Raw genomic sequence first — 55,322 nt, forward strand, 5'->3', positions numbered from 1 at the left:
GCCTACCAGACCGCCGCCTGACTCCCACTGGCCTCATTCACCTTGACAAATTCCGCGTCGAGGATTTCGGGGTCGAGCGCGGCAACGACTTCCTGTGGTTCTTCGACCTGCCCTGGTACCTGTGGATCCCCCTGGTGCTGATCGCGCTGCTCATGCCGGTGGTGGTCGCGCTGCTGTGGAACCGGGACCGTGAGATCGAGACGGGGAACATCCTCGCGCTGGTCGTCTCCTGGGTCGCCCTTCCGCTCGCCTACTTCGGCTGCTCGGCCGTTCTGCTCGCGCTGGTCTGGACGACCATGCAGGCCGAGATGGGGATGGTGGGCGAGCTCGGCATCAGCGTGGGCCTCGCCCCGTGGACGCCCGTGGTCGCCTTCTTCATCGGACTGCTGGTCGAGGTGCTCGCCCGGTTCGGCGCCCCGTTCGTGGATCGGTTCGTGCCTGGGATGCTCGTGAACTGGTTCCGCCGCTCGGCACGGACGCGCCGCGCCGACGGGACGCCCAGCACGAGACGGCCTTCCCACGGGCACGCACCCACAGGACAGCCTTCCCACGGGCAGGCACCGCAGGGACAGGCGCCGGGCGCTCCGTTCTTCTCGGGGGTCTGAGCCGGACACTGAACCGGGACGCTGATCCGGGAGCCCGATCGGAGAGCAGGCGGTCTGTTGAACTCCGTCGCCCGGGGCACGGCCCTGTGATGGGATGGAGCCCTGCGCGCTCCGTCGTCGGGCACCCAGTTCATCGGGCACCCAGTTCATCGGGCACCCAGTTGTTCGTCAATCGCCCCGTCGGCCGCCCTGTTCGTCCGCCACTCAATCCGTCGGCCGCGCAGTCCGTCTCGTCGGCCCCCAGTTCGTCGGCACCCAGCTCGGGAGTCCCATGATCCAGCCCGTCAACCACCCCGTCGGCCGCCCGCTGATCACGGCAGTGACCGGCACGAACGGCAAGACCAGCGTCGCGACCGCGACCGTGCAGCTGCTGCGCGCGGTGGGATGGCGCACCGCCGGGTACGACTCCACCGGCATCACCGACGTCGAGGGCGCGTTGCACACGGCGCGCCCCCGCCGCTCCCCGGACTACCTCCCCGAGATGATCGATGCCCAGGCCCGGGCCGGTGCACAGGCCTTCTCGCTCGAGGCCTTCGTGGGCATCCTGGCCGACGGGCTCCTCGAGCGGGTCCCGGTCGACGTCGCCGTCTGCACGGGCCTGGAGCGCGACCATCTGGACGTCCACGGCAGCGTCGAGGCGTACTGGGGGGCGAAGCTTTCGCTCTTCGAGCAGCACCTGCGGGCCGACGGGATCGCCGTGATCGCCGCGGACTGCGCCCAGCGGGAGCTGGTCGAGGCGGCTGTGTCCCGGCGCGGGGCACGCCTGCTCGTGGTCGGTGAGGGAGGGGATCTCGCGTTCACGCCGGCGCAGGAGCTCGACGGGCGCGTCACCGGCGTCCTCACCCTCGGGGGAGACGCCTATGCGGCGACGCTGCCCACGGTGCACGCCATCGCGATCACGAACCTGCTGCTCGCCGCAGCGGTCGTCGTCTGTGCCGGGGGAGACCCGGCCGTGGTCGCGACCGCTCTGGCTGACGTCGCCCCGCCGCCGGGCCGGCTCGAGGTGATCGCGAAGCGCCGGGGCGTCACCGCGATGGTGGACACCGCGCACAACCCCGGAGCACTGCGCACCGCCCTCCTCACGGTGCGGGAGCGCACGGAGGGCCGACTCCTGCTGGTGTTCGGTGCCGGTGGGGAGAGGGACCGGGCGAAGCGACCGGAGATGGGCGCCCTCGCCACCGACCTCGCGGATCTGGTGATCCTGACCGACGACAACCCGCGCCGTGAGCCGCCGGGGCGAATCCGCCGCGAGGTGCGTGCCGGGTGCCCCGAGTGCCTGGAGATCCCGCGCCGACGGGACGCGATCATCGCGGCGCTCCTCATGGCCGGCCCTGGGGACACGGTGCTGGTCGCGGGCAAGGGCGACGAGACCGAGCAGCTGGTGGGCACCCGTCGCCTTCCCCACGACGACCGAGCCGTGATCCGCGAGGCGATGCAGTCTCTGTGAGGCACACCGTGCGGCAGCGGACAGCGTGGCGCGGCGCCCGTGAGATGCGGACGCCGCGCACAGGATCAGCTCAGATCACGCCGCTGTCCGGGTCATAGCCCCCATCCGGGTCATAGCCGCCGTCGGGGTCGTACCCACCGTCGGGGTCATAGCCGCCGTCGGGGTCGTACCCACCGTCGGGGTCATAGCCGCCGTCGGGGTCGTAACCCCCATCCGGGTCATAGCCGCCGTCGGGGTCGTACCCACCGTCGGGGTCATAGCCGCCGTCGGGGTCGTACCCACCGTCGGGGTCATAGCCGCCGTCGGGGTCGTAACCCCCATCGGGGTCATAGCCGCTGTCCGGGTCGTAGCCCCCATCCGGGTCGTATCCGGAGTCCACGTCGTAGCCAGCCACAGTTCCTCCTTCGCGTTGTGTGCGGTGCACCACAGAGTCAACGTGGTCGGAGCGCGCCTGGCAAGGCCCCGGACGAGATCGCACAGGGGTGTGTTCGGGCCGTCCCCATCACTCCGGTGTAGGGGGAGCGCTTCATCCGTTGGAGTGATGCGCGCCCCGCCATCTCGTCCCTAACGTCCTCGGTATCACCGAGGAGAGCGATCAATGACCATCATCCAGGCGTCCCGCAGCCCGAGAACCGCGCCGACATCACCCACTGCCGCCACCGGGCGTGACCCGGTGATCGACCTCGTCCGCGCGCTGTGCGTCGTCGCCATCGTGCTGCTCCACGGCCTCCAGATGGGCGTCACCGTGGGGCCGCACGGCCCGGTGCTCGAGTACGCGACCGTCGGGGCGTCCTGGTACCCGCCGGTGACCTGGCTGCTGCAGGTGCTGCCGGTCTTCTTCGTCATCGGCGGCTTCTCCGGGATGCTGGCCTTCCGGCGGCTCCGCGATCGGGGCGGCACCGCGACGGACTTCGTCGTCGGCCGCGTGCACCGCCTCCTGCTGCCCGCCGTGGTCACGATCTCCGTGGTCGCCGTCGTGCTCGCCGTGCTGCAGGTCCGCGGCGTCCCGCCGGAGCTGCTCCTGGAGGCGGGGGTGCGCTACGGCCAGCCGCTGTGGTTCCTCGGCGTGTTCCTGGGCAGCCAGGCTGTCCTGCCCACGCTGCTCCGCGCCCATGAGCGGGCGCCTCTGGGCACTCTTGCCGTGCTCGGGGCAGGCGCCCTGGGCGTCGACGCCCTGCGGAGCCTGACCGGAGTGGACGCCGTCGGCTATGCGAACCTCGCCTTCGTCTGGCTCGCCCTGCAGCAGCTGGGCTTCTTCCTCGCCGAAGGACGCCTCGACGCGCTGCGCCCCGTGACCCGCGTGCGGATCGGTGCGGGAGCGGTCGCGCTCCTGGCCGGAGCGTTCGCGCTCGGGATCTTCTCGCCCGACCTCATCGCGCAGATGAACCCGCCCACCTCGGCCCTGCTCCTGGTCGGCGTCGCGCAGACGGCCGCGTTCACGCTCCTGCGGCCGACGCTCGCAGCATTGATCGCGCGCCCACGCCTCAGCGCGGTCACCGCCTTCGTCACCGCACGCACCATGACGATCTACCTGTGGAACCTGCCGGTTCTGCTGACCATGGCAGGGGTCTCGGCCTATCTCGCCGAGCACGGCGGACTGCTGCTGCCGGATCCCTCCGCAGTGCTGTGGTGGACATTGCGGCCTTCGTGGCTCGTGCTGTCCCTCGTGCTCACCGCCGCCGTGGCCTGGGCGCTCGGAGGCATGGAGCGCCGCCGGCTCCACCACCCCACGACCTCGTCGTCCCGGGCGCAGCAGGCCGTGCTGCTCGCGCTCGCCGGCGTGCTGGTCCCGCTGCTGGCGGGCACCACGGTGCTCACGGCACTGCTGGCCGCGGGGTTGTTCCTGACAGCGCTGTCGAGGGTCCAGGCTCCGCGTGTCTCCCGGGTCCCGCTCGCTTCCAAGGCGCCACAGGCTCCCGCATCACCGCACGTCTCCGGAGCTCCGCAGGTTGCTGGGGCACCGCAGGCTTCTGGGGCTGAGCCGCACGTCGGGACCCTTCAGGTCACGGGCGCTGCCGGTCGATGATCTGCGTGGACGCGACGGGGACGGGCCTGGGCCGGACGCTCCTCGCCTGCGATCCCCCGCGCGTCGCTAGCTCCTCGGGGCCGACAGGATCCGCAGTGCGTGATCGCGCTCCACGCGTCGGCCGAAGGTCTGCACGTCGGCCTCGACCACCCCGCGGTGCTCCGCGACGTAGGTGCGGATCCTGGCGTCGAGAGTGCTCGCCGACGGGGCGTGCACGGCGACCGGCGGATCCAGCACGGCGCCCACGAGCGTCGGCCCCTCGGCGTAGTACACGTACAGCGCATGCTGCACGGGCGGGCCGAAGAGATCCTCCCGGGCCGCCTCCGAGAGGTCGTCGAGGCGGGTGAACAGGGCCCCGTGGGGTGCGGAGTCGTCGGCCCGATGTCTGGCTCCGTGGCGTCCCGTGCCCGCAGGGGCCGTCATCTCGGCGCGGGCGCGGAGCTCGAGAGCTGTCAGCGGGGCGGAGCGGTGGGTGGCGTCGTGTGCTGTCGCATCGTCCTCGTCGAGCATTTATGCCTCCTGGCGGGTGCGGTGGCTCCCAGTATCCGTGTGACGGCGCGGCCGGTCGAGGGCCGCGCCGCACCGGAGGTCATCAGTGCAGGCCAGCGCGCTGCAGGGTGCGGCCGAGCTTGTCTGTGAGCAGCTCGATCGAGCGCTCGTCATGGTCGCGCAGGTGCTCGAGCGCGGCGAGCGCCGTGAGGGCCACGTCCAGCAGCTCCTCCTGCACGTCCGCCTCGGTGTGGGTCACGCCCTTGCGCGGATTCTGGCCCGTGGCGCCGATCTGCGCGGCGACCACCTCGCCGGCCTCCTCGGTGATCTTCGCGAGCCGGGCCCATGTGGCGGCCTCGGGGTCCCGGCCCCGGTTGCCCTCGTCGATCCAGAGGCTGAGCGCGGCGATGCCGTGGGAGAGGTCGGTGCTGTCCATCGCACGAGTCTGCCGCACCTCGTGGAGCGGCGGCCGGGCGGCGTGCCGCGCGGAGGGCAAGGCAGGTCCCGAGGGCGTCGATCAGTCGAGGCAGAACTCGTTGCCCTCCGGGTCCGCGAGGACGAGGAAGCCGATGCTCATCGGTGGTGCGGGCTCATGGCGCGCGAGCCGATGGGCACCGAGCGCGACCAGACGCTCGCAGGCAGTCTCGAGGGCCTCCATCCGTTCCTCCCCGTGCAGGTCCGAGGCGGTGCGCACGTCCAGGTGGACCCGGTTCTTGGCCGTCTTGCCCTCCGGAACCTGCTGGAAGAAGATCCGCGGCCCGGCACCGTCCGGGTCCTCGAGCGCGGAGGCGCTGTTGCGCTGTTCCTCGGGAACGCCGCTTCGCTCGAGGAACTCGTCCCAGGCGACCAGCGGATCCATGCCGTCCTGCAGCTCGACGCCCGGGGGCGGCGGATGGACGAAGCCGAGCACGTCGCGCCAGAAGGTCGAGAGCGAGCGTGGATCGCGGGCGTCGAAGGTGATCTGGATGGTGCTGCTCATGGGGCCCTCCGTCTGAGCGTGGTGGGAGTTCGACACGGGGTTGGAGCGGGAGCTCGTGCGCGAGCTCGGGTTGGGGCTACTGTCCATCACCGCGAGGACAGATGCTGTCCGTTGAGGGAACGAGGTCGGTCCCGTCGCGTCGGTCGGACCGGCTGCAGCGATCGCCGCGTCCGGGCACCGGGCCCGTCGGGCGGACACGGCGCCCGCGGCCTACCCTCATCCCATGCCTTCCCTGCTGTGCCTGGACCTCGGCACCTCTGCCGCCAAAGCCGCCCTCCTCACCCTCGACGGCACGACGAGAGCGCAGGCCAGCAGCGGGTATCCCACGGTCGTCACGGCCGACGGCGGCGCCGAGCAGGACCTGGCCGACTGGCTCCGTGCCGCCCGGGACGCGATCGCGCAGCTGCTGCACGGAACGGACGAGAAGCCCGTCGCCCTCAGCATCACCGGGCAGATGCAGGACCTCGTGCTCCTGACCGAAGGGGACCCCGCTCCCGCGATCCTCTACAGCGACACCCGCGCCGTCGCCGAGGCCGCAGAGATCGGGACGATCCTGCGACGCGAGGGCAGGGACTCAGCAGGCGCGGACTGGGACCAGATCACCGGCAACGAGCAGGACGCGACCAGCTGCGCCGCGATGTTCCGCCGTCTCTCGCGCACCTCGCCGGAGGTCGTCGGCCGCGCCCGGGGCGTCGTCTTCGGCCCGGCGGGTTTCCTCGTGCACGCCCTGGGCCTCGGGGCCTGGTGCGATGCGACCACCGCCTCCGCGACCGGGCTGCTCGACGCCCGGACCCGCCGCTGGAGCGAGCCGGTCGCACGCGCCGCCGGGCTGAGCCGGGCGATGCTGCCGGAGCTGACCAGGGCGACCGGCCAGATCGTCGGCCGTACCGACGAGACCTCTGCTGAGCTGTTGGGCCTGCCCGTCAGGATGCCGGTGATCCTCGCACCGGGGGATGCCGGCGCGACCACGCTGGGGATCGTCGGCCTCGACGCGGGCGACGAGTACGCCTATCTCGGCACCAGCGGATGGCTGGCAGCCGTGGTCCCGGAGGCTCGGAGAGCCGGGGACGGTGCAGGTCGCGAAGGGCTGGGCGACGAGGCGTTCGTCGGCGGTCCGGAGAGTTCGCCGCGCACCGACAGTCCCGTGAGCTCGCCGCGCACCAACGGTCCCGTGAGCGCGCCGCGCACCGACGAACTCGCCCCCGGCGTCTCGCACCACCTGGCCATCGGAGGGCGAGACGACTCTGTCGCCTCGCCCTCCGTGTCCTCGTTCCCCTCCACCTCGTCCTCCTCCCCGTCGCCCTGCTCGCCTCCGTCACCCTCCGCGTCTCCGCGCACCCTGAGGATCTCGGCCCTGCGTGCCGCCGGCGTGGCGGCGGAGTGGGCACGGGGAGCACTGCTGTCCGGGATCACGCCCGAAGAGGCCGATGAGCTGCTCGAACACCGCGAGGGGGAGCACGGTCGCGGACCCACGGGACTGCTCGCACTGCCGTCGATCCATGGGGAGCGCTACCCGGTGCGCGAGCCGGATCTGCGCGCGGCGATCATCGGCATGGGTCCGAGCACCGGCGCGATCGACATGTACGCGGCCGTGCTCGAGGGCGTTGCGCACGCACTCGCCCATGCCGCCGTCGAGAGCGCGGCCGCTGCGAGCGGCTCCGCGGTGGATGCTGGCCCAGCATCCCCGGCATCCCCCGCCTCGCCTCTTTCACCTGCTGTGTCATCGTCCGCCTCGAGGCCGCTGGCCGTCGCGGGGGGAGGCGCCTCCTCCGAGCCGTGGCTGCGGATCCTGGCCGACGTCATGGGCCGCCCCATGCGCGTCGTCGAGGACGCCGACGCGGCGCTGCTGGGATGCGCCCTCGCAGCGGCCGACGCCCTGCAGCTCGAGCACACGATGCGCCCCCTCGCCGAACGGGAGGGCGGCCGCACCGTGGATCCGGACCCGTCGGCCGTACGCCGTCACGCCCGCTTCCGCCGCGGCCACCGCGCTCTGTATCGGGCCGTCGCCGAGGTGGGCGCACTGCGCTGAACCGTGCGTGCGCTGCACCGCGTGCGCCCTACCGCGTGCGCCGCACCGCGGGTGCTGATCCGTGCGTGCCGAACCATGCGTGCCGAACCGCGCGTCCAACGGCCCCCACGCCACCTCCGCGGGATTCTCTCCGGAAAGTCACTGCGAACCCTCGAGGTCAACTAATTGGGGAGGAAAGGTCTCTCCAGATGCACTGCGCAGGTGAGCGGCAGATCTCCCCGACCTGCCACGATGGTGAAAACGATGACCGGTCGGTAGTTTCCTTGAAGTTATCCACAATTCTCGAAGAGACTTTCGATTGCGGCAGGCTTCCTGGACGATGGAACCATGCTGATGCCGACACCGCCAGAACCCGCCGAGGGGCCCACGAGCCCATCGGCGCATCTGGCTGAGCTGCATGCCGGCGGCCCGCGGGCGATGGCCGAATTCCTCGGCGACGTCGGCTTCCTCCTCGGCTCGATCGCCTCTGGTCCCGAGGCGATGTTCGCGGTGGAGGAACGCGGGCGGGACACCTTCGTGCATCTTCTGCGCAGCGTGCAGGAGGTGCGCGCCGCCCTCGACACGGTCGAGGCGCGGACCCTGGTCTCCATCGGGGACGCGACCAGGCACGAGCAGGTTCGCAGTGCGCAGGATTCCGTGGGCCATGAGCTCTCCGCGATGCCTCCGCTCGAGGAGCTGCACGGCAGGGCTGACGGAAAGACCCGTCGGGACATCTCGCTCATGACCAGGAGATCCCCGTCGGGCGCCGGGCGCACCATGGCCTCCGCGCGGCGGCTCGTGGAGTCCATGCCCACCCTGCTCGAGGCGATGGCGTCGGGGCAGGCCGCAACGGACTCCGTCTACGCGGCCGCCGAGGCGACCGGTGTTCTGGATGATGATCAGCGCGCGCAGGTCGATGCGCTCCTCGGGGAGCGCCTGCCGGACCTCGACGGAGCGGGCACGCGGCGATGGAAGCAGGCTGTCGCGCTGGCAATCGGGGGCCTGGATCCCGAGGGCGAGGCGCTCCGGCACCGCCGCGCCCGGAAGCAGCGCCACGTCACCTTCACCCCCGGTGCCCACGGGATGGCCACGATCAGCGCCTATATGCCGGCGATCGAAGCGCGCCTCATCCACAAGAGGCTGACGCTCGAGGCCGAGCGGCGTGTGGTCGCCGGGAAGAAGGGTCCGCATGGCGCGCACATGGCCGATGTGCTGCACGATGCCGTGCTCGCGCCCGAGAACGGCGCAGGACAGGTGACGCTCGATGTCGGCGTGATCATCACCGACCGAGCGCTCTTCCACCCAGGCAGCGGAGACGTCGCCCAGATCGAGGGATACGGCGCAGTCCCGGCGGACGCGGTCCGTGCCCAGTTGCTCGCCGTCACGGCGGATCCCGCCCACTCCCAGGAGGACCCGTTCGGTGCAGACGGCCCCGCGATCCGTGCGGTGATCCGCCGGCTGTACACACACCCCGCCACCGGTGAGCTGGTCGCCAAGGACTCCCGCGCCCGAGCCTTCCCAGCGGCCATGGCTCGCTTCCTGACCTGGCGCGATACGTCCTGCAGAGGGCCCTTCTGCAATGCCTCGATCCGTCAGCACGACCATGTCACTCCCTCTGCACGAGGCGGCCCCACGAGCTTGGACAACGGGCAGGACGCCTGCGCGCACTGCAACCAGAAGGAGGAGGACGCGCTCGCCGTGGAGCGCGTCGAGGATCCTGAGCGGCCGGGCCATCGCGTCGCCTGGACCGGGTACGGCGGCACGACGCGGACCACGACCCCGTCCCCGCTCATCGAGCCGGAGCGCAGCACCTGGCGTGATGCGACGGGCGGCTCCCGCATGGCCGATCCGGCACCGGACGGCGCCAGCACAGCCGACGCGACTCCGGACGACGAGTGCGGTGAGGACCCGCCCTGAACGAGGGGTGATCCGACAGGCCAATCTCAGTAGGCTGATGCGATGATCCGACACACCGTCTCCTTCACCCTCGTGCACGCTCCCGATTCCGCGGAGGAGCACGAGTTCCTCACCAGCGCACCGGCCCTGCTGCGCGCGATCGACGGGGTGCAGGACTTCGTCGTCTCCCGGCAGGTCAGCCCGAAGAGCAGCTACCGCTTCCAGTTCGCGATGAGCTTCGAGGATCAGGCCGCCTACGCCGCCTACGACCAGAGCGACGCCCACCAGGAGTTCGTCGCCACCCGGTGGCAGAGCGAGGTCACCGAGTTCGAAGAGCTCGACTTCGTCGCCTACCCCTGATGAACCCAGGCGGTCGGGACTCGCTGGGAACGGCACGGACGGAGCTGCGCCCGATGCGCGAGACCGTGCGCGGGCGAAAGATGCTGTGGGAACGGATCTCGCTCGCCATCTTGACCCTGCTGGCCCTCGGGGCCGCGCTGGTGCTGATCGTGGTGGGGGCGCTTCGCGCCGACGGTGCTCTGGCCATCACGGGAGTCGTCGTCGGTGTGGTGTGTGTGCCGATGTTCGCCTACGTCGCACTGCTGGCAGTCGGCGCATTGCGCACCACGGTCACGGTGCACGACGAGGGCCTGTCTCTGCGGCAGACCTGGGGCGCTCGCCCTGTCGTCCTCTGGCGCGATGTCCGCGCCGTCGAACCCGCGCGCGCCGCGCACGGCTCGTGCCGCGTCGCCGTGCACCAGCGCAGCGGCGAGATCGTCATGCCTGACCGGCTGAACCTCCTGCTTCCCGGCGGGACCGCCGACGAACTCGCCCAGCACCCCGACGTGCAGACCGTGGTGGAGCACTACGTGCGATGGTGCGAGCTCCACGGCGTGCCGCCCCGGTTCGCCGCCTGATCCCGTCCGGCCAACGGCCCTGCCCCATACCGGTACAGGCACCGGCCCTCCCCTCGGTGATGAGGAGAGGGCCGGTGCCTGTGCGTGAGAGCCTGGCCGATGCGCCGTCGGACCAGGGCTCCGGGGCCTGCTCAGGACTTCACAGCGCCCTGGGTGAGACCGGAGATCACCCACTTCTGGGTGAGGATGTAGACCACGACCGCTGGAGCCATCGCCATCAGGTACGACGCGAAGGCGATGTTGTAATTGTTGCTGAACTGGGTCTGGAACATCTGCTGCAGCACAGGGAGCGTCTGCAGCTCGGGATTCGTGGTGATCAGGCTCGGCATCATGAAGTCGTTCCACGAGCCCAGGAACGCGAAGATCCCCACCGTGGCGGACATCGGCGCGAGCAGCGGGAAGATCAGCCGCGCGAAGACCTGCCAGGTGGTGGCGCCGTCCACCCGCATCGACTCCTCGAGCGAGAGGGGGATGGAGCGCAGGAACGCCGTGAACAGCAGCGTGTTGAACGCGAGCGCGAACACGATGTGCAGGATCGCCACGCCGAGCGGGTTGTCCAGCCCCACGATGCCGGTCAGCTTCACCTGCGGCAGCGCCACCACCGGGAACGGGATGAACATCGCGGCCAGCAGGTAGAAGAACGACCAGCGGAACAGCCGACGGTCCCAGTTGCGCACGATCGCGAACGCGGCGAGCGAGGAGATGAGGATCTCTCCGGCCACGGAGATCGCCGTGATGAAGGCGGAGATCGCCAGGCCGCGCGGGAAGTTCGTCAGCTGCCAGGCCTCACGGAACCCCTCGAGGGAGAAGGGCGCGGGCAGGGAGAATGCGGAGCCGTCGACGGCCTGAGCGGTCGTCTTCAGCGACATGTTCACGGTGACCAGCAGCGGGACCAGCACCGCGAGCGAGCACACGATGAGGATCGCGGTGAGCGGCCAGTTGAAGCGGTCGGTGCCGATCCCGCTGCGCCGGCCCGGGCGGCGCGTGGACGGCGTGCGTCCCGACGCTCCGGAGGTGGACCGATCCGAGGCGGGGGTGGAGGAGACAGGGGTGGAGGACTGGGTGGTGCTCATGCTCCGAAGCTCGCTTTCCCGGCGGTGAGCCGCAGCTGGAGGCCGGCAAGGATGATGGTGATCAGGAAGAACACCGCGGCGTTCGCCATCTGATAGCCGTAGTCGCCGCCGCCGAAGCCCTTGAAGATCGACATCGCGATGGACGTGGTGGCGGTGCCCGGACCGCCGTCGGTGAGGCCCACGATCACGTCGTAGGCGTTGAGGAAGCCCTTGAAGCCCAGGATCGTGTTGATGAGGATGAAGCCGGAGACCATCGGCAAGGTGATGCGCCGCAGTCGCTGCCATCCCGAGGCACCGTCGATCGCGGCCGCTTCGTACAGCTCGGCCGGGATCGTGACCAGGCCGGCGATGTAGATGAGCATCGCGCCGGGGATCGCGGACCAGGCCGTCACGATCACGATGCCGAGCCAGGCCAGGTTCTCGTTGGCGAGGATCGACTCCGAGAGCACCCCGATGCCGAGCGTCTGGCCCAGGGCGGGCAGCGAGTTCGACAGCAGGAACTTGAAGACGAACGCGATGATGATCCCCGAGATGACCATCGGGATCACGAAGATGGTGCGCAGCGCCGTCTGGAAGCGGATCTTCGCGGTGAGCATGACCGCGAGGGCGAAGGCGATGATGTTCACGACGATCACCGTGATCAGGGCGAAGCCCAGCGTGAACACATAGGCGCTGAGGATGTTCGGGTCCTGGAACAGCGCGATGTAGTTGCGCAGTCCGATGAACTCGTAGTCCCCGAAGCCCACGGAGTTCGTGAAGCTGTAGAAGAAGCCGACGACGGCCGGCAGCGTGATCACCAGGGTGAAGATCACCAGGGCGGGGAAGAGGAAGGCGTAGTAGACCGGGTCGACCTTGCGTCGGGGTCGGCTCTGCACGGGGGCGGGGGAGTCCGCTGGGCGAGCGGCAGGCTCGCCCTCACGGGTCCTCGGGGCGGGAGATGTCTGCGCTGACATGGTGGGCGTCCTTGGGGTCGACGGCGGATGGGCCGCTCAGGCGCGGTAGGCGAGCCGGGCGAAGTCGGAATCGATCTGAGCGAGGATCGGCTCAGGATCCGCTCCGAACACGATCGACTGGAGATAGTTCGGGAACGGGATCGTGGGCGGCACGAACTGCGAGGCACCCATGTAGAAGCGGCCGTCGTCGTAGTACGGCTGCATCTCGGAGATGCGCGGATCGCTCACCTTCGGCGCGTCATCCGTGGTGGAGAACGCCAGGGCCAGCTCGTTGTAGGGGAACTGGATCTCCGGGAGCATCAGGTGCTGGAGGAACTCCCGGGCGCCTTCCTTCTCGTCGGCCTGCTCCGGGATCCACAGCGACAGGTCGATGTTCACGCGGATCTTCAGATCCTCGGGATCATCCGTCGCCGGAAGCGGGAACGATCCCAGCTCGACGTCCGTGCCGGCCTTCTCGATCTCCACCAGCGCCCAGGGGCCCTGGAGGTACATGGCGGCCTCGCCCTTCGCCATCGCCGTGTTGCCGTCGCCGTAGCTGCGGCTGGAGGCGTCCTCGTTGAAGTAGGGCAGCAGTTCGAGCATCTGCTGGACCGGCTCGAGCAGGGTCTTCTGGAACGACACCTCGGAATCGGGGCCGACGTCCTCGCCGATCTCGTTGAGCTGGGTGAAGAACTCCCGCACGTCGACCCGGCCGCCGATGACGTAGTCGAACAGTCCCTGCGTGATCGTCCACAGCTCGGGGAAGGTGCCGTAGATCGGGGTGACGTCGGCGGCGAGCAGGTCCTCGCACACCGAGAGCAGCTCGTCCCAGGTGGTGGGGACCTCCAGGCCGTTGTCCGCGAAGATCTGCTTGTTGTAGATGACGGAGGAGGCCGCGACGGAGTAGGGGATCACGCTGGTGCGCCCCTCGTACCCGGGGTACCAGTCCACCAGGTCCAGCACGTCGTCGCGGACCATGCCGGCCTCGGGGAGGTCCGAGAGGTCCGACAGGGCGCCGCGCGCCATGAAGCGGTTCATGTCGAGGTTGTAGTTCTGCAGGGCGAGATCCGGCGGGTTGGAGCGCACGAACCCGGCCTGCAGGTTCGTCGCCACATCGTGGATGTAGGTGTAGTCCGACTGCTCGGCGTTGAACTCGCTGACCAGCTCGCGGAAGTGCGAGATCACCTCGCGCTTGGACTGGTAGAAGGTCACGCGTGAGCGGCCCGATGAGCTGCAGCCCGCGAGCCCGCCGGTGGCGAGCACGCCGGCGGCGCCGGCTCCCGCGGTGAGCAGGGAGCGACGGGTCGGGCGACCGGTGCTGAAGGGTCTGGGTGACAACGGTGTCTCCTCGGCGGCATCGCAACTGGTAAATTCAGTTGCTAGATTTAATGCTTGGAGAAAGTATGGTTGGCGTCACAGCGGACGTCAAGGAGGTGGGTGCAGGTGGGCATGAACGTGTCGACGAGCGTGCTGCGTCGTCTCAACATCGAGGCGCTGCTGCGCCACGCGTTCACCTCCGGGACCTTCACCGCCGCCGAGGCCATGGATGCCACGAGCCTGACCCGAGCGACGGTGCTGGGACTGTGCGACGAGCTCACGGCGGCAGGCTGGATCGAGGAGGTCGAGGACAGCCGCACCGCAGGCCTCTCGCGTCGCGGCCGGCCGGCGCGCCGTCACCGCCTGCGCAGCGGTGCCGGGCTCGTGATCGGCGTCGACGCCGGGCGCAGCGGCTACCGCGCGATGGCCGCGGACCTGCGCGGAACGGTCCTCGCCACCGGTCGGCGAGAGCTCGATCCGGATGTCGTGGACCGCGAGCTGCGCATCAGCACCGTCCAGGATCTGGTGCGGGAGGTGCGCGAGGCGTCGGCCTCTGCGGCGCCCCTGCTCGTCACCGTGATCGGGATCCCGGCACCCGTCGACACCCGGGGGAGATCCCCGATCGACGTGGGCACCTTCTGGCGCCTGATGAACTCAGGCTTCCCCGAGCACCTCGCCGGCCGCGTCGTCGTGGAGAACGATGCGAACCTCAGCGCCCTGGCCGAGCACGGGCTGCACCCTGAGGCGAACATGGCCGCGCTGCTCGTGGGGGAGCGGGTCGGGGCCGGACTCATCGTCGACGGGCGTCTTCTGCACGGTGCGCTGGGCGGCGCGGGCGAGATGCGCTTCCTCGAGACGGTGCTCCAGGACGACATCGGCGCCGAGGGCGTGGGGTCGCTCGCTCGCCGCTGGACGCGCGAGGGCCTCGCCGCCGGGCGCGAGTCCCCCCTGCTCGCGGCGCTGCCTGCCGAGAGCCTCACCGCGGTCGACGTGTTCGCCGCCGCGCAGGCCGGGGACGCCCTCGCCCGGGACGTCCTGGACCGGATCGGTGAGCGCATCGCGCGGATCGCCGCCATCCTCGTGAGCCTGCTCGGCATCGAACGGATCGTCCTGGCCGGCGCCGTCGCCTCCTCCCTGGAGCCCGTGCTGGTCCGGGCCCGGGAGGTGCTCCCGGACATCGCCTACGCGCCGTTTCCCGAGCTGGTCGCGAGCGGTCTCGGACGCGACGCCGTCGTGCGCGGGGCGATCGAGCACGCCCTCTCGTGCCTGCGGGAGGACCCTCTGGAGCTCCTCGAGCTCCTCGAGCCCGCCGAGCTACCTGACAGTCCGTAGATCTCCTCGCCCCCTCGCAGGAGGGGGCGGGCACCCTTCGCACACGGTCCGGGACCTCCGGCCGACGCGAAGACCACCGAAGACCACCGAAGACCACCGATGAGAGGACCACGCACGATGACCGATGCACTTCAGACAGACGCCGCAGCACAGGGGAGCGACCGCCGACTGCGCGTCGGCGTGATCGGGCTGGGCTGGGCCGGCCAGCAGCACGTCGCCGCCTACGCCGCCGATCCCACCGTCGAGCTCGCCGCGCTCTCCGCGATGGAGGAGCACCTCCTGGCTCAGTTCGGCGACCTGCACGACGTGCCCGGCCGGTACCAGGACTGGCAGCAGATGATCGCCGAGGCCGACCTCGACGCCGTCTCCATCGCCACCCCGACGTTCCTGCACGCCCCGATGGCGATCGCCGCCCTCGAGGCAGGCCTGCACGTGATCACCGAGAAGCCGATGGCGGAGAGCGCCGACTCCGCCGCTCGCATGGTCGAGGCCGCGAACCGCGCCGGGCGCGTGCTGGACGTGTCCTTCAACCACCGCCAGCGCGGGGACGTCACCGCGCTCAAGCAGGTCGTGGACTCCGGCGTGCTCGGCTCGCTCTACTACGCCAAGACCGGCTGGATCCGCCGCCAGGGGATCCCGGGCCTGGGCACCTGGTTCACCAAGGCGAAGAGCTCCGGCGGCGGCGCCATGATGGACATCGGCATCCACATGCTCGACATGGCCCTGCACCTGATGGGCGAGCCGGAGGTGACCGCGGGGTCGGCCTCCACCCACGCCGAGTTCGGCCCGCTAGGCCGCGGCGGTTCCGGCTTCGGCATCTCCCAGGTCGAGGAGGGCGTGCCCTTCGAGGTCGAGGACCTCGCCACGGCCTTCCTGCGCCTCGAGGGCGGCGGCACGCTGCTGCTGGAGTCGAGCTGGGCGCAGTGGATCCCGCACGACCTCTGCTACGTCACGCTCTATGGGGCCGACGGCGGCGCCACCATCGAGTGGGGCGGGCCCGAGGGGCCCAGCATCACCGTGTGGACCGAGGTCGCCGGGATGCCGGCCGTGCTGGAGCCCGTCGTCGGCGAGGACGGCCGCCACGCCGCCGCCGTCGCCGGCTTCCTGCAGAAGGTGCGCTCGGACAGCTGGGCCGAGCACAACGGGGCGCTCGCCCTGCGCCGCGCCGAGGTCATCGACGCCTGCTACGCCTCCGCGAAGGCCGGGGCCGAGGTCGCGATCGGGGCCTGATCCTCTGCGGGCTGGGCCCGCCGAGCCTCACGAGCACACGGCACGGGCCGATCGCGAACAGACGCGATCGGCCCGTGCCGTGCGTGGTGGGGCGAGTGGTGGTGCGAGGGGAGCCCTCAGCCCTCCTCGACCTCCGGCAGGACATCCGGGTTTTCCTCGAGCCATTTGTCGATGGCCTCAGCTTCCTTGCCATCGCCGAACTCGTTGACGACGAGGTCCTCGAGGGAGTTGTACTGCTTGTCATCCAGCTTGATGCCGCCGATGAACTCCGCGGCGTCCGCGAAGTCGTCGCCGAAGCCCGTGCGGGCCAGGAAGTGCAGGCCCTCCTTGTCGCCCATTGCGCCCTCGGGATCCTCGAGGTCGCGCACGGGGAAGGCCGAGTTCGCCCAGAACGGGCGCCACAGGGTGACCACGATGTCGGTCTCCGCCTCGGTCGCCTTCTTCAGCTCGCTGAGCATGGCGGTGGTCGAGGAGGTGACCAGCTCGTACTCGCCCTCGAGCTCGTAAGTCGGCATCATCGAGTCCTGGGTGACCCCGGTCAGACCGGCGCCGGGCTCGATGCCGATGATCTTGCCGCCGAACATGTCGGCATTGCCCTTGAGATCGGCGATCGACGTGATGTCGGTGTAGTCCGGAACGGCGATGGTCAGCACTGCGCTGCCGTAGTACGTGGCGAGATCATCGATGTCCTCGCCGTACTTCTCCATGTACTCCTTGTGCGTGACCTCCGGCCACGCCGAGGGGTACACGTCGATGTCGCCCTTGGCGAGTGCGGCGTAGAGAGCAGCGGGCTCGCTGATCTCTTGGTGCTCGACGTTGTAGCCCATGGCCTGCAGGCGGTTGTCGAGCAGGTAGGCGGTGCTCAGCCCATCGGTCCAGGAGGGGACGTAGCCCAGGGTGATGGTCTCGCCGGTGTCGGCGCCACCGGTGCTCGCATTGTCCGAGCAGGCCGCGAGGCCGAGCCCCATGAGACCGGCCGAGCCGACGAGGGCGGAGCGGCGCGTGAGCGGGCGGGAGATGGGGGTGCGTGCGGTGTGCATTTCAAATTCTCCTTCGATCGAGGTGCGGTGGGTCGGGGGTGCGCGCCGTCGAGGGCGCGCACGGGTCAGGTTGTCGGGGTGAGGCGTCGTGCCCGGGCCCGTTGGATCGCAGCGAGCAGTGAACCGGTGTACGAGCCGCGATCTCCGAGGGCGGCCGTGAGGCGGTCGAGGTACACCGCGAGGATGACGACGCCGAGCCCGGCTTCGACGCCGAGTGCGAGGTCGAGGCTGGAGATCGCCGCGACGACCTCCTTGCCCAGGCCAGGAGCGCCGATCATGCCGGCGATCACGCCCATGGACAGGGACAGCATGATGACCTGATTGACGCCGGCCATGATCGTCGGGACGGCCAGCGGAAGCTGGATGCCACGGAGGATCTGCCAGGGGCTCGCACCGAACGCCTCACCGGCTTCGACGGTCTCTCCGTCGACCTGGCGGATGCCCAGCTCGGTCATGCGTACGCCCGGGGGCAGCGCGAAGATGATCGTCGCGACCATGCCGGGGACGACACCGATGGAGAAGAAAGTGACGGCAGGGATGAGGTACACGAATGCCGGCATGGTCTGCATGAAGTCCATGCCGGGACGCACGATGCTGCTGACGACCCGGTTGCGGGCGGCGAGGATACCGACGGGTACGGCGATCAGCACCGCGATCACAGTCGCGACGAGGACCAGGGCCATCGTCTCCATCATGTGCACCCACTGCTCCATGGACAGGACCAGAAGGAACGTCAGCGCCGTGCCGAGGGCGAGCTTCCACGAGCGAACGATCCAGGCGATCAGGGCCAGGATCACGATCATCACGAGCGGCTCGAGCGCAGTCAGCCCGTAGGTCAGGTTGCCGACCAGGAAGTTGAACATCGTGCTGATGAGGTCGAAAAGTCCGCTGGCGTTCTGTGTGAGCCAGTCGATGCCGGACTCGGCCCAGTCGCCGACGGGGGTGCGGGGGATGAGGCTGTCATCAGGGTTCATCGGTTCTCGTTCCCCTCGTGGTCGGCGGTGTCGCGGAAGCCGGTCTGCGCTCCGTGTCCGAACCCGGACTCGGTCGGGGCATCCGGTGAGGGCGGCGATGCCGGGGAGCTGTCGGCGACTGCGCCTGCAGCCGTCAGGAGCGTCACGCGCGGGATGACGCCCTCGAACTTTCCGTCGTCGTCCACGACGACCAGCGGGTTGAGGTGCTGCGCGGCCGGGGCGAACAGGTCAGCGATCGGGGTGTCGTGCTGCACGATGTGCACGCCGTGCGCGGCGGTCAGCGGGAGGTCGTCGCGGCCGGACTGGACGGCGTCGGCGATGTCGTTCTCCCAGATCACTCCTGCGGGCGTGTGATCACGGTTCAGGACCACGAGCCAGGGATTCTGCGTCTCACGCAGGAGTTTGTGGGCGGTGCGCGGACCCTGCGCGGCGCCGAGCACCGCCGGGGGATGCTCCATGATGGCGGAGGCGGTCAGGACCCGGCTGCGGTCGACGTCCTGAATGAACTTCGCGACGTAGTCGTTCGCCGGCTCGTTGAGGATCTCCTCGGAGGTGCCCACCTGCACGATGCGACCGTCGCGCATCATCGCGATGCGGTCGCCGATGCGCATGGCTTCGTTGAGGTCGTGCGTGATGAACACGACGGTCTTCTCCAGCCGCTGCTGCAGGTCGATGAGCTGGTCCTGCATATCGCGTCGGATCAGCGGATCCAGCGCGCTGAACGCCTCGTCCATGAGCAGGATGTCGGTGCCGGCCGCGAGCGCTCGGGCCAGACCGACACGTTGCTGCATGCCGCCGGAGAGCGCCGAGGGGCGATAGCCCTCCCAGCCCTTCAGGCCGACCATCTGGAGAGCCTCGCTGGCCTTCGCCTCGCGTTCCGAGCGATTGAGGCCGGAGATCTCCAGGCCGAAGGCGGCGTTCTCGCCGACGGTGCGGTGGGGGAGGAGAGCGAAGTGCTGAAAGACCATCGAGATGCGCTTGCGCCGCACGTCACGAACCTCAGCCGTAGACATGGAGTTGAGGTCCTTGCCGCCGATGTCGAGGGTGCCTGCAGTGGCGGGCAGAAGGCCGTTGACCATGCGGATCAGCGTGGATTTGCCCGATCCGGACAGCCCCATCACCACGAACATCTCACCGGGGTCGACACTGAAACTCGCGTCGATGACTGCTGCGGTGAGTCCGTCCTCCCGCAGCTGTTCCCGGGTCCTGCCGGTGCGGAGCGCTTCCACTCCTCGGGCGGGACGTCGACCGAAGACCTTGTACAGGCCTTCCGCGGTGATCACTGGTGGCACGAGGGCTCCTCTGTCTGTGGACGTCTGGCGGTGACGGACCGGTTCCCACGTGCGTGTTCCCCCGGACGTCTGGGCACCGGCCTGACACGTCATCTTCACAAGACCGGTGCGCATCGGCAAACGGCCTGCGCCCAGGAACAGGGCTTTTGTCCCGCTGCGGGTCTCCGCAGGCGTGAACTACCGGGGACGAGGCCGCGCACCATTACGGGGTATGGCCTGGGATGACTACGGGGAGCCCGGCGCCGGTGGCCAGGTGTCCGGAGTGTCCGACAATCCGGAGATAACTATTCGATCACGCAGGTCGGCGCTGTCCGGCATGTCACCGTCGGCGCGCCAGGACGGGTGAGGACGAGGTCGGTCACAGCGGCCGGACCGAGCCAGAACGGGCCCGGTGGACCGGTCGGAGGCGGGACGATCAGGTGCTCAGCAGATCCGGACTCAGCAGATCGGGCAGCGGTACGTCAGACGCGGGTCGGCATGGTCTCCGCCAGGAAGCCGAGGGTCTGCTGCCACGCGGCTTCGGAGGCCGGGGCATGGTGGAGGGCGGGATGCGGGTTGTCGAAGGCGTGGCCGGCCCCGTCGTGGAGCTCGAAGCGCACCTGCTCCCTGGTGCCGCCGGCGGTGACGGCCTCCCGGATCCGCGTGACCTGATCGAGCGGGATGAACGCGTCGGCCGTGCCGAAGTGGTGCAGGCTCGGGACGGTGACATCCTCGGCCTGGTCGAGCACGGTGGGCAGGGCGGAGCCGTAGTAGCTGATGAGCAGCGACGGCGGGCGTTCCTCACGGGTGGCGGCGGCCGCGGTCGTGAACGCGAGCCCCCCGCCGTAGCAGAACCCGAGCAGCCCCACCCGCTCCGCATCGACCGTGCCGTGCGCGCGCAGGGCGTTCAGGGAGGCTAGGGCGTCGGCCTCGGCGCGCTCCCAGGGGAGCAGCTCGGCCAGGTCCATGCCGTCGGCGAGCCAGGACTCGGCGTCGTCCCCGTCCTCCAGGCCCACCACCGGCGGGTCGAGACGGGCGAACAGCTGAGGGGCGAGCACCGCGTAGCCGAGGACCGCGAGATCCGCGCATCGCTGCTGCATGTAGTCGGACAGGCCGAAGATCTCCTGCAGCACGACGAGGCCGGGGACCGGCTGCTCGAGGTTCTCGGGAAGCCAGAGCAGCCCGGGCAGGTCGCCGGTGTCGGTGGGGATCAGAAGCGTCGTCGCACTCACGTCGCGACTGTATCGCGTGAGCGCATCGGATCCCCAGTACGGTGGACTGCACGACTCCCTCGGATGAACCCAGAGCAGCCGAGACGAACGAGGAGCGCAAGATGATCACGATCGTCCGTGGTGACGAGCTCGGAGAGCCGTACCGTCGCGCCATCGCCGCCGTGTTCACGCAGGGTTTCGCGGAGGACTTCTCCTTCTTCTCGAAGGACCCCGACGTGCTCGCCGACGCCTTCGCTCCGATGCTCCTGCTCGAGCATTTCCACGTCGCCTGCGTCGACGGCGAACCAGCGGGACTCGCGACGCTCACGAATGGTGACCAGGAGGTCTTCGACCCCAGCGCCGCAACGCTCCGCAGGCACCTGGGGCCGATACGCGGCACGATCTGCTATCGGGTGATCCGCTCGTGGTTCATGGGCCCCTCCGACGGGGTTTCGCATGGAGCGACCGAGATCGGCTCTGTGACCACCGTTCCCCGTTTTAGGGGTCGCGGCGTGGGCACCGCCCTGCTGCAGCACCTGATCACCCTCCCCGGGCACAGCTCATTCCTCCTCGAGGACATCAAAGACACCAATGGGGCGGCGCTCGGGCTCTATCGAAAGCTCGGTTTCTCGGAAGATCGGCGCACGCCCCAGCGGTTCGCCCGCCTCGCAGGGTTCACGAGCCTGATCTCCATGAGGCTTGACCTGGAGTGACCGCCCAGCATCACCGCCCAGCATCATGGTGCGGTTGCCGGCGTCTCGAGTCCAGGACCGTGGGCTCGAGATCCTGGGGTCAGGCGAACAGCACGATGGCGTAGATCGCACAGAGCAGCAGATGGGCGATCCCGTGCCACCTGGTCATCCTTGCCGCCCGCGCCGAGAGGGTGCACAGCGCGAGCGTCACGCCGAGCAGCACCAGGTTCGCGGAAGACTCGGCGAGGACCACCCGCTGCCCGGTGACCAGGGAGATCACCAGCACCGTCGGGATCGTCAGGGCGAAGGTCGAGACCAGGGCGCCGTGGCACAGATTCACCACCCGCTGGATCTCGCCCCCGAGCGCCGCCCGCACCGCCGTGATCGACTCCGGCGTGAACACGATCATCGCGATCAGCACCCCGCCGAGAGCCGCAGGTGCGCCGAGCCGGGCGAGGCCCTCGTCCAGTAGGCCCGCCATGTGGTGCGAGAGCAGCACGATCGGCAGCACCGTGGCGATGAGCAGCGCGGAACGGACCAGCAGCTCGAGGCGATGGGTGCGGAGAGCCTGCCCGATTTCTGGGGTGGGTCCGGATGGGGACGAGGACGAAGAAGCAGAAGCAGACGTGGAGGTGGAGGTGGAGGACGAGGCGGCGTCGGGGTCGCGGACGGCGGCATCCTGTGCCGCGCGGCTGCCGGTCCGCACCACCCGGGAGCCGGTCGCCACCTCCTGGAAATCGGAGGCCCGCACACCGGTCTGGCGTCGGAGGAACACTGCATACAGCACGACGGTCAGGCCGGCCACCACGGCAGCCTGGACCGGCCGCAGCGAGCCGTCGTCGCCGATGAGGGCGGGCAGCGCGAAAGCGCTCGCCGCCAGGAGCAGCAGCATGCCCACGTACATCGAGGTCCCCACCCGGTTCGCGGCGAGGCCGCCGTGCCGGATCCCGGCCACGATGAGGCAGATCCCGAAGACCAGGTTCAGGATGATCATCGACACCGCCATCACGGAGTCCCGGGCGATGGTGGCGTGGTCGCCGTCGCCGAGCATCACCGCCGCGATCAGCACCACCTCGATCACCACGATGGAGAGGGTGAGCACGAGGGTGCCGTAGGGGTCGCCGAGGCGGCCGGCCAGCGCTTCGGCCTGCTGCACGACGCCTCCTGCGGCGAGCACGATGACCGCCACGATCGCAGCCAGGAGAGCCAGCAGGGCGAGCGATGGCAGCAGCGACGGGAGCGCAGGGGCGAGGGCGGTGAGTGCAGCGATCGACGCCCAGCCAGCGGAGAGTCGCAGGATCGCGGGCGGCGTGAGGACTGCGCGGGCGAGCCGCGTGCTGGTGAGAGCGGGGGAGTGGTCGAGCGACGGCATGGGATCGTCCTGTTCCGAGGCCGTCCTCGTCGGAGCTCCTGCGATCGGGTCGTCCCGCTCGCGGCGCCGGCCGTCTCCGGGGAGGCGCACCTCCACGGTAGGCGACGTCCGTGCTGCCCGGAAGCCTCCGGTGAGCGATCTGACCGCCGTGAAAGGGGTCGCCCGGTGTGCACTGGACGACGACCCGGCTCCTGTCGGTGACGTCCTCGCCGGGGATCTGCTCCGAGATCACCGGACTGCGCCGGGTCGAGCTGAGCCGGTCCGTTCTGCCGAACGGTCCGCTGGTCAGACTGACATGGCTGGTCAGGCCGACATGGCTGGTCCGGGCCACCTGGATGAGGTGACCCGGACCACTGTGCAGGTCAGGCGGTGCGTGCGGAGACGCGTGGTGCGATGGTGGGGGCGGGGCCGGTGGCCTGGACCAGATCGATCAGATCGTGGGCCTCGCCCTCGAGATCGTGGGGCGCGTCGTCACGCTCCGCTTCTCTCAGCGATTCGACGTCGAGATAATCGAAATGCTCGGCGGCGGAGTCGTGCGTATCAGTGACCTTCATCGGAATCCTCCTGCGGACATCAGGCGGTCTTCACTGGTCATCGTTGACCAGGTGAGGACAGCATGCCACCACAATCAGGGAAACGGCGGCAAGACACCTGAGTGTCCTGTGGATAACGTGCCATTGCGGAGGAAAGTTCGCCGTGCGGGCAATTCCGGATGACTGCGACCGCGAGTCCGAGGCACCGGAAAAGCCGGTCAGCAGGCGACCAGTCCACGCCATTCAGTCCGGTCCACGCCATTCAGCGCAGTTCGGGCCAGGCTGCTGACGTCCGGCTCAGTGGTCGTCGTCGCGTCGAGGCGTGGGATCCCCGTGCTCGGCGCGGTAGCGGTCGTCCTCCGCGTCCTCGTCCGTGGTCGACCCGTGGCGACGTCGGAATCCCAGGATGATTCCCAGCGCGATCCCGGACGCGAAGCCGAACGCCGCAGCTGTCACCAGGCTGTCCGTCATCGTCAGCGCGATGCCCATGCCCACGATGAAGCCGATCAGCATGCCGAACGGCATCCAGGTGGCGTCGAAGGAGCGGTGCTTCTGCGGAGTCATGCGGCCTCTGTTCGATGTGGCCCTGCGTGCGGAGCGCGGGCGGGACGTCCCGGGAAAGCCTAACCGGGAGCTGCCCGAGGGATCCCCAGCCAGGAGCGGCTGTAGTGGCAGCCCGAGACAGGTCTCATCGTCGGAAGACCGAGAGCCATCCTTCGCACCGACGGCCCGCCCGGGTTCCCCGGTAAAGTCCCTGTGTGACTGCTTCCCCGACCACCCTCCAGGCGCTTCGCCATCCTCGCCTCCTGACCACCGAGGTGCTCGCGGGAGCGGTGACGACGCTCGCCCTGATCCCCGAGGTCATCTCCTTCTCGGTGATCGCGGGCGTCGACCCGAAGGTCAGCCTCATCGCCTCCGTGGTCCTCGCCGTCTCGATGTCGATCCTGGGCGGCCGTCCCGCCATGATCACCGCGGCCGCCGGCGCCGTCGCCCTCGTCGTGGCGCCGCTGGTGCACACCCACGGCGTCGAGTACCTGCTGCCCACGGTGATCGTCGCCGGCATCATCCAGATCCTCTTCGGCGTCACCGGGCTCGCCCGGATCATGCGCTTCATCCCCCGCTCGGTGATGATCGGCTTCGTCAACTCGCTCGGCATCCTCATCTTCACGGCCCAGCTCCAGCACGTGCTGGACGTGCCGACCGCGGTCTACCCGCTGTTCGTGTTCACCCTGGTCATCGTGCTCGTGCTGCCGCGCCTGACCAAGGCCGTGCCCGCGCCGCTCGTGGCGATCGTGGTGGTCACCGCCATCGCGATGATCGCCCACCTGGCCGTCCCGAACGTCGGCGATCAGGGCGAGATGTCCGGCGGCCTGCCCGGCCTCACCCAGCTCCAGGTCCCGCTCGACCTCGAGACCCTCGGCATCATCGGGCCCACGGCGCTCAGCGTCGCCTTCGTGGGCCTCATGGAGACCCTGCTGACCGCGAAGCTCGTGGACGACATCACCGACACCAGGTCGTCCAAGAGCCGCGAGTCCTGGGCGCTGGGCATCGCGAACATCCTCGCCGGGTTCTGGGGCGGCATCGCCGGCTGCGCCATGATCGGCCAGACCGTCGTGAACGTGAAGCTGGGCCGGGCCCGCACCCGCCTCTCCACCTTCATCGCCGGCGTGCTGCTGCTGATCCTGGTCACCGTGCTCTCGGACCTCATGGCGCAGATCCCGATGGCCGCGCTCGCCGCCGTGATGATGGTGGTCGCCCTGTCCACTGTCGACTTCCACAGCATCAAGCCGGCCACCTTGAAGAGGATGCCGCTGTCGGAGACCTTCGTGATGCTCGTGACCGTCGTGGTCGTGGTCGCCACCAGCAACCTCGCGATCGGCGTTGCCGTCGGCGCCGTGCTGGCGATCCTGCTGTTCGCCCGGCGGGTCGCGCACGTGACCACCGTGGATCGCCTGGTCGGGGACCAGGGCGCCGCGTACACCGTGCGCGGGCCGCTGTTCTTCGGTAGCAGCAACGACCTCGTCGAGCAGTTCCACTACGCCGAGGACCCGCCGCGGGTGGTCGTGGACTTCTCCGCCGCCCAGATCTGGGACGCCTCGACCGTGGCCGTGCTCGACTCCGTGCAGGCCAAGTACGCCGAGCACGACATCGAGGTGCGCTTCACGGGGCTCGACGAGCACTCCACCGGATTCCACGGACGGCTCACCGGCACGCTGAACTGAGCGGCGCCAGCAGGGCGCTCGGCACATCGGACCGAACCGGGAGGACGCCTACGAACCTTCGTCGACAGGCGAGAACTGGAGGCCATATACGCCTCGGTGCCATGTATCGCGACGAAAGGTCGTATGGCCCCTGCTGGCAAGATGGCTGCAGGGCCGGTTTGGCCGGGTGACCGGTCTCCTGCCGCTCTACCATGTCGTTATGGAGCTGACCCAGGCAGAACTCGACGCGAAGATCCATGCCTACTACGGGAGCGGTGACGAGGACGCCCGATTGACCAGCCGCTCCGCCGGCGGCCAGGTGGAGTTCATGCGGGTGCGGTCAGTGATCGAAGATCGGCTGCCCGCGAGGTCCCGGGTGCTCGACGTCGGCGGAGCCACCGGGATCCACAGTCGGTGGCTCGCTGATGCAGGCCACCACGTCTCGCTCATCGATCCGGTGCCGTCGCAGGTCGAGCTTGCCGCAGAGGTCGGGACGTTCGACGCGGTCGTCGGAGACGCTCGCTCGCTCGACGTCCCCGATCACGCCGTCGACGCCGTCCTGCTTCTCGGACCGCTCTATCACCTGGCCGACGCCGAGGACAGGCGCCTCGCGATCCACGAGGCTCGGCGAGTTCTGCGGCCTGGCGGACTTCTGTTCGCGCAGGGGATCAGCCGGCTGGTCGGTTTCGTCGACGGCGCCGTGCACGGTCAGCCTGCCGATCTGACCTCGGCGGACCTCGACATCGTGCGCACCGGGGCGTGGATCAACCCGGCGGAGGGTTTTCCCGGGGGGCATTTCCATACACCGGCGGAGCTGCGGGCCGAGATCGAGCAGGGAGGCTTCGTTGACGTCACTGTGCGCGGGCTCGAGGGCCCCAATCTGGGTGCGCTGGAGCTGATGAGGGGTGATCGCCAGGTCCTCGAATGCGCGATCGCGCTCGTCGAGGCCGCCGAGGACAGGGTCCGGCACTCCGTGGACCTTCAAGACAAGCTCGCCGCCTACAGCCCGCACCTGCTGGCCATCGGGACGCTGCCCGGGACGTGACGTTCCTGGCAGCGGCAAGGGGCGGCTGCACTCGTGATGGTGCCGCTCATCGCGACCTCACCACGGCAGCACCTCCGGGATCGGCTCCGCGCCCAGCACGTGCTGGTCGCAGAAGGCGAGCACCGCCTGGTTCCAGGCCAGGGCGTTGGATGGGGTCAGCACCCAGTGGTTCTCGCTGGTCACCTGCAGGAAGCGGTGCGGCATCGTCTCCGGTTCGCCGTCCCAGGTTGAGACGAGATCCCACCACAGGCGCAGGGCCTCGCTGACCGGGACGCGGTAGTCACGGTTGCCGTGGGTGACGAGCATCGGGGTGGTGATCGAGCCGCTGGCGTGGTGCGGGGAGTAGGCGCGGTACCAGTCCGGCAGCTCCTCCTCGTGGCGGTGCACGCGCATCTTCGAGGCGGCCGCGTCGGTGGTGCGGTGCTGCTGGTCCAGAGCCCACAGCCCGGCGTGGGTGACGATCGCGTCGAAACGATCCGTGTGCCCGGCGATCCAGTTCGCCATGAACCCGCCGAAGGACGCCCCGAGCATCGCGGTGCGGGTGGCGTCGAGCTCCGGGCGCAGCAGCACCGCGTCGAAGAGCGTCTCGCATTCGTGGAAGACCACGTCGGGCAGACGCGGCCAGCCGCGGTTCAGGCCCGCGTCCCCGTAGCCGGTGGACATCGCCGGATCGGGCATGAGCACCGCATATCCGCGCTCGACGGCGAGCCACGGGCACCAGCGCCAGCTCCACGCGTTGTACGAGCCGTGCGGGCCGCCATGGATCCACAGCATCACCGGGGCCGGCTCCGCGGCAGACGCTGACGCGGGAACGCACAGCCAACCGCCCACGGTGATCCCGTCGACGTCGGTCTCGACCCACTCCAGCGTGCCGGGGAGGGCACCGACGGCTCCTGGGGCGGGCAGCTCGCGGGGCGCGGCGTCGGCGGTGATCCGCACCGGGCGCGACGGAGTCCCGACGTCGTTGCGCAGGGCGAACAGCGTGCCGTCCGCTGCGGGGGCGAGCGCGGAGAAGACCCCGTCGGCCGCGACCGTGCGGGAGGCGCCGGTGGACGGGTTGATCGTGAGGACCGCTCCGGAGGAGTGCAGGTCGCCGGCCACGAGCAGAGATCCGTCCTCAGTCCAGGCGAGGTCGCCGATGCTCAGGTCGCCGAGCTGCGCCGTGACGGGCTCGCCGCCGCCGATCGGATGGATATCCAGGCGGCTGTAGCTGGTGTCCGTCGGGCTCGACGCAGTGGAGCGGATCACGGCCAGGCGGGTGCCGTCCCGGGAGAAGAGCGGAGTGCTGTACTGGGCCTCCTCATCGGCCGACAGCAGCGCCGTGCGGCGCAGGGTCGCCGTGTCGATCAGCGCGATCGAGCTGCGGGTCTCCCCGCCGCGCACCCGCTGGGTCCAGGAGGTCGCGACGGTGGCGCCGTCGGGGGAGAGGTCCGCGGAGGCGGCGTAGAGCGTGACGGTGCCGACGTCCGGGGTGAGATCGGTGAGGTCGCCCTCGGGGCTGACCAGCACCAGGCGTCGGCTCTGGTCGCCGATCTCGTGGTCCCACTGCCGGATCGGCATGCCGGTGTGCCAGATCGTGGTCTGCTTCGCGTCCTTGCGGGCCGTCCGGCGCTCGGCGTCGTCCTGGAGGGTGCCGCTGGGCAGCACGCTGGTCGCCGCGAGCATCTGCCCGTCGTCGGCCACGGCCAGCAGGGTCAGGCCCGCGGCGGCCGACGCGACCACCTGCGCCTCCCCGGTGCGGGGCAGGCGCCAGATCGCGGAGGTGTCGTCCTCGGCACCGCCCTCCGGGTCCGGGCGCGCGGAGCTGAACAGCAGCGAGCCGTCCGGGGCGAACACGGGCGCGCTCTCGCCCTTGTCGGAGAAGGTCAGTCGACGGGCCGGTGCCTCACCCTCCGGATCCAGCTCCCACAGGGAGGAGATGAGCTTCGCGCCGTTCTCGTCGGCCTCCTGGATCGCGGCGACGACCCGGCCGTCCGATCCGGTGGCGATCGAAGCCAGGCGCGGGATGCGCAGGAAACCGTCGATATCAGAGAAATCAGAGAAGTCAGAGAAGCCAGTGCATCCGTGGCCGTCGTCTCCGCGGACATCGGCGGGGCTGGTCGGGGCGACGTCGTCTGCGGGATCAGGAAGCATCCGATCACGCTACAGCGTGTCCTCCGAGAGGAGAGGCCGACGCCCGCCGAGGATCAGCGTTCGTCGAGACGACGGAGACGACGGTCCTGCTCCGCACGCCGTCCCGTACTGCCCCGAATCGCCCTCCGTCCGGTCGCGGAGCGGCTCGCGGCGAGCAGCGTGGCGATGCCCGTCGTGAGCGGGATGGCGAGCACGAGGCCGATCGATGCGATCAAGGTGCGGAACACCTCTGCCGCGATCTCTCCCGTGGTCAGGGTGCCCAGGAGGGAGCGGTCCAGGGTGGACGCATAGAGCAGGGTGGGCAGGGCGGAGCCGATGTAGGCGTAGGCGAGGGTGTAGACGGTCGACGCGATGTGGTCCTTGCCGATCCGCATCGCCGAGGTGAACACCGTCCAGCGGGAGGCCGTCGGCATCGCGGCCCGGAGCTCCCACACGGAGGACGCCTGGGTGATCGTCACATCATTGAGCGCCCCCAGTCCGGAGATGATCACCCCGGCGAGGAACACGGCCGACAGCGACATCTGCGGGTACCCGGTGGCGAGGAACTTCGCGGCCTCGCCCTCCGTGCCCGTCATCCCGGTGGGCCGCCCTGCGGCCAGCACCGCGAGCACGGTGATCGCGATCCCGCCGAATGTGCCCAGCACAGCTGTGGTCGTCCGGACCGAGATCCCGTGCGCGAAATAGACGCAGGGGAAGATCATCGCGGAACCGGCCACGAGGGCGACGAGCACGGGATTCTCCCCCGCGAGGATCGCCGGCATCATGAACCACACGACGATCGCGACGCCGGTGCCGAGCCCGAGGATCGCTCGCAGCCCGCTGCCGCGCGCCACCAGGGCGACGAGCACCAGGTACAGCACGAAGAGGATGCCCAACGGGAGTCCCCGCTCATGATCGAAGTAGTAGTACGGAGCGTTGTCGCCGGCCTCCTCGATCGAGAGGACCTTGAGCTTGTCACCCACGCGGACCCCGTCGGCGGCGACCTCCGGCGGGATCTCGACCTGCACGGTCTCCCCGGAGATCCCTGCAGAGTGTCCGAGCGCCTCGGCCGTTCGCGGCATCGTCGGATCCTCGCCGCTGGACAGAGCGGTCACCTCCACGGAGAGGACCTCGACGCCCGGCCCGAGCAGCGCGGTGCGCTCGGGCCGTGCATCAGGGTTCGGCCACAGGGCGATCAGTCCGAGAACGGTGACCAGGAGCAGCGCGATGGTCAGGCCGAAAAGCACGGCGCGAGAGGCGTTGGTTGCGGGAGCACGGCCGCCGTGGGAATGGGTGTGTCCCGGTGTCATGGCCGAATTCTAGGAGGATTCTCGGGATCACCGCACCGGGCGGTCGAGTGCCCGGTATGCCCGCACCGGACGGCCGCGCCCGATGCTGACGGCATGCACGCCGACAGCACCGGACCGCGTGGCGACACGCGCCTGCGCATCAGATCAGTGCCCCCGAGACGATTCGAACGTCCGACACCCGCTTTAGGAGAGCGGTGCTCTATCCCCTGAGCTACGGGGGCGATCCGCCCGGCCGATCCGTCATCCGACGTCGCACGGGCGCGCTCATACTAGCGCCCATGGCAGGATCGGAGCATGTCGAGCCAGCCGTACGAGACCACCGCCACCACCATCGCGATCGTGCTGGCGGGCGGCGCCTCCTCCCGGCTCGGCGGCACGGACAAGACCCGGGTGCAGGTCGCAGGAGCGACGACGCTGGAGCGGGTGCTGCGTTCGGCGGCCGCCGACCAGCGGATCGTCGTCGGTCCCGCCGGGGACGACGGGGCGGCGCTCGCGCACAGCCACGTCGCCCGCTTCGTGCTCGAGGATCCGCCCCGCTCCGGGCCCCTGGCCGCACTGGCCCGCGGTGTCGCCGAGATCCCCGGCGCAGAGGGCACGAGCGCTGACTCCGACAGCGGCGCCACCGTGCTCGTGCTCGGCGGGGACATGCCCCTGCTGCGCGCAGAGACCCTCGCCGCGCTCGCGTCGACCAGCGCCTCCGAGCAGAAGGTCGCGGCACTCGCCGGGTCCGACGGCCACGTGCAGTACCTCTGCGCCGCCTGGCCGCTCGCACGACTGCGCGCTGCACTGGGAGCCCTCGCACAGCCCGACGGCGGCTGGGCGAACCTCAGCCTGCGTCGCCTCTACGACCAGCTCGAGACCGACGAGCTCCTCACCCGGGCGGCCGCCGGGGCGGAGGGCGCCGACATCGACACCCCCGACGCGCTGGAGGCGGCGGTGCAGGCCGCCGGGCCTCGCATCGCGCTCGCCCAGGTCGAGGTCTCCGAGGACGTCGAGGTCACGCAGGGGACCGTCCGCGCTGCGGTGGGGGCGGCCGCGGCGGCCGGCGCACAGCTCGTGCTGCTCCCCGAAGCCACGCTGACCCCGTTCGGCACCGACCTGCGGGCAGTGTCCGAGACCCATCACGCCTCTTTCGAGCAGCTGATCCAGGAGCTCGCCGACGAGCATCACCTCGTCGTGGTCGCCGGCTCCTTCACCCCGGCGGACGGCGACCGCGTGCACAACACCGTGATCGCCCGCGGTCCTGCCGATGAGAACGGTCCCGTCGACGAGCCCCGTGCTGCCGCCGCGGCCGGTGCAGCCGGCGAGCCAGGTGCCGTACGGGCCGACTACCGCAAGATCCACCTGTTCGACGCCTACGGCTCCTGCGAGTCCGAGACCGTCGCCCCGGGCGACGAGCTGGTCATGATCGACCTCGGCGAGTCCCGACTGGGGATCGCCACCTGCTACGACGTGCGCTTCCCGGAGCAGTTCGCGGCGCTGGCCCGGCGCGGCGCGCAGGCGATCCTGCTCCCGCTGGCCTGGGCCGACGGGCCCGGCAAGAGCGAGCAGCTGCGCCTGCTGCTGCAGGCCCGGGCCCTGGACTCCACGACCGTGGTGCTCGCCGCGGACCAGGCCCCGCCGGCGCAGTACACCGGCACGGCGGCGCGGGGGATCGGGCAGAGCGCGGTGATCGGACCGCTCGGACAGATCCGCCAGGAGCTCGGTCGGGAGCCGGGCCTGCTGCTGGTGGACCTCGACCTCGCGGAGGTCCGGGAGGCACGGGCCGCGCTGCCGGTCCTCGAGCACGGCGTTCCCCTGCCCCGGGACTGAGCTCCAGCACCCGCTGCGACGTCGCTCACCGCCTCGTCGACGTCCAGGGATCGTCCCGCCTCGTCGACGTCCAGCAATCGTTCCCGGTAGCTGGCGTAGCCTGCTCGCGTGATGCTCTCGACCGGCCCCCGTTCCTCCGCTCTGCCTGTTTCCGTGCGACCTGCCTCCCTGCTCGCGCTGTGTGCAGCGACGATGCTCGCCGCCTTCGCGATGCTCTCGATCCCGGCCTACGCCCACGACACCCTGATCTCCTCGGATCCGGCCGACGGGGACACCCTGGAGACCTCGCCCGAGTCGATCACCCTGACCTATTCCGCGGACATCCTCGAGGTGAGCCCCGCGGTGCGGATCGTCGACGAGGCCGGCGAGACCATCGCCGATGTGGAGCCCACGGTGGACGGTCCCGACGTGACCGCCGAGCTCGCGGATCCGCTGCCGGCCGGCGACTACACGGTGCAGTGGCGGGTCGTCTCCAGCGACGGGCACCCGATCGAGGGCTCCGTGGACATCACCGTCGAGCAGGACGCGGCTGACCAGGACGCCGCCGCGGCGAGCGACGGCGGGGGAGAGAGCGCAGCGGCCGGGGCGAGTGATGCCGGGGGAGCGGATGAGGTCGCCGCTGGTTCGTCGGGCTCATCGGATGCCGGAGGATCCTCCGACGCCACCGGTACCGAGTCCGGTGAGGAGTCCGGGGACACGGCGTCCGAGAGCACCGAGGAGAGCGGCTCCTCGATGCCGCTTCTGTTGGGCGTCGTCGGGATCGTGGTGGTCGGCGCCGCGGTCGCAGCGTTCTTCGCCCTGCGCACGCGCAGCTGAGCGGTCGGCCCGCGCAGCAGTGCGGTCGGCCCGCGCAGCGGATCGGCCGGCCTCAACAGCTGCTGCCGCCGTGGCACGGCGGTGCCGACGACCTGCCGCCGTCGGCCGAGAGGGGCGGTGACATGAGCTCCCCTGAGCAGACGTGAGCAGACATGGAGAGGCCCCCGACGCCGTGGCGTCGGGGGCCTCTCGCGGTCACGCGGGGGGAGGGGCGATCAGTTGCCCTGCTCGCCGCCCTTGTCGTCGCCACCGAGACCGAAGTGGTCACGGGCGGCGTCGGCGCCGGAGTCGACGTGCTGGTCGATGTTGTCCGGAGTGCGCTCCTTGACCTGGTCGCTCGCGGCGTCCAGACCCTGGTTCACCTTGTCCGGGTTCTCTCCGGCGAAATCCTTGGCCTTGTTGAGCGCGTCATCGAAACCCATGATCAGTGTCCTTTCGTTCGCGGTCACGCCCCATACGGGGCGACATCGACAACCTACGTCGCTCCTGGTCGTGACTCAAACGTGACCGCCCGGATCCGCGCTGTTCTGACGGTTGCTGACCGGAAGTCCGTGAAGTCGGGACGAGATGCGCAATACTGGATGCGTGAACCTGCGTATTTCCGATTCTGACCAGAAGTCCGAGCGGCCGGACGAGCCGTCCGGAGCGCGCCGAGCTCGGCCCTCCACGGACCGGAAGGACAGATCGGCACGGTGGGACCATGTGCTCACGCTGCTCTCGACGACCAAGCGGCTGACGGTGTCCGAGGTCGCCGCGGAGCTGGAGATCAGCGAGTCCACGGTCCGTCGTGACTTCATGGAGATGGAGCGTGCCCAGCTCGCCCGTCGCACCCACGGCGGCATCATCGCGATCGACGTCGCCTATTCGCTGGCCACCGTGCCGCGCACCACCGACGAGGGGTCGGCGCAGCGGGAGCGTGTCGCGGGCCGCGCCGCGGATCTGGTCGAGCCCGGTCAGATCATCGGCTTCAACGGAGGGCGCACCACCACCTCGACCGCGCGCCGCGCCGTGGCCCGGCCCGACGTCGACTCCCGCGACGGGAGTCCGGGACTCACCGTGGTCTGCGCCGCGCTGAACATCGCGACGGAGGCCGTGCTGCGGCCCTCGGTGCGCACGGTGGTGCTCGGCGGCGTCGCCGAACCGTACTCCTTCGAGCTCACCGGCCCTCTCGCCACGGCCACGATGCGCGATCTCTGGCTGGACACGATGTTCGTGGGCACCGTCGGGCTCGACATCCATGCCGGGCTCACCTGCAACTCCGATGCCGAGGCCGGCGTCACGCGCATCATGATCGGTCACTCGCGCCGCGTGGTCGGACTCGCGACGGCGGACAAGATCGGCCACCGCGCCCTCGCCGGGATCTGCCCGGTCTCGGTGCTCACCGACCTCGTCATCGCCGGGCCGGTCCCGGATGAGCTGCGCGCGCATCTCGAGGAGACCTCGGTGCGTCTGCACGAGGTGTGAGCAGGCCCGCCCAGGACCGCCGAAAGCGCACGGCACGCCTGCACGAGCAGGTGCTCGCCTCCCGGTAGCGTGATGCACTATGTGGAACCTCCTGCGCGGCAAGAAGCGCCCAGCCAGCACGACCGAGGACGCGGGCCGTCGCGACGACGCCCTGTCGAACCTGGCCCGTGAGCGTCGGGCCTCGGCGAGCACCGCCGCGCAGGCGGCCGACGGCGAGACCGACGATCACCGTGACGACGACCGTGCCGAGGGCGCTGGAACCGCTGCCGGGAGCGCGGGGGATGCGCAGGGCACAAGCCGCTACGACCTCGTCGTCGAGCCCCATCTCGACGATGTCGGCGCCGGGATCGCCCCGGAGCAGGATGAGGACGATCTCCCCTCCGAGCCCCGCGAGCACCGCCCGCTCAGCCGTGAGGATCTGGTGGCCGACGCCCTGGACCGGTGGGCCCAGCAGATCACCGGCGGGGTCACCGCGCCGTCCTTCCTCACCCAGATCCGGGCCGGCTCGACCGTCCTCGAGCTCACCCACTCCCACCCCTCCGGGCTCGCCCAGCTGCTCGCCGGCCGCGGCCCGACGCGACTGTCGGCCCTGGTCCGCGAGGTCGGAGCCCTGGCCGATGCCCGGGCCCATGCCCGCACCATCCGCGAGATCGCGGAGCGGCATGCCGAGGAGATCGGGCTGACCACCTGCCATCTCGGGATCGGCGAGGCCACCTGGTTCCCCGAGGACGGCTCCGCGCCGATCCACGCCCCCGTGCTGGTGCGTCCGATCACCCTGAGCCTGCGCGGCAACGCCCGCGAGGACGTCGACCTCGAGGTCGACACGACCGCGGACCTGAACCCGGTGCTGCTGCGCTCCCTGCGAGAGGCCGGTGTCGCCGTCGACGCCCGCGCCCTGCTGGCCACCACCGACGGCTCCCACGGGTTCGACCCCAACCCTGTGCTCGACGCCTTCCGCTCGCTCGGCCAGCCGCTGCCCGGATTCCGCATCACCCATGCACTCGTGGTCGGCAACCTCATGGACGCCGCCGGAACCGTCGGCGAGGACCTCGCGGCGGACCGACCCGACTGGGTCTCCTCCCCGCTGGTCGCCGCCCTCGCCGGGGACGCCGAGGCCCAGGCCGTCGTGCGCAGCGACGACGCGGACCAGGAGGTTCCCGAGGTCCCGGAGCACGAACTGGTCTCCGCCGTCGATCCCGACCATCGCGCCGTGCTCGCCCGGGTGCTCGCCGGCCAGGATCTCGCAGTGGCGGCGCCTCCGGGCAACGGCAGCCTCGATCTCGTCGTGGACCTCGCCGAGGAGCTCAACGCCCGCGGCCGCAGCGTGCTGGTCGTCTCCCAGCGCCGCCGCAACCTCGCACAGCTCGTCGCGACCGCGCAGCGCCGGGGCCTCGAGGAGCTCGTCTTCGACCTCTCCCCGGATCCGTCGCTCCAGCGCAACGCCTCTGCCGCACTGCTGCGCAGCCTGCGCCGCGCCGGCTCCCACGCGCTCGGCCCCGAGGACTCCGCACCGGCGGAGCTCGCGGAGATGCGGGACATCCTCGTGGGCCACGTCGAGGCGATGCACCGCCTCCAGCAGCCCTGGGATGCCTCCGCGCACGACGCGATCTCCGCGCTCGCCGCGCTGACCCGCCTGCGCCCCTCGCCGCGTACCCAGGTGCGGCTTCGCGCAGATGTCGCCGCGCAGATGATCGGCGCCGACCGGGACCGATACGCGAACGCCCTGCGGGAGGCCGCCGAGGTGGGCGTGCTGACCACCGGTCCAGAAGAGACCGCCTGGTACGGCGCCCCCATCAGCTCCGACACCCAGGCCGCCCGCGCCGAGGAGCTCGTCGACCACCTCCGCGAGGAGATCCTGCCGTCGCTGCGCGAGACCACGACGCAGACCGGTGACGACCTCGGCCTCGCGGCCCCCGCCACCCTCCAGCAGCTCACGGAACGGCTGGGCCTGCTGGACCGCGTGCGAGTCCTGCTCGGCACCTTCCAGCCCGCAGTGTTCCGGGCCCCGCTGCCGGATCTCGTCGCCGCCACCGCCGACAAGGCCTGGCGCCTCGAGCACGGCGTGACGATGGGCTTCGGCCTGCGCCGCCGACTGCGGAAGGACGCCGCCTCCCTGCAGCGCCCCGCAGCGCTGTCCCCGGATCTGTATCGAGATCTCAGCGAGGCACGCCGTGTCGCCGACGAGTGGCATCGGGTGGCCACCGTCCCCGTCGCGTCCCCTGCCGCGCCGGAGACCTCCTCGGACTCGGCGGACCCGGCGGACCCGGCGGACCAGGTGGGCCCTGCCGACCCGAAGTCCTCTGCAGAGCTGGGGTCCCGTGCCGCGCCGAGTACCTCCACCACCTCTGGATCCGCCGGTTCGCCGTCGACGCCGGCGCTGCCGACAGATCTGGAGCAGGCGCATCGCACCGCGGAGCGCACCCAGAAGGTCCTCGACGAGCTGGCCGTGCTGCTGGACGGCACCGCCACCGGATCGGATCTGGCCCGCACCGACCTCGACGAGCTCGAGCGTCGGGTCGAGGCCCTCGCCGCGGACCGCGCCGACCTGGAGACCCTGCCGCGCCGCACCGAGCTGCTGCGCCGGCTCAGCTTCGACGGGCTGGGGGACCTCGTCGAGGACCTCCGCACCCGCCGCGTCCCGGCGGAGCAGGTCGGCGCGGAGCTGGAGCTGTGCTGGTGGGGCAGCGTCCTCGAGCTGATCGCCGGCGCCGAGCCCACGATCTCCCAGTACGACGGGACCTCGCTGTCGGAAGTCGCCGAGCGCTTCCGTCGCCTGGACCACGAGGACCTCGACGGCGCGTCGGCCCGCGTGCATGCCGCGGCCGACGAGAACCGGGTGCGGACCATGAAGGCGTACCCGGACACCTCCCGTGCCGCGATCGCCGAGCTCGCCCGATCCTCGACCGTCTCGATCCGGGACCTCGCCGCGAAGTACGAGGACATCCTCTTCGCCGCCCGCCCCACCTGGCTCGCCTCCCCGTACCTGGTCGCCCAGGTGCTCCCGCGCGGGCGCCACTTCGACGTGCTCATCGTGGCCGACGGCGGGCGCCTGCCCACCGCCGCCGCCCTGCCGTCGATCGTGCGCGCCGAGCAGACCGTCGTGGTCGGCGACCCCCTCGAGTACGGCGGCGACGCCGCCCCGAGCCTTCTCGACGACATGCTGCGGATCGCCCCCCACATCGAGCTGCTGCGCGATGCGCACCACGCCACCGAGGGCCTGCGCGGCTTCGCCCAGCGCCGGGCCCTGGTGGGCGAGGTCGCCGCGGTGCCCAGCCCCGTGGTGCCCGAGCAGGACCGGCTGATCGTGGTCGAGAACGGCCGCGGCCCCGTCACCGAGGGCATGGAGTACGTGGAGAGCACCGAGGCGGAGCTGCGCCGCGTGACGGACCTCGTCATCGAGCATGCCCGCACCAGGCCCGAGCGCTCCCTCGCCGTGCTCACCTTCACGGAGGATCATGCGCGCCGGCTCATGGACCGGATCATGAACACCGTCTCCGTGATCCCGGCGCTGCGGGACTACTTCGATCCCGCCGCCCGCGAGGTGTTCACCGTGCTCCCGGCGGCGCAGGCCACCTCGATGGTGCGCGACGACATCATCGTCTCCGTCGGCTTCGGGAAGACCCCGCACGGCCGTCTCCTGCACCGCTTCGGCCCGCTCTCCGAGGCCGGCGGTCGCAAGGCGCTCGCCACCGTGATCACCCGTGCCCGCGGTCGCACCACCGTGGTGTCCTCGATCGACGTGCAGGATCTCGACCACGCCCGGCTGCGCAGCGAGGGCGCCCGCGATCTCCGCGCCATGTTCTGGGTGCTGCGCGGAGGAGCCGACGTCGCCGTGGTCCCGCACGTCGCCGCGCTGACCGGCCGCGAGGATCCGATCGACCCGCCCGAGCTCGAGCAGCCCCGACAGGCACCCGCCGCCGCGGAGCAGACGGCCGATGCCGCGCCAGCTGGAGCTGCCGCTCCTGCTGAGGGCTCCGCTGGTGCTGCTGACGGCCTCGCTGGTGCTGCTGGTGGTTCCGTGCAGGACCCGACGCCGGACCTCTCGGACGAGGACCTCGACGCGGCCATCGCCGCGGCAATGGCCCGCAAGTCCGCGGACTCCCCGGACAGCGCAGACCCGGTTTCGGAGGCATCCGTCGAGCCCACCGAGCAGGCCGATTCCGGATCCGGCCAGGCGCCGGGCGCCGAGGTTCTCGCCGGCGGCGAGGGCCCCTCCGAGGGTGAGGGCCTGGTCGCCGACTGGACCGCGCCCGGTGGCGGGAGCGTTCCGGCCGACGAGAACGCCCGTCCCGGCGAGAACCACTCTGCCGACGAGAACATCGCTGCTGAGGAGACCATCGCTGCCGACGAGAGCCCGGAGCCGGTCGTCCCACGGCAGCTGGAGACCGACGCTCTCGTGCGAGATCTCGCCGATCGGCTGTGGCGGCTGGGGCTGCTGGTGGAGAGCGACTTCGGTCTCTCCTCCGACCGTATCGAGCTCGCCCTCGGCCATCCGGACATGCCGGGAAGGCTCCTGGTCGCGGTCGACACCGACGGGGCCCGCTATGTCGGCACCGCCAGCCAGCGTGAGCGCGACCGCCTGCGGGCCGAGCGGCTCGAGGCGGCCGGCTGGGCGACCGAGCGGGTCTGGTCTTGGGCGCTGTTCATCGACCCCGACGGCGAGGCCGAGCGGATCCGCCGGGCCGTCGAGCGGGCTCTGCGTCTCGTCCAGTCCGAGGAGCTCTCCGAGTCCCCGAAGGGGGTGGGGACCGTGCGGCATCGCCTGCCGCGCCCGCAGATCCCTGCCGGCCACCAGCTCTCCTTCTACTCGAGCGAGGACTTCGACGCGATCGTGGAGTTCATCTGCTCGGACGGTCGTGCCCGGCTCGAGGAGCACCTGGCCACCGAGGTGCGCAGCTTCCTCGGCTTCGAGCAGCGCTCAGTGCTGCTGGACGTCTCCGTCTCCAGCGCGATCCGTCGCTACCAGGAGCGGCAGTGACCGAGCAGGGCTCCGGGACCCCTGACGCCTCACGGCCCGCTCAGACCCCGCGCGTCGCCGGTTCTGCGGCCCGCCGGCGGGTCGTGATCTCCTCGGTGACCGGCAAGCCGATCCCCTGGGACGACGAGACCCCCACCGAGCGGCCGGCGACCTCGCAGGAGCGCCGGCCGGTGCTGCCGAACCGGGTCGCGGGGGATGCCCCGGATCCTGGGGCCGACGAGTCCAACGACGCGCGGATCGCCGGCGACGTGCCCCCGCACTGGGGCCGCGGACGCTGACCTGCCCGCAGGAGTCGGGCGGCTGTGGGAATCGCCGGCTGTGCAGCTGCGTGGCCGGTGGGGCTATGCGGCAGCGCGGGTATGAGGCCGGCGACGCTTCGTGGTCGGTGAGGCCGTGCTCAGTGCTCGAGGACCGTCAGTTGCTCGTCGGCCGTCGGCTCCTCGAGGAGCCCGGCGAGATGCTGGTTGCCCGCGAGGTCGATGCGATGGGCGAACGTGGCGCCGGACGCCTCCCGCTGCTCCGCGCGCCGGGTGGACTCCTCGAGCGAGGTGGACAGGCGATGCAGCACGACCTCCGCTCCGATGGTCGCGGCATGGTCCCGGGCCCACGACCGGCGGGCGCGCGACCAGCAGTTCCAGTCCAGCACCACGTCCACGCCCGAGCGCAGCACCTGCTCGGCGATCGACCAGATCAACTCGCGCACCATCTCGGCACGGTCGCCATAGGCAGGATCGTCGATCGAGAGTTCCGGGTGCAGGCGCAGCATCCACTCGTCGAGCGTGAAGCGCACCGCAGGACACCGCTTCTGGAGCTGCCGGGCCAGTGTGGATTTCCCGGAGCCGGACAGTCCGTACAGCAGGTGAAGGCGACCACTCATGCCCGTGACTCTAGATGTGTTCTGCCGGCGGCTCCGTAAGCTGTCCTGCATGACGGATGCCTCCCCGAATGTCGCACCCGACCGCACGCCGGGCGGCACCACCGCCCGCGGGACGGCGTCGGCGCAGCGCCCTGACCAGTCGACGCACCGCAACCCCCTGGGGAACCTGCTGCGTGGCGCCCTCATCGGGGTGGTCGAGACGGTCCCCGGGGTCAGCGGAGGCACCGTCGCCCTGGTCACCGGCATCTACGACGAGCTGATCGGCGCCGGACACCACCTCACGCGCGCCATGGGTCGACTTCTGCTCGGCCCCGATCGTCGGGCGGGGCTGCGCGAGCATCTCGGCGCGGTCCCCTGGATCCTCGTGATCCCGCTGGTGATCGGGATGGGGGCCGCGGTGCTCACCGTCGCCGGCCCCGTCTCCGGCCTGGTCGAGACCCACCCGCAGACCATGCGCGCCCTGTTCCTCGGTCTTGTGCTCGGCTCGGTGCTCGTGCCGATCCGCCTGTCCGGGGGGTCCTGGCGCGGCCCCGAGCTGCTGCGCTTCGCCCTCGGCGCGGTCGCCGGGCTGGCGATCACCTCCCTCCCCAGCGGGGCCCTGGAGCCGAGCCCGTGGATCATCGCCCCAGCCGCGGCGATCGCCATCTGCGCCCTCGTGCTGCCGGGGATGTCCGGCTCCTTCATCCTGCTCAGCCTCGGCCTCTACCAGCCGACTCTTCAAGCCATCGAGGAGCGCGACCTCGGCTATATCGCCTGGTTCGGGCTGTGGGCCTGCGTGGGTCTCGTCGTGATCGTGAAGCTCATGCGCCGCCTGCTGACCCGCCATCACCGCGGCACCATGGTCGTGCTCGCCGGCGTCATGATCGGCGCACTGCGCAGCCTCTGGCCGTGGCAGGAGAGCTCCGGGGCGCTGCGCGCCCCCGCGAGCGACTGGCCGCTGCTGCTGGGCATCGCGGTGCTCGGGGTGCTCGCCGTGCAGCTGCTCGTCCTCGTCGAGGCACGGACGGCCGCCCGGCCCGCAGCGACCGCCTGATCAGCCACCGGGCTGGCCCGCTCGCCCCGATAGCGCGGGCCGTACGCTGGTCAGCATGAACGACTCCACGCCACAGCCCACCTCCACCGCGCCCGAGCAGGACCCCACACAGGATCCTGCCCAGGGCACGTCCCCGGACTCTGCACGTTCCTCCGCGCGCGACGTCGTCGGCGTGCGGGTCGCCGTCATCGGGGCCGGCAACATGGGCGGGCCCGTGGCCCGCAGCTTCCTCGCGGCCGGCGTGCGCGGAGAGGACCTGCGGATCGCGAACTCCACCACGACCAGCAGCGAGCGCGCGGCCCAGGAGCTCGGGGCGAGCGCCGCCTCACGCGCCGAGGCGCTCGAGGGGGCCGACGTGGTCGTGCTCGGGGTGAAGCCCTACCAGATCCTCGATCTGGCCGCCGAGATCGGCGAGCAGCTGCCAGGCAGCGCCCTCGTGATCTCGCTGGCCGCCGGCATCACGCTGGACCGCATCCAGGAGGCGCTGCCCGGCGGCGCCGCCGTCATGCGCGCCATGCCGAACACCCCGATCTCCGTGGGGGAGGGCGCCGTGGGCCTGATGCGCGGCAGCGCCGTCACCGAGCAGCAGCACGAGCTCGTTCACGGCCTGTTCTCCCGCGCCGGCGTGGTCGTCGACATCACCGAGGAGCAGGTGCACGCGTTCATCGGTGCCGCGGGCTCCCTCTCGGCCTTCGTGTTCGCGATCATCGAGTCCATGACCGATGAGGCCGTGCGCCTGGGCCTGAAGCGCGATCTCGCCGATTCGCTGGTGCAGCAGACGGTGCGCGGAGCGGCGACCATGCTCCTGGAGAGCGGGATGCACGCGGCCGTGGCGAAGAACGGTGTCTCCAGCCCTGGCGGCACCACCGTGCAGGGCCTCGCGGCCCTCGAACGGGAGGGTGTGCGCTCCGGCGTCGCCGCCGCGATGGCTGCCGCCGCCGAGGCCTCGCGGGAGATGAGCAGGGGCTGAGGGCCCGGCCGGCGGATCGTCGTCGGCCGCCGCAGTCACCGGCTGCGGTCGCCTGCTGCCGCCACCCGCTGCCGCCGTCGTCGCCGTCAGGGGCGGTTGGAGAACTTCTCGATCAGGTGGGTGTGGCCGGAGACGATCACCAGATCATGCGCGGCGACCATGGTCTCCGGCACGGCATAGGTGAAGTCCTTGCCCGGCGACTTCACCCCCACCACGGTGACCCCGAACTTCGCACGGATGTCGGACTCGGCGAGCGTCCGGCCCTGCACCTCGCGGGGCGGTCGCATCTTGACGATCGCGAAGCCGTCGTCGAACTCGATGAAGTCCATCAGCCGGCCGTTGACCAGGTGCGCGACACGCTTGCCGGCATCGGCCTCGGGATAGACCACGTGATGGCACCCGATACGCTGCAGGATCCGCCCGTGCGCGGCGGAGATGGCCTTCGCCCAGATCACCGGCTTCCCGAAATCGACGAGATTCGCGGCGATCAGCACGCTGGCCTCGATGGAGGTGCCCACGCCCACCACGGCGAGGGAGAAGTCGCCGCCGCCGACCTGGTCGAGCACCTCGGGCTGGGTGGCATCGGCCCGCACCACATGGGTGAGCTGGCCGGAGTACTTCTGGACCAGCTCCTCGTTGGTGTCGATCGCGAGCACCTCGGTGCCCAGCTTCTCCAGCGTCAGAGCGATCGAGGCACCGAATCGGCCCAGACCGATGACGAGCACCCCTTCGTCGCGCGCACCGCGTGGCATCTCTCCTCCTCCGTCCCGGCGGGTCACGCGGGGATCCGCGGGCCGGGCGGGCACAGTCTACGGTCGCGCCGGGCCGGTGGGAGCCTGGATCAGCCGACGATGGGGCGTTCGCGCGGGAGCTGGATCATGCGGGTGCGATGGCGCAGGGCGAGAGCCGCTCCGAGAGTCATCGGCCCCAGGCGCCCGCTGTACATGCACGCGGCGATCACCCATTTCCCCTCCGTGGGCAGATGCGCGGTGATCCCGGTGGACAGCCCCACGGTGCCGAAGGCGGAGAGCACCTCGAACATCAGCTGGTCCAGCGAGAAGCTGGTCATCCGCAGCAGCAGGAACACCGCCAGCAGCACCACGGTCGCACTCATGACCAGCACGCCGATGGCCTGACGGATGGTCTCGTGGGGGATCCGTCGGCCGAAGACCTCGACGTCCGGATTGCCGCGGATCTCCGCCCAGATCGAGAGCATGAGCAGGGCGAAGGTGGTCACGCGGATGCCGCCGCTGGTGGATCCCGAGCCGCCGCCGATGAACATCAGGACGTCGGTCAGCAGGCGCGTCTCGGGGGTCAGCAGCCCCACGTCGAGCGTGGCGAAGCCCCCGGATCGGGGCATGACGGCGGCGAAGCCGGCCGCCAGGAGCTTCGTGTGGACGGGCTGGCCTCCGAGCGTGGCGGCGTTCGTCCACTCCAGGACCAGGTAGCCGAACCAGGCGAGCACCAGCAGCAGACCGGTGGTGGTGAGGGTGAGCTTGGCGTGCAGGCTCCAACGGCGCGGGGTGCGCAGCTTCTTGACCACCACGAGGATCACGGGGAAGCCGAGCGAGCCGACGAACACCGCGAGGGCGATCGGGATGGAGAAGAACGGGTCGCCGAGGTACTGCTCGACCCCCTGGGCCTCGGGAACGAAACCGGCGTTGTTGAACGCGCTGATCGCGTAGAACAGGCCCAGGAAGATCGACTCGCCGATGCCGTGCTCGGTGAAGAACATGTACGGGGTCAGGGCCACGAAGGTCGCCGCCTCGAAGGCGGTGGAGGTGATGAGGATGATTCGCAGCACCCCACCCACCTCGGCGAGGCGCTCCGCCTTGGTCTCGTTGGCGGTCATCATGCGCTGGGCGAGCCCGAGCCGGTGCATCACCGACATGCTCAGCAGGGAGGCGAGCGTGAGCAGGCCCAGGCCGCCCATCTTCATCGCGATCATGAGGACGGTCAGCCCGAACGTCGACCAGTGCGTGGCGGTCTCCACCGTCACCAGTCCGGTCACACAGATCGCCGAGACCGCGGTGAACAGCGCATCGACGAGATCGGTGCGCTGGCCGGAGGTGGTGGCGGCCGGCAGCGAGAGCAGCGCCGTGAACAGGGCGATCATCAGGCTGAACACCCCGAGGGTGAGCCGGGCCGGGGTGATCTTGGTCAGCGACGCAAGATGCAGCCGCCAGCTCGGCGGTGCCGGACGGCGCTGCGAGGGCAGCGCCCGGCGCCTCTCGGCCTTCGCCTCGCGATCGATCATCTCCGGCCCTCCGTCGTGTGGCGACCAGCGGCCGCGTCCGCGGAAGTCTACGACCGTCGGGCCGTGGCACGGTTGCCAGGATCTGTCGTGCGCGGCCATCGGGGCGGAGCTCCGAGCGGTGCGACGCGGCTCTGGGTACGCTTCGACCCATGCCCGACGACTCTCCCGCCCCTGTTCCCGCCGCCGCGGTCGACGAGACCGGCGTGCCCGGTGAGTGCGGGATCGTCTGGTCCGACGACCTGTGCGAGTACGACTTCGGCCCGTACCACCCGATGTCGCCGGTGCGACTGACCCTGACCCGCGAGCTGGCCCGGGCCTCCGGGATCCTGGACCGTCCTGGAGTGCGCACCATCGCCCCGTACGTCGCCTCCGACGAGCAGCTCGGCACCGTGCACGATGAGGACTATCTCGCCGCGGTGCGCCGGGCGTCGGAACCTCTGGACGGCGGGGACGCCGAGCACCTGATCCGCTTCGGGATCGGCGGAGAGGATGTTCCCCCCTTCCCCGGCATGCACACCGCCTCCTCGCGCATCGTCGGAGGCTCCCTCGCCGCGGTCGACGCGATCCGCGCCGGCACGGTGCGGCGAGCCGTGAACATCGCTGGGGGGATGCACCACGCCCGCCCGGCCAGCGCCTCGGGGTTCTGCGTCTACAACGACGCCGCGGTCGCGATCCGTCATGCCCTTGCGCAGGGGGAGGAGCGCGTGATGTACATCGACACCGATGTGCACCACGGCGACGGCGTCGAGCTGGCGCTGTGGGACGAGCCCCGTGCGATCACCCTGTCCGTGCACGAGACCGGCGAACGGCTGTTCCCGGGCACCGGCTTCGTGCAGGACACCGGGGGAGCGGGCGCCCAGGGCTCCGCGATCAACGTGCCGCTGCCTCCGCGCACCACCGCCGACGGCTGGGTACGGGCCCTCCGCGCCGTCGTCCCCGCCCTGGTGAGGGCCGTGAAGCCGACCTTGCTGGTCACCCAGCACGGCGCCGATACGCATCGCGTGGATCCGCTCGCCGATTTCTCCGTCTCCCTCGAGACGCACCGCGAGGTGATGGTCATGCTGCGGGATCTGGCCGATGAGGTGTGCGACGGCCGCTGGCTGGCCCTCGGCGGGGGCGGCTATGCCGTGATCGACGTGGTGCCGCGCTCCTGGGCACAGCTGCTCGCCGTCGCCACCGGCGAGGCGATCGACCCGCAGACCCCGCTGCCCAAGGCCTACCGCGAGGCCGAGGCCCGCGCCCGCGCCGAGCACGGGCTCTCGCCCGAACCTGCGATCCGGACCTACGGGGACGGCCGGCCGCTCGCGGCGCGCAGCTGGGAGAACGGCTTCGATCCCGAGGACGACCTCGACCGAGCGGTCCAGGCCGCCCGCCGGGTCGCCTTCCCCGAATGGGGGCTGGACCCGTTCCTCGACTGAGGACGGGGATGCCGGTCCGCGCCCGCGCCCGGACCGGCCCTGAGACAATAGGGCCCGGGCGGCGCGAGTCCGGGCAGAACACCAGAACTTTCGGGGGAACCATGACGTCACTGTCGACAGGAGTGCTCGACACCTTCGCCGAGCATCTGCGCGCGGTGGAGCTTCCGCTCCCGGTGGACGGCGCGCAGCAGGCCCGTGACGAGGTGGGCGCGGCGCTCTCGCAGCTCGGGGACCATGTCGTCCCGCGTCTGGAGTCGCTCGACGCCCCGCTGCTCGTGGTCATCGGAGGCTCCACGGGTGCCGGGAAGTCCACCCTGGTCAACGCCCTGGTGGGCGAGATGGTGAGCCGCTCCGGCGCGATCCGGCCCACGACCCGTCGGCCCGTGCTGCTGCACCATCCTGCGGACGAGGCCTGGTTCGCCGGCAGCCGCATCCTGCCCGGGCTCGCCCGGGTCCACGTCGGCGCCGCGCGCGACGCCGAGGCACCCCACGCCGGCGACACCACGGGGGACGTCGACCCCGCGACGAGCCTCGAGCTCCACGCCGAGGAGCGCATCCCCCAGGGCCTGGCCCTGCTCGACGCCCCGGACATCGACTCGGTGGCGACGGGCAACCGGGAGCTGGCCCGGCAGCTGCTGCGCGCCGCAGATCTCTGGCTGTTCGTGACCACCGCGAACCGCTATGCGGACGCCGTGCCGTGGGACGTGCTGCGCACCGCCGCCGAGCGCGATGTCACCGTCGACGTGGTCATGAACCGCATCCCCGATCGCGAGGGCGTCTCCGAGGAGCTCGCCGAGGACCTGCGCGCCATGCTCGAGCGCAACGGCATCGAGGTCACCAGGCTGTTCCTGGTGGCCGAGACGGAGCTCGACGCCTCCGGGATGCTGCCCCCGGCCGCGATCTCCGAGCTCCAGGAGCATTTCGATCACCTCGCGGCGGACGCCGACGGCCGCAGCCGGATCGCCCGCCGCACCCTCGCCGGTGCCGTCTCCGGGCTGGCCGGCTCCACCCGCAGCATCGCCGAGCATGCGCAGAGCCAGGAGGCCGAGCGCCAGCGGCTGCGGGAGGAGGCGATCGCCGCCTTCTCCGGCTCCCGCGAACGGATCGACGACGCCCTCGGCGACGGCTCCCTGCTGCGCGGCGAGGTGCTCGCCCGCTGGCAGGACGTGGTCGGCACGGGCGAGTTCTTCCGCAGCGTCGAGGGCCTGTTCACCAGGGTCCGCGATCGGGTGGGACTCGCGATCAGCGGCAAGCCCGCCCCCTCGGTCGCCGCCGAGCAGGCCCTCGGCACCGGCCTCGTGCACGTCGTGATCGACGAGACCGCGCGCGGCGCCGAACGGGCCGAGGCCGCCTGGCGCGCCGCCCCCGCCGGGCGCGTGCTCGCCGAGGGCGAGGACCTCTCCCGGATCCCCGAGGGCTACCGCGAGGACGTCTCCGCCGCGATCCGTGCCTGGCAGGGCGATGTGCTCGACCTCGTGCGCCAGGAGGGCGCGGACCGTCGCACCAAGGCCCGCCTGCTCTCCCTCGGCGTGAACGCCGTCGGCGTGGCGCTCATGGTCGTCGTCTTCGCCTCCACCGCCTTCGTCCCCACCGGCCTCGAGGTCGGAGCGGGCGCGGCGACCGCGGTCGTCGGCCAGAAGCTGCTGGAGACCATCTTCGGGGACGAGGCGGTGCGCCGGATGGCGCGGGTGGCCCGTGAGCGCCTCACCGAACGCCTCGACGCCCTGGTCTCGGAACGCTCCAGGCCCTTCCTGGACCGGCTCGACGCCCTCGGGGGGACCACGAACTCGCAGGACCTCGTCGCCGATGCCGACGCCCTGGACCAGCTCGCCCGAGAGATCCGGGAGGACTCATGAGCCCGCTGCTGACCCGTTCGAAGCGCTCCGGCGCCGGCACGGCCCCGCTGGCCGAGCGGATCGAGGCGCTGGATCGCGCGGCAGACGGCCTGGACGGCGTCGCCCCGAGCCATGACGTGGACGAGGTCCGCGACCTGCTCTCGCGGATCGACCGGCGCCGTGCGCTCTCCGCCGAGCACACGGTGATCGGCCTGTTCGGAGCCACCGGCTCGGGGAAGTCCTCCTTGGTCAACGCCCTGGTCGGGGTCGATATCACCCAGGCCGCGGTGCGACGGCCCACCACGTCGAGACCGGTCGCCGCCGTGCTCGGGGCGACCGGCAGCGACGCCCTGCTGGACTGGCTGGAGGTGGAGGACCGCCACGCCCTCGAGGGCACCGGGGCAGCCCTCGAGACCGCGGCCGTCCCGACGGCGAGCGGCCGCCGCGCCCGGCGCTCGGAGCCGGCGGCCCCGCCCGGCATCGTGCTGCTGGACCTGCCGGACCTCGACTCCGTCGAGAGCGCGAACCGTGAGATCGCCGAACGCATGACCGGCATGGTCGACGTGATCGTGTGGGTCACCGACCCGCAGAAGTACGCCGATGCGGTGCTCCACCAGGAGTTCGTGCAGCCCTTCGCCGGCCATGACGCCGTCACCCTGCTGGTGCTCAACCAGATCGATCGGATCCGGGAGGACGAGCGCGCGGGGGTGCTCGAGTCCCTGGAGTCCATCGCGCGGGCCGACGGACTCGACCAGGCGCCGGTCTTCGCGACCTCCGCGACCACCGGCGAAGGGGTCGAGGAGCTGCGCTGGCACCTCATCTCCCTCGCCCACACCCGGGAGGCGGCCGCCGATCGCCAGCGCGCCGATGTGCGCGGCGGGGCGGAGCTGCTGCAGCAGGCCGCGGACCCGTCAGGGCTCCCCGCCGCAGCGGAGGACGGCGAGATCGACGCCCTGGTCGAGGACCTCGCGGCGGCCGCCCGGGTGGAACCTGTCGCCCAGGCCGTGGGCGCCTCCTACCGCCACCGGGCCGCCGGTCGGGTGGGCTGGCCTCCGCTGCGCTGGCTGCGGACGGTGCGCCCCGACCCGCTGCGACGTCTGGGCATCGGTCAGGAGCGAGACGGGGCGCAGGTGGAGCGCACCTCCCTGCCGGAGCCGGACGCCGCCGCCCGGGCTCGCGCCTCCGGCGGGGTCCGGCACTTCGCCGACGCCGCCTCGGAGGGCGGTGGGGATGCCTGGCGGTCCGCGGTGCGCGACGCCGCACGGTCCCGGGAGGACGATCTCCCCGACGCCCTCGACCAGGCGGTCGCCGGCGCCGATCTGCGGGCCCGGAGCACCTCCTGGTGGTGGCCGGTGCTCGACGTGCTCCAGTGGCTGGCGATGCTCGTCTGGGTGGTGGGGCTGGGGTGGCTGGCTCTGAACGTCGTCCTGGTGTTCTTCCAGATCCCGCCGCCGCCGATGCCGATGATCCAGGAGCTGTGGATCCCCATCCCGTTGCCCACGGCGCTGCTCGTGCTCGGGATCGCCGTGGGGATCCTCCTCGGGCTCCTGGGCGGGGCCCTCGCCGCGGTCACCGCGTCCTGGTACCGGCGCCGGGCACGAGGAGTGCTGCTGGGCCGGGTGCGGGAGGTCGCGCTGACCCATGTGGTCGCCGAGGTGGAGGAGACGCTCTCGCGCGCGGACTCCGTTGCGAGGGATATCGCATTCGCTCGCGGATGAGGATCCAGAAGTCCCGTGTAGAATGATTGGTAGACCGTGGCGTCGGGCCCGCGCAGTATCGCTGGACTGCTCCAGAGCAGTCCTCGCGGGCCGCGCACTCCTGATCAGCTGGACCATCCCGCAGGCGTTGGCCTGCAGAACAAGAGGCAACCTATGGGTTCTGTCGTCAAGAAGCGACGCAAGCGCATGTCCAAGAAGAAGCACCGCAAGCAGCTTCGCAAGACCCGCCACCAGCGCCGCAACAAGAAGTGAGCACTGTGTGATGCGCAACGGCCCCCACCGCGAGGTGGGGGCCGTTGCACGTTCGGGGCGGAGTCGCCGGCTGACGGGCGGGCTTGCCGCCTGGAGGAAGGGCTCGCCGCCTGACGGACGGGCTCGTCGGCTGACGGACCGGCTCGTCGGCTGACGGACGGGCTCGCTGGCCGACGGGCGGGCTCGCCGGCCGACGGGCGGCTCGAGCGCGGCTCGTCAGGCGCGGCCGGTGAGGCGGCGCCACCAGGGACGCTTCGTCAGAGCGGCCCGCAGCAGCTCGGCATCCACGCGATACTTGGTGTGGACGGCGCCGTCGACGATCACCACGGGGACGTCGTAGTCCCAGTCCTCGCGCAGCGCCTCGTCCTCGTCGATGTCCCGCACCTCGACCGTGGAGCCGACGCGATCAGCCTCGGCCCGGACCACCGGCAGGGCGTCGTCGCACAGATGACAGCCCTCTCGGGTCAGGTACAGGATCCGGGCATCCGGGTCCGTGGGGGTGGGGATGCGCTGGCTGGTCATGGAAGGAACCTTAGCGGGACGGCAGTCCCCGGCAGGGGCCGGGGAGATCAGGAAGTGGGGCATCGTGCACGCAGCACGGACGCAGACACAGATGCAGATGCCGGCGCAGGCACAGGGGCTGGAACGACGACGAGCCGTCCGCGTTCGGCGGACGGCTCGTCGGGTCCCCGGGGCGCGGTGTGAGCGCCCGGGGGGATCGTGCGGGAGATCAGGCGGCGGTGGGCGCCGTGAACTCCGCCTCGATGGAGATCTTGACGTCGTCGGCGACCAGCACGCCGCCGGCCTCGAGAGCCGCGTTCCAGGTCAGGCCGAAGTCCTTGCGGGAGATCTTGGTCTCGCCCGTGAAGCCCGCGCGGTAGATGCCGAAGGGGTCGGTCGCGGAACCCTCGTAGGCGAAGTCGAGCTCGACCTGCTTCGTGGTGTCACGGATGGTCAGATCGCCCACGAGCTTGTCGCCCTTGACCTCGGTGGAGACGAAGGTGATCTCCGGGAAGGTCTCCGCGTCGAAGAAGTCGCCGCTGCGGAGGTGGTTGTCACGGTCGGCGTTGGAGGTGTTGACCGAGGCGGTCTTCAGCGAGGTGCGGAAGGAGAGGTTCTGGCCGCCCTCTCCGACCTCGAGGACGCCGTCGACGTCGGTGAACTGGCCGCGGGCCTTGGAGATGCCGGCGTGACGCACGGTGAAGCTCGCGGAGGTGTGGCTGGCGTCGAGGGTCCAGGTGCCGGGGGTGAGGTCGTTCATGTGATGTCTCCTTGAGGTCGACTGGTGCGACTGTGATCGACGGTCGATCACCACGCTGTTGCTTGAAACATAAACTATACTCGAGAGCGATGCAAGGGACTTCCGCTCAGGACCAAGGAGACAGTGATGCAGGACATACAGTCAAGTGATGACGGTGAGGGCGACGCGACCACGGAGAACCCCGTGTCGACGCCCGAGGGGCTCTGGCTGAGCCAGCCGGAGCAGAAGGCGTGGCGCAGCTTCCTCTACGCGAGCACGCTGCTGAACGACCGGCTCTCCGACGCGCTGCAGGCGGATGCGGAGATCGACCTGACGCTGGGGGAGTACGAGATCCTCGTGCGCCTGTCCGAGGCATCGGACCAGTTCCTGCGCATGTCGGAGCTCGCGGATCGGGTGGTCCACTCCCGGTCGCGCCTGACGCACACCATCTCCCGGATGGAGAAGCGCGGGATCGTGGAGCGGGTGCGCTGCTCGAGCGACGGACGCGGACGGCAGGCGCAGCTGACCGCCGCCGGCCGGGAGCTCCTGGAGCGGGCTGCCCCCACGCATGTGCGCTCGGTGAGGGAGCTGCTGCTGGATGTCGTCGGCCATGACGACTTCCTCGAGCTGGGTCGGATCCTGGGCCGCGCGGTGCCCGAGGACGCTCCGATCGGCCTGGGGAGTCCGGCACCTCACGTCGAGGCCGATCCTCAGAGCTGATCCGGAGGTTGGGTTGGTACCGTGTGGCGGCTGACCCCATCGGCTGCAGAACCCCTCGGCGCCGCCGAGCCTGCTGATCTCCTGAGGGAGGACCGCGCACTCGTGAGCACCACCACCGTCCACCTCGTCCGCCACGGCGAGGTGCACAACCCCGATCGCATCCTGTACGGCCGCATGCCCGGTTACCGGCTGAGCGATCGTGGAGTGCAGATGGCCGGCCGGGTCGCCGACCACCTGGCGGACTCCGACATCGCCCTGGTGCGCTCCTCGCCCCTCCTGCGCGCGCAGCAGACCGCGGCGCCCATCGCCGCCGCCCACGGCCTCGAGGTCACCTCGGACCCGCGGATCATCGAGTCCGGGAACCACTTCGAGGGCCACCGGATGGGGCACGGCGAGGCGAAGCTCAGCGATCCGCGCAACTGGCGCTGGTTCCGCAATCCGCTGCGCCCCTCGTGGGGGGAGCCCTACCGCGAGCAGGTGGCCCGCGTGATCGCCGCCGTGCACGATGCGCGCGCCGCGGCCGAGGGCCACGAGGCCGTGCTGGTGCTCCACCAGCTGCCGATCTGGGTGACCCGCCGCAGCGCCGAGGGCAAGCCCCTGTTCCATGACCCCCGTCGCCGGCAGTGCGGGCTGTGCTCGGTGACCAGCCTGCGTTTCGTCGGCCCCCACCTGGCTGACGTCGGCTACGCCGAACCGGCGGCCGAGCTCTACGCCGGGGCGGTCGATGCCACCGGAGGCAGGCTGACGTGAACGCGAGGAACACCCCGGCGCGGCTCTCCCGCCGTCGCCTGCTCGGCCTGGGCGGAACACTGCCGGCAGCGCTTCTCCTGGCCGCCTGCGGCTCCGACACCAGCTCCCGCTACGACTCCGGATACGTCTCCGGCGACGGCGTGACCACCGAGATCCCGGCCGCGGAGCGCACCGACCCGCTCGAGATCGCCGGCACCACCTTCGAGGACGAGGACTTCTCCTCCGTGGACCTGCGCGGCGAGCTGCTCGTGGTCAACGTCTGGTACGCCTCCTGCCCGCCGTGCCGGAAGGAGGCCCCGGACCTGCAGGCCATCCATGAGGACTACGCTGATCAGGGCGTCTCGTTCGTCGGCGTCAACGTGCGCGACTCCGCAGGCCCCGCGAAGGCCTTCGAGGAGAACTACGGGATCACCTACCCCTCGCTGCCGGACCCCGATGCGCAGATCATGTACGCGCTGCGCGGGCAGGTCTCCCCGAACGCCGTGCCCTCCACCCTCGTGCTGGACCGCGAGGGCCGTGTCGCCGCCCGCATCTCCGGTGGCGCCGACCCGTCGACCCTGCGCGCCATGATCGACACGGTGCTGGCCGAATGATCACTGCCGACATGATCACTGCCGAGACGATCACCGCCGATATGGGCGCCGCGTTCCAGGCGACAGCGCTGTCCGGATCCCTCCTGCTCGCCGTCGCGGTCGCCGCGGCGGCGGGCCTCGTGGCCTTCCTGTCGCCGTGCGTGCTGCCGGTGGTCCCCGGCTACCTCGGATACGTCTCCGGGCTGGCCGGCCAGAGCGCCGTGACCTCCGGCGTCGGAGCCACGGCGGGCCGGCGGCCCAGTGCCAAGCGGCCCGGAATGGGCCGGATGCTCGCCGGGAGCCTGCTCTTCGTGGCCGGCTTCGCCGTGGTGTTCATGGTGCTCGGCGGCTTCGCCGGAGCCCTGGGCTTCCTCCTGCAGGAGTACGCCGTCTGGATCAACCGGGTGGCCGGCGCGATCGTGCTGCTGATGGGCCTGGTCTTCATGGGCGTCTTCCCGGGCCTGGGATCCAATCGGCCCGTGACCAGCAAGCGCCCCGACGCCGGACTGCTCGGCGCGCCGCTGATGGGCCTGATCTTCGGGCTCAGCTGGACGCCCTGCATCGGCCCCACCTACGCCGCGATCGTGGCCCTGTCGCTCGATGGCGGCGGCTCCGGCGCCGCGCTGCGCGGCGGTATCCTGGCCCTCGCGTACTCGCTCGGCCTGGGCATCCCGTTCGTGCTGTTCGCCCTCCTCTTCGACCGTGCCCTGGGGTTGTCCAAGAAGCTCTCGGCCCACCGCCGCACGATCGGGCTGCTCTCGGGCGCCCTGCTCATCGCGATCGGTGTGCTGCTCATGACCGGCGTCTGGTCGACCTGGATGAGCCAGCTGCAGGGCCTCATCGCGACCTACGAGACGGTCGTGTGATGGCCCCCGACGACGCAGACCGCACGCACCCCTCCGATGGGACGGACGAGACTCTGAGCAGGACACCGAACCCCGACAGCGCGCCGCACTCCGCGAGCGTCGACACCTGGAGCAGCAAGCGCGACAAGGACGGTCCCCGGCGCCCACCGCGGGGGGTGAACGCCCCGGCGCTCGGACTGCGCGGAACGCTCCTGTTCCTGTGGCGCCAGCTGACCAGCATGCAGACCGCACTGATCCTGCTGATGCTGCTCGCGATCGCCGCCGTGCCCGGCTCGCTGTACCCGCAGCGCAGCGTGAACCCCGCGCTGACCGACCAGTTCCTCGAGGAGAACGGCCGCTGGGGGAAGCTCCTGGACACGCTGGGTTTCTTCGAGGTCTTCTCCTCGCCGTGGTTCTCGGCCATCTACCTGCTGCTGTTCATCTCCCTGATCGGCTGCATCATCCCGCGGGTGGGCGTGCACCTGCGTCAGGTGCGCGCGAAGCCCCCGCGCACCCCGTCGCGCCTGACCCGCTTCACCGGCTACACCCGCGTCGAGCTCCCGGGAGCCGACGCCGACGCCCTGCTGGAGACCGCGCGCCGGTCGCTGCGGCGCTCGCGCTATCGCACCGATGTCCGCGAGGAGACGGGATCACGATCCGTCAGCGCCGAGCGCGGGCTGCTGCGCGAGAGCGGTAACCTCCTGTTCCACATCGCTCTGGTGGGGGTGCTGATCTGCGTCGCCGGCGGGCAGCTGACGAGCTATCGCGGCCAGATCACCGTGATCGAGGGTCAGGGCTTCACCAACTCGCTGACCCAGTACGACTCCTTCGAGTCCGGGGCCTGGTTCGACACCTCCGAGCTCTCCCCCTTCCAGTTCACGCTGGACGAGTTCCGGGCGGAGTACGTGCTCGAGGGCGCCGACGAGAGCCGGGTGGGCCAGCCCCTGTCCTTCGAGGCCGACATCGACGTGACGACGCCGGGCGAGAAACAGGAGCAGCGCACGCTGCAGGTCAACAAGCCCCTGCACGTCGACGGCACCTCCATGTACCTGCTCGGCAACGGCTACGCGCCCGACGTCACCGTGACGGACCCGGAGGGCAACGTCGTGGCCCAGGGCCCGGTCATCACCGTGCCGATGGGCGACGTCGGATACACCTCCCAGCTCGTGATCAAGGCGCCCGACGCCCGACCCGACCAGCTCGCCGTCGTCGGCTTCTTCCTGCCCACCGGCGTCATCGACGAGGAGGGCCCGCACTCGATCTACCCCGATCTCGCGGATCCCCAGCTCGCGCTCACCGTTCACAAGGGCGATCTCGGCCTCGACTCCGGCATCCCGCAGAACGCCTACGAGGTCGACGTCTCCACGCTGACGCCGGTCACCGGGGACGACGGCACGCCCGTGCTGATCAGCCTCGCCCCCGGTCAGATCTTCGAGCTCCCGGACGGCACCACGATCAGCTTCGACGGCGTCAAGCGCTACGCCGCGTTCGATGTCGCCCATGACCCCTTCGAGCGCTGGGTGCTCGTGAGCGCCCTGACCGCTGTGGGCGGCTTGATCCTGTCGCTGTTCGTGCCCCGCCGGCGCCTGTGGGTGCGGGTCGGGGACCGGTCCGGGCCCGACGGCACCGTCGTGCTCGAGGTCGCCGGTCTCTCCCGGAGCGACGACCCGGCGCTGCCCGATGACGTGCGGGCACTCGCCACGAAGCTCTCCGAGGCGCAGGATGGGACGGGCGGGCCCGCCGGACCATCGCC

The 55,322-nt window shown here is 70.8% G+C and carries 49 protein-coding genes, 1 tRNA gene and 1 pseudogene (1 of these 51 running past the window's edge); 28 read left to right on the forward strand and 23 right to left on the reverse strand.

The genetic code is table 11. The features are described from left to right. Both INT49_RS05435 and INT49_RS05440 read left to right on the forward strand, forming a co-directional pair. Nucleotides 1-605 (forward strand): annotated as a pseudogene (locus tag INT49_RS05435) (hypothetical protein); the annotation flags it as partial. 271 nt (nucleotides 606-876) lie between these two features. Then, nucleotides 877-2,052 (forward strand): Mur ligase family protein, encoded by a 1,176-nt coding sequence (locus tag INT49_RS05440; protein WP_193116709.1) that lies wholly within the window; start codon nucleotides 877-879, stop codon nucleotides 2,050-2,052. 70 nt (nucleotides 2,053-2,122) lie between these two features. Here INT49_RS05440 and INT49_RS05445 read toward each other — a convergent pair whose 3' ends face one another. Beyond that, nucleotides 2,123-2,446 (reverse strand): hypothetical protein, encoded by a 324-nt coding sequence (locus INT49_RS05445; protein WP_193116710.1) that lies wholly within the window; start codon nucleotides 2,444-2,446, stop codon nucleotides 2,123-2,125. A gap of 204 nt (nucleotides 2,447-2,650) precedes the next feature. Between INT49_RS05445 and INT49_RS05450 the strand changes: the two genes are divergently transcribed. Next, nucleotides 2,651-4,078 (forward strand): acyltransferase family protein, encoded by a 1,428-nt coding sequence (locus tag INT49_RS05450; protein WP_193116711.1) that lies wholly within the window; start codon nucleotides 2,651-2,653, stop codon nucleotides 4,076-4,078. A gap of 66 nt (nucleotides 4,079-4,144) precedes the next feature. Here INT49_RS05450 and INT49_RS05455 read toward each other — a convergent pair whose 3' ends face one another. From INT49_RS05455 to INT49_RS05465, 3 genes are all read right to left on the reverse strand, one after another. Further along, the gene (locus tag INT49_RS05455) at nucleotides 4,145-4,588 is read right to left on the reverse strand and encodes a hypothetical protein (protein WP_193116712.1); all 444 of its coding nucleotides are present in this window, start codon (nucleotides 4,586-4,588) and stop codon (nucleotides 4,145-4,147) included. Nucleotides 4,589-4,670: 82 nt separating this feature from the next. Further along, nucleotides 4,671-5,003, reverse strand: coding sequence for a MazG-like family protein (locus tag INT49_RS05460; protein WP_193116713.1), 333 nt, complete (start codon nucleotides 5,001-5,003; stop codon nucleotides 4,671-4,673). 81 nt (nucleotides 5,004-5,084) lie between these two features. Then, on the reverse strand, nucleotides 5,085-5,546 hold the full coding sequence (locus tag INT49_RS05465; protein WP_193116714.1) for a VOC family protein: 462 nt from the start codon (nucleotides 5,544-5,546) through the stop codon (nucleotides 5,085-5,087). Nucleotides 5,547-5,769: 223 nt separating this feature from the next. Between INT49_RS05465 and INT49_RS05470 the strand changes: the two genes are divergently transcribed. The 4 genes from INT49_RS05470 (at nucleotide 5,770) to INT49_RS05485 (ending at nucleotide 10,367) form a co-directional block, all read left to right on the forward strand. Continuing rightward, on the forward strand, nucleotides 5,770-7,575 hold the full coding sequence (locus INT49_RS05470; RefSeq protein ID WP_193116715.1) for an FGGY family carbohydrate kinase: 1,806 nt from the start codon (nucleotides 5,770-5,772) through the stop codon (nucleotides 7,573-7,575). Nucleotides 7,576-7,902: 327 nt separating this feature from the next. Then, nucleotides 7,903-9,471, forward strand: a complete 1,569-nt coding sequence (locus tag INT49_RS05475; protein ID WP_193116716.1) for an HNH endonuclease — start codon at nucleotides 7,903-7,905, stop codon at nucleotides 9,469-9,471. A 42-nt stretch (nucleotides 9,472-9,513) separates the two neighbouring features. Next, nucleotides 9,514-9,810, forward strand: a complete 297-nt coding sequence (locus INT49_RS05480) for a Dabb family protein (RefSeq protein WP_193116717.1) — start codon at nucleotides 9,514-9,516, stop codon at nucleotides 9,808-9,810. After that, nucleotides 9,810-10,367, forward strand: coding sequence for a hypothetical protein (locus INT49_RS05485; RefSeq protein ID WP_193116718.1), 558 nt, complete (start codon nucleotides 9,810-9,812; stop codon nucleotides 10,365-10,367). The genes INT49_RS05480 and INT49_RS05485 overlap by 1 nt, the downstream gene beginning before the upstream one ends. Nucleotides 10,368-10,498: 131 nt before the next feature. Here the strand turns inward: INT49_RS05485 and INT49_RS05490 are convergent, their stop codons facing one another. The 3 genes from INT49_RS05490 to INT49_RS05500 are packed head-to-tail and all read right to left on the reverse strand — an operon-like array spanning nucleotide 10,499 to nucleotide 13,710. Continuing rightward, nucleotides 10,499-11,440: a carbohydrate ABC transporter permease gene (locus tag INT49_RS05490; RefSeq protein WP_193116719.1), complete on the reverse strand. Its 942-nt coding sequence runs from the start codon at nucleotides 11,438-11,440 to the stop codon at nucleotides 10,499-10,501. Further along, nucleotides 11,437-12,393, reverse strand: coding sequence for a carbohydrate ABC transporter permease (locus tag INT49_RS05495; protein WP_193116720.1), 957 nt, complete (start codon nucleotides 12,391-12,393; stop codon nucleotides 11,437-11,439). The genes INT49_RS05490 and INT49_RS05495 overlap by 4 nt, the downstream gene beginning before the upstream one ends. Before the next feature lie 36 nt (nucleotides 12,394-12,429). Then, on the reverse strand, nucleotides 12,430-13,710 hold the full coding sequence (locus INT49_RS05500; RefSeq protein WP_193116721.1) for an ABC transporter substrate-binding protein: 1,281 nt from the start codon (nucleotides 13,708-13,710) through the stop codon (nucleotides 12,430-12,432). Between the two features lie 111 nt (nucleotides 13,711-13,821). Between INT49_RS05500 and INT49_RS05505 the strand changes: the two genes are divergently transcribed. Together INT49_RS05505 and INT49_RS05510 are read left to right on the forward strand one after the other, a co-directional pair. Then, nucleotides 13,822-15,021, forward strand: a complete 1,200-nt coding sequence (locus tag INT49_RS05505; protein ID WP_193116722.1) for an ROK family protein — start codon at nucleotides 13,822-13,824, stop codon at nucleotides 15,019-15,021. A 117-nt stretch (nucleotides 15,022-15,138) separates the two neighbouring features. Continuing rightward, nucleotides 15,139-16,251 (forward strand): Gfo/Idh/MocA family protein, encoded by a 1,113-nt coding sequence (locus tag INT49_RS05510; RefSeq protein ID WP_193116723.1) that lies wholly within the window; start codon nucleotides 15,139-15,141, stop codon nucleotides 16,249-16,251. Nucleotides 16,252-16,367: 116 nt separating this feature from the next. Here INT49_RS05510 and INT49_RS05515 read toward each other — a convergent pair whose 3' ends face one another. The 4 genes from INT49_RS05515 to INT49_RS05530 all read right to left on the reverse strand — a co-directional run bounded on the left by INT49_RS05515 (nucleotide 16,368) and on the right by INT49_RS05530 (nucleotide 20,768). Then, complete coding sequence (locus INT49_RS05515) at nucleotides 16,368-17,291, reverse strand: glycine betaine ABC transporter substrate-binding protein (protein WP_193116724.1); 924 nt, start codon at nucleotides 17,289-17,291, stop codon at nucleotides 16,368-16,370. A gap of 65 nt (nucleotides 17,292-17,356) precedes the next feature. Next, entirely contained in the window at nucleotides 17,357-18,265 is a 909-nt protein-coding gene (locus INT49_RS05520; protein ID WP_193116725.1) for an ABC transporter permease, read from the reverse strand. Next, nucleotides 18,262-19,557, reverse strand: coding sequence for a quaternary amine ABC transporter ATP-binding protein (locus tag INT49_RS05525; RefSeq protein ID WP_319021524.1), 1,296 nt, complete (start codon nucleotides 19,555-19,557; stop codon nucleotides 18,262-18,264). Before INT49_RS05525 ends, INT49_RS05520 begins: the two co-directional genes overlap by 4 nt. Before the next feature lie 461 nt (nucleotides 19,558-20,018). Continuing rightward, nucleotides 20,019-20,768 carry a dienelactone hydrolase family protein gene (locus tag INT49_RS05530; RefSeq protein WP_193116726.1) on the reverse strand — a complete coding sequence of 250 codons (750 nt, stop codon included), beginning with the start codon at nucleotides 20,766-20,768 and terminating at the stop codon, nucleotides 20,019-20,021. Nucleotides 20,769-20,869: 101 nt separating this feature from the next. On the opposite strand from INT49_RS05530, the gene INT49_RS05535 reads away from it, so the two are divergent. Further along, nucleotides 20,870-21,460 carry a GNAT family N-acetyltransferase gene (locus tag INT49_RS05535; protein WP_193116727.1) on the forward strand — a complete coding sequence of 197 codons (591 nt, stop codon included), beginning with the start codon at nucleotides 20,870-20,872 and terminating at the stop codon, nucleotides 21,458-21,460. 79 nt (nucleotides 21,461-21,539) lie between these two features. Here the strand turns inward: INT49_RS05535 and INT49_RS05540 are convergent, their stop codons facing one another. The 3 genes from INT49_RS05540 to INT49_RS05550 form a co-directional block, all read right to left on the reverse strand. Continuing rightward, nucleotides 21,540-22,811, reverse strand: coding sequence for a calcium:proton antiporter (locus tag INT49_RS05540; protein ID WP_193116728.1), 1,272 nt, complete (start codon nucleotides 22,809-22,811; stop codon nucleotides 21,540-21,542). 362 nt (nucleotides 22,812-23,173) lie between these two features. After that, the gene (locus INT49_RS05545) at nucleotides 23,174-23,365 is read right to left on the reverse strand and encodes a hypothetical protein (protein WP_193116729.1); all 192 of its coding nucleotides are present in this window, start codon (nucleotides 23,363-23,365) and stop codon (nucleotides 23,174-23,176) included. 276 nt (nucleotides 23,366-23,641) lie between these two features. Beyond that, nucleotides 23,642-23,908: a hypothetical protein gene (locus tag INT49_RS05550; RefSeq protein WP_193116730.1), complete on the reverse strand. Its 267-nt coding sequence runs from the start codon at nucleotides 23,906-23,908 to the stop codon at nucleotides 23,642-23,644. 194 nt (nucleotides 23,909-24,102) lie between these two features. Here INT49_RS05550 and INT49_RS05555 point away from each other — a divergent pair, with 194 nt between their 5' ends. Beyond that, nucleotides 24,103-25,566: a SulP family inorganic anion transporter gene (locus INT49_RS05555; RefSeq protein ID WP_193116731.1), complete on the forward strand. Its 1,464-nt coding sequence runs from the start codon at nucleotides 24,103-24,105 to the stop codon at nucleotides 25,564-25,566. Nucleotides 25,567-25,765: 199 nt separating this feature from the next. Beyond that, nucleotides 25,766-26,590 (forward strand): class I SAM-dependent methyltransferase, encoded by an 825-nt coding sequence (locus tag INT49_RS05560; RefSeq protein WP_193116732.1) that lies wholly within the window; start codon nucleotides 25,766-25,768, stop codon nucleotides 26,588-26,590. Between the two features lie 57 nt (nucleotides 26,591-26,647). Here the strand turns inward: INT49_RS05560 and INT49_RS05565 are convergent, their stop codons facing one another. From INT49_RS05565 to INT49_RS05575, 3 genes are all read right to left on the reverse strand, one after another. Next, nucleotides 26,648-28,723, reverse strand: coding sequence for a S9 family peptidase (locus INT49_RS05565; RefSeq protein ID WP_193116733.1), 2,076 nt, complete (start codon nucleotides 28,721-28,723; stop codon nucleotides 26,648-26,650). Between the two features lie 53 nt (nucleotides 28,724-28,776). Next, entirely contained in the window at nucleotides 28,777-30,012 is a 1,236-nt protein-coding gene (locus INT49_RS05570) for a YibE/F family protein (RefSeq protein ID WP_193116734.1), read from the reverse strand. Nucleotides 30,013-30,160: 148 nt separating this feature from the next. Continuing rightward, nucleotides 30,161-30,233 (reverse strand) — tRNA-Arg (locus tag INT49_RS05575). Between the two features lie 73 nt (nucleotides 30,234-30,306). Between INT49_RS05575 and INT49_RS05580 the strand changes: the two genes are divergently transcribed. Both INT49_RS05580 and INT49_RS05585 read left to right on the forward strand, forming a co-directional pair. Continuing rightward, nucleotides 30,307-31,824, forward strand: a complete 1,518-nt coding sequence (locus tag INT49_RS05580; RefSeq protein ID WP_193116735.1) for a nitrilase-related carbon-nitrogen hydrolase — start codon at nucleotides 30,307-30,309, stop codon at nucleotides 31,822-31,824. A 111-nt stretch (nucleotides 31,825-31,935) separates the two neighbouring features. Further along, complete coding sequence (locus INT49_RS05585) at nucleotides 31,936-32,640, forward strand: copper resistance CopC family protein (protein ID WP_193116858.1); 705 nt, start codon at nucleotides 31,936-31,938, stop codon at nucleotides 32,638-32,640. 215 nt (nucleotides 32,641-32,855) lie between these two features. Here the strand turns inward: INT49_RS05585 and INT49_RS05590 are convergent, their stop codons facing one another. Further along, complete coding sequence (locus tag INT49_RS05590; protein WP_193116736.1) at nucleotides 32,856-33,062, reverse strand: antitoxin; 207 nt, start codon at nucleotides 33,060-33,062, stop codon at nucleotides 32,856-32,858. A gap of 163 nt (nucleotides 33,063-33,225) precedes the next feature. Here INT49_RS05590 and INT49_RS05595 point away from each other — a divergent pair, with 163 nt between their 5' ends. The 3 genes from INT49_RS05595 to INT49_RS05605 all read left to right on the forward strand — a co-directional run bounded on the left by INT49_RS05595 (nucleotide 33,226) and on the right by INT49_RS05605 (nucleotide 39,360). After that, entirely contained in the window at nucleotides 33,226-34,104 is an 879-nt protein-coding gene (locus INT49_RS05595) for a DeoR/GlpR family DNA-binding transcription regulator (protein ID WP_319021525.1), read from the forward strand. 79 nt (nucleotides 34,105-34,183) lie between these two features. After that, complete coding sequence (locus tag INT49_RS05600; RefSeq protein WP_193116737.1) at nucleotides 34,184-39,082, forward strand: hypothetical protein; 4,899 nt, start codon at nucleotides 34,184-34,186, stop codon at nucleotides 39,080-39,082. Then, entirely contained in the window at nucleotides 39,079-39,360 is a 282-nt protein-coding gene (locus tag INT49_RS05605) for a hypothetical protein (RefSeq protein WP_226849796.1), read from the forward strand. The genes INT49_RS05600 and INT49_RS05605 overlap by 4 nt, the downstream gene beginning before the upstream one ends. 119 nt (nucleotides 39,361-39,479) lie before the next feature. Here the strand turns inward: INT49_RS05605 and INT49_RS05610 are convergent, their stop codons facing one another. Continuing rightward, entirely contained in the window at nucleotides 39,480-39,959 is a 480-nt protein-coding gene (locus INT49_RS05610; RefSeq protein ID WP_193116738.1) for an AAA family ATPase, read from the reverse strand. A gap of 49 nt (nucleotides 39,960-40,008) precedes the next feature. Here INT49_RS05610 and INT49_RS05615 point away from each other — a divergent pair, with 49 nt between their 5' ends. Both INT49_RS05615 and proC read left to right on the forward strand, forming a co-directional pair. Beyond that, entirely contained in the window at nucleotides 40,009-40,992 is a 984-nt protein-coding gene (locus INT49_RS05615; protein WP_193116739.1) for a DUF368 domain-containing protein, read from the forward strand. Nucleotides 40,993-41,047: 55 nt separating this feature from the next. After that, on the forward strand, nucleotides 41,048-41,962 hold the full coding sequence (proC, locus tag INT49_RS05620) for a pyrroline-5-carboxylate reductase (protein ID WP_193116740.1): 915 nt from the start codon (nucleotides 41,048-41,050) through the stop codon (nucleotides 41,960-41,962). A gap of 86 nt (nucleotides 41,963-42,048) precedes the next feature. Here proC and INT49_RS05625 read toward each other — a convergent pair whose 3' ends face one another. Then, a complete protein-coding gene (locus INT49_RS05625) occupies nucleotides 42,049-42,714 on the reverse strand; it encodes a potassium channel family protein (RefSeq protein WP_193116741.1) in 666 nt (221 codons plus the stop codon). Nucleotides 42,715-42,803: 89 nt separating this feature from the next. After that, the gene (locus INT49_RS05630; RefSeq protein WP_193116742.1) at nucleotides 42,804-44,219 is read right to left on the reverse strand and encodes a TrkH family potassium uptake protein; all 1,416 of its coding nucleotides are present in this window, start codon (nucleotides 44,217-44,219) and stop codon (nucleotides 42,804-42,806) included. Between the two features lie 149 nt (nucleotides 44,220-44,368). Between INT49_RS05630 and INT49_RS05635 the strand changes: the two genes are divergently transcribed. The 4 genes from INT49_RS05635 (at nucleotide 44,369) to INT49_RS05650 (ending at nucleotide 49,442) form a co-directional block, all read left to right on the forward strand. Continuing rightward, nucleotides 44,369-45,637, forward strand: coding sequence for an acetoin utilization protein AcuC (locus INT49_RS05635; RefSeq protein ID WP_193116743.1), 1,269 nt, complete (start codon nucleotides 44,369-44,371; stop codon nucleotides 45,635-45,637). 101 nt (nucleotides 45,638-45,738) lie between these two features. Continuing rightward, the gene (locus tag INT49_RS05640) at nucleotides 45,739-47,493 is read left to right on the forward strand and encodes a dynamin family protein (RefSeq protein WP_193116744.1); all 1,755 of its coding nucleotides are present in this window, start codon (nucleotides 45,739-45,741) and stop codon (nucleotides 47,491-47,493) included. Next, nucleotides 47,490-49,190, forward strand: a complete 1,701-nt coding sequence (locus tag INT49_RS05645; RefSeq protein ID WP_193116745.1) for a GTPase family protein — start codon at nucleotides 47,490-47,492, stop codon at nucleotides 49,188-49,190. Before INT49_RS05640 ends, INT49_RS05645 begins: the two co-directional genes overlap by 4 nt. A 153-nt stretch (nucleotides 49,191-49,343) precedes the next feature. After that, nucleotides 49,344-49,442 carry a 30S ribosomal protein bS22 gene (locus INT49_RS05650; protein WP_074712200.1) on the forward strand — a complete coding sequence of 33 codons (99 nt, stop codon included), beginning with the start codon at nucleotides 49,344-49,346 and terminating at the stop codon, nucleotides 49,440-49,442. A 216-nt stretch (nucleotides 49,443-49,658) separates the two neighbouring features. On the opposite strand, the gene INT49_RS05655 is transcribed toward INT49_RS05650, so the two are convergent. Beyond that, nucleotides 49,659-49,964 carry a glutaredoxin family protein gene (locus INT49_RS05655; RefSeq protein WP_193116746.1) on the reverse strand — a complete coding sequence of 102 codons (306 nt, stop codon included), beginning with the start codon at nucleotides 49,962-49,964 and terminating at the stop codon, nucleotides 49,659-49,661. 208 nt (nucleotides 49,965-50,172) lie between these two features. Further along, on the reverse strand, nucleotides 50,173-50,703 hold the full coding sequence (locus INT49_RS05660; protein ID WP_193116747.1) for a YceI family protein: 531 nt from the start codon (nucleotides 50,701-50,703) through the stop codon (nucleotides 50,173-50,175). Nucleotides 50,704-50,829: 126 nt separating this feature from the next. On the opposite strand from INT49_RS05660, the gene INT49_RS05665 reads away from it, so the two are divergent. From INT49_RS05665 to resB, 5 genes are all read left to right on the forward strand, one after another. Further along, the gene (locus INT49_RS05665) at nucleotides 50,830-51,402 is read left to right on the forward strand and encodes a MarR family winged helix-turn-helix transcriptional regulator (protein ID WP_193116748.1); all 573 of its coding nucleotides are present in this window, start codon (nucleotides 50,830-50,832) and stop codon (nucleotides 51,400-51,402) included. 102 nt (nucleotides 51,403-51,504) lie between these two features. Continuing rightward, the gene (locus INT49_RS05670; protein WP_193116749.1) at nucleotides 51,505-52,152 is read left to right on the forward strand and encodes a histidine phosphatase family protein; all 648 of its coding nucleotides are present in this window, start codon (nucleotides 51,505-51,507) and stop codon (nucleotides 52,150-52,152) included. Further along, a complete protein-coding gene (locus tag INT49_RS05675) occupies nucleotides 52,149-52,745 on the forward strand; it encodes a TlpA family protein disulfide reductase (RefSeq protein ID WP_193116750.1) in 597 nt (198 codons plus the stop codon). The genes INT49_RS05670 and INT49_RS05675 overlap by 4 nt, the downstream gene beginning before the upstream one ends. Nucleotides 52,746-52,786: 41 nt before the next feature. Beyond that, on the forward strand, nucleotides 52,787-53,590 hold the full coding sequence (locus INT49_RS05680; protein WP_193116861.1) for a cytochrome c biogenesis CcdA family protein: 804 nt from the start codon (nucleotides 52,787-52,789) through the stop codon (nucleotides 53,588-53,590). After that, nucleotides 53,590-55,322, forward strand: partial view of a cytochrome c biogenesis protein ResB gene (gene resB, locus INT49_RS05685; RefSeq protein ID WP_193116751.1) — the 5' portion only. 61 nt of this gene lie beyond the right edge of the window; the window shows 1,733 of its 1,794 coding nt (coding positions 1-1,733); it begins with the start codon at nucleotides 53,590-53,592; the stop codon falls past the right edge of the window. The genes INT49_RS05680 and resB overlap by 1 nt, the downstream gene beginning before the upstream one ends.

It is taken from the genome of Brachybacterium tyrofermentans (genome assembly GCF_014897585.1).
Classification (GTDB): Bacteria; Actinomycetota; Actinomycetes; order Actinomycetales; family Dermabacteraceae; genus Brachybacterium; species Brachybacterium tyrofermentans.

What these genes read in the sequence shown, in the direction of transcription:
- INT49_RS05625 (WP_193116741.1), bottom strand. Translation starts at nt 42,714, where the DNA reads ATGCCACGCGGTGCGCGCGACGAAGGGGTGCTCGTCATCGGTCTGGGC.
- proC (WP_193116740.1), top strand. Translation starts at nt 41,048, where the DNA reads ATGAACGACTCCACGCCACAGCCCACCTCCACCGCGCCCGAGCAGGAC.
- INT49_RS05615 (WP_193116739.1), top strand. Translation starts at nt 40,009, where the DNA reads ATGACGGATGCCTCCCCGAATGTCGCACCCGACCGCACGCCGGGCGGC.
- INT49_RS05600 (WP_193116737.1), top strand. Translation starts at nt 34,184, where the DNA reads ATGTGGAACCTCCTGCGCGGCAAGAAGCGCCCAGCCAGCACGACCGAG.
- INT49_RS05585 (WP_193116858.1), top strand. Translation starts at nt 31,936, where the DNA reads ATGCTCTCGACCGGCCCCCGTTCCTCCGCTCTGCCTGTTTCCGTGCGA.
- INT49_RS05520 (WP_193116725.1), bottom strand. Translation starts at nt 18,265, where the DNA reads ATGAACCCTGATGACAGCCTCATCCCCCGCACCCCCGTCGGCGACTGG.
- INT49_RS05515 (WP_193116724.1), bottom strand. Translation starts at nt 17,291, where the DNA reads ATGCACACCGCACGCACCCCCATCTCCCGCCCGCTCACGCGCCGCTCC.
- INT49_RS05650 (WP_074712200.1), top strand. Translation starts at nt 49,344, where the DNA reads ATGGGTTCTGTCGTCAAGAAGCGACGCAAGCGCATGTCCAAGAAGAAG.
- INT49_RS05440 (WP_193116709.1), top strand. Translation starts at nt 877, where the DNA reads ATGATCCAGCCCGTCAACCACCCCGTCGGCCGCCCGCTGATCACGGCA.
- INT49_RS05640 (WP_193116744.1), top strand. Translation starts at nt 45,739, where the DNA reads ATGACGTCACTGTCGACAGGAGTGCTCGACACCTTCGCCGAGCATCTG.
- INT49_RS05550 (WP_193116730.1), bottom strand. Translation starts at nt 23,908, where the DNA reads ATGACTCCGCAGAAGCACCGCTCCTTCGACGCCACCTGGATGCCGTTC.
- INT49_RS05680 (WP_193116861.1), top strand. Translation starts at nt 52,787, where the DNA reads ATGGGCGCCGCGTTCCAGGCGACAGCGCTGTCCGGATCCCTCCTGCTC.
- INT49_RS05665 (WP_193116748.1), top strand. Translation starts at nt 50,830, where the DNA reads ATGCAGGACATACAGTCAAGTGATGACGGTGAGGGCGACGCGACCACG.
- INT49_RS05485 (WP_193116718.1), top strand. Translation starts at nt 9,810, where the DNA reads ATGAACCCAGGCGGTCGGGACTCGCTGGGAACGGCACGGACGGAGCTG.
- INT49_RS05540 (WP_193116728.1), bottom strand. Translation starts at nt 22,811, where the DNA reads ATGCCGTCGCTCGACCACTCCCCCGCTCTCACCAGCACGCGGCTCGCC.
- INT49_RS05570 (WP_193116734.1), bottom strand. Translation starts at nt 30,012, where the DNA reads ATGACACCGGGACACACCCATTCCCACGGCGGCCGTGCTCCCGCAACC.
- INT49_RS05660 (WP_193116747.1), bottom strand. Translation starts at nt 50,703, where the DNA reads ATGAACGACCTCACCCCCGGCACCTGGACCCTCGACGCCAGCCACACC.
- INT49_RS05645 (WP_193116745.1), top strand. Translation starts at nt 47,490, where the DNA reads ATGAGCCCGCTGCTGACCCGTTCGAAGCGCTCCGGCGCCGGCACGGCC.
- INT49_RS05630 (WP_193116742.1), bottom strand. Translation starts at nt 44,219, where the DNA reads ATGATCGATCGCGAGGCGAAGGCCGAGAGGCGCCGGGCGCTGCCCTCG.
- INT49_RS05545 (WP_193116729.1), bottom strand. Translation starts at nt 23,365, where the DNA reads ATGAAGGTCACTGATACGCACGACTCCGCCGCCGAGCATTTCGATTAT.
- INT49_RS05610 (WP_193116738.1), bottom strand. Translation starts at nt 39,959, where the DNA reads ATGAGTGGTCGCCTTCACCTGCTGTACGGACTGTCCGGCTCCGGGAAA.
- INT49_RS05510 (WP_193116723.1), top strand. Translation starts at nt 15,139, where the DNA reads ATGACCGATGCACTTCAGACAGACGCCGCAGCACAGGGGAGCGACCGC.
- INT49_RS05460 (WP_193116713.1), bottom strand. Translation starts at nt 5,003, where the DNA reads ATGGACAGCACCGACCTCTCCCACGGCATCGCCGCGCTCAGCCTCTGG.
- INT49_RS05475 (WP_193116716.1), top strand. Translation starts at nt 7,903, where the DNA reads ATGCTGATGCCGACACCGCCAGAACCCGCCGAGGGGCCCACGAGCCCA.
- INT49_RS05480 (WP_193116717.1), top strand. Translation starts at nt 9,514, where the DNA reads ATGATCCGACACACCGTCTCCTTCACCCTCGTGCACGCTCCCGATTCC.
- INT49_RS05560 (WP_193116732.1), top strand. Translation starts at nt 25,766, where the DNA reads ATGGAGCTGACCCAGGCAGAACTCGACGCGAAGATCCATGCCTACTAC.
- INT49_RS05535 (WP_193116727.1), top strand. Translation starts at nt 20,870, where the DNA reads ATGATCACGATCGTCCGTGGTGACGAGCTCGGAGAGCCGTACCGTCGC.
- INT49_RS05490 (WP_193116719.1), bottom strand. Translation starts at nt 11,440, where the DNA reads ATGAGCACCACCCAGTCCTCCACCCCTGTCTCCTCCACCCCCGCCTCG.
- INT49_RS05495 (WP_193116720.1), bottom strand. Translation starts at nt 12,393, where the DNA reads ATGTCAGCGCAGACATCTCCCGCCCCGAGGACCCGTGAGGGCGAGCCT.
- INT49_RS05455 (WP_193116712.1), bottom strand. Translation starts at nt 4,588, where the DNA reads ATGCTCGACGAGGACGATGCGACAGCACACGACGCCACCCACCGCTCC.
- INT49_RS05465 (WP_193116714.1), bottom strand. Translation starts at nt 5,546, where the DNA reads ATGAGCAGCACCATCCAGATCACCTTCGACGCCCGCGATCCACGCTCG.
- INT49_RS05655 (WP_193116746.1), bottom strand. Translation starts at nt 49,964, where the DNA reads ATGACCAGCCAGCGCATCCCCACCCCCACGGACCCGGATGCCCGGATC.
- INT49_RS05450 (WP_193116711.1), top strand. Translation starts at nt 2,651, where the DNA reads ATGACCATCATCCAGGCGTCCCGCAGCCCGAGAACCGCGCCGACATCA.
- INT49_RS05580 (WP_193116735.1), top strand. Translation starts at nt 30,307, where the DNA reads ATGTCGAGCCAGCCGTACGAGACCACCGCCACCACCATCGCGATCGTG.
- INT49_RS05470 (WP_193116715.1), top strand. Translation starts at nt 5,770, where the DNA reads ATGCCTTCCCTGCTGTGCCTGGACCTCGGCACCTCTGCCGCCAAAGCC.
- INT49_RS05590 (WP_193116736.1), bottom strand. Translation starts at nt 33,062, where the DNA reads ATGGGTTTCGATGACGCGCTCAACAAGGCCAAGGATTTCGCCGGAGAG.
- INT49_RS05635 (WP_193116743.1), top strand. Translation starts at nt 44,369, where the DNA reads ATGCCCGACGACTCTCCCGCCCCTGTTCCCGCCGCCGCGGTCGACGAG.
- INT49_RS05505 (WP_193116722.1), top strand. Translation starts at nt 13,822, where the DNA reads ATGAACGTGTCGACGAGCGTGCTGCGTCGTCTCAACATCGAGGCGCTG.
- INT49_RS05565 (WP_193116733.1), bottom strand. Translation starts at nt 28,723, where the DNA reads ATGCTTCCTGATCCCGCAGACGACGTCGCCCCGACCAGCCCCGCCGAT.